This window comes from Vibrio sp. 2433-A1 (assembly GCF_056726085.1).
Map to the genome: position 1 here is coordinate 172,523 of NZ_JBRESC010000004.1, position 57,671 is coordinate 230,193.

The 57,671-nt window shown below is 44.5% G+C and carries 54 protein-coding genes, 2 pseudogenes and 1 riboswitch (2 of these 57 running past the window's edge); of the genes and pseudogenes, 22 read left to right on the forward strand and 34 right to left on the reverse strand.

Features of this window, described 5'->3' with window-relative positions; all coding sequences use genetic code 11:
* Positions 1-31 carry the end of a M20 family metallopeptidase gene (locus tag ACU01J_RS06035; protein ID WP_481084845.1) on the forward strand. 1,094 nt of this gene lie to the left of the window's left edge, so only the last 31 of its 1,125 coding nucleotides appear in the window; its start codon lies off the left edge, out of view; it ends in the stop codon at positions 29-31.
* Positions 32-219: 188 nt separating this feature from the next.
* Here the strand turns inward: ACU01J_RS06035 and ACU01J_RS06040 are convergent, their stop codons facing one another.
* Complete coding sequence (locus tag ACU01J_RS06040; RefSeq protein WP_481084846.1) at positions 220-417, reverse strand: hypothetical protein; 198 nt, start codon at positions 415-417, stop codon at positions 220-222.
* A gap of 176 nt (positions 418-593) precedes the next feature.
* A complete protein-coding gene (locus ACU01J_RS06045) occupies positions 594-1,898 on the reverse strand; it encodes a dicarboxylate/amino acid:cation symporter (protein ID WP_481084847.1) in 1,305 nt (434 codons plus the stop codon).
* Positions 1,899-2,331: 433 nt separating this feature from the next.
* Here ACU01J_RS06045 and ACU01J_RS06050 point away from each other — a divergent pair, with 433 nt between their 5' ends.
* Positions 2,332-2,952 (forward strand): LysE family translocator, encoded by a 621-nt coding sequence (locus ACU01J_RS06050; RefSeq protein ID WP_481084848.1) that lies wholly within the window; start codon positions 2,332-2,334, stop codon positions 2,950-2,952.
* The gene (locus ACU01J_RS06055; RefSeq protein ID WP_481084924.1) at positions 2,952-3,218 is read left to right on the forward strand and encodes a hypothetical protein; all 267 of its coding nucleotides are present in this window, start codon (positions 2,952-2,954) and stop codon (positions 3,216-3,218) included. The genes ACU01J_RS06050 and ACU01J_RS06055 overlap by 1 nt, the downstream gene beginning before the upstream one ends.
* A gap of 40 nt (positions 3,219-3,258) precedes the next feature.
* Here the strand turns inward: ACU01J_RS06055 and ACU01J_RS06060 are convergent.
* Positions 3,259-3,734 (reverse strand): annotated as a pseudogene (locus ACU01J_RS06060) (MFS transporter); the annotation flags it as partial.
* A gap of 107 nt (positions 3,735-3,841) precedes the next feature.
* On the opposite strand from ACU01J_RS06060, the pseudogene ACU01J_RS06065 reads away from it, so the two are divergent.
* The 4 genes and pseudogenes from ACU01J_RS06065 to ACU01J_RS06080 form a co-directional block, all read left to right on the forward strand.
* Positions 3,842-4,435, forward strand: a pseudogene (locus ACU01J_RS06065) (LysR substrate-binding domain-containing protein); the annotation flags it as partial.
* 30 nt (positions 4,436-4,465) lie between these two features.
* Positions 4,466-4,786 (forward strand): heavy metal-binding domain-containing protein, encoded by a 321-nt coding sequence (locus ACU01J_RS06070; RefSeq protein ID WP_481084849.1) that lies wholly within the window; start codon positions 4,466-4,468, stop codon positions 4,784-4,786.
* Positions 4,787-4,859: 73 nt separating this feature from the next.
* On the forward strand, positions 4,860-5,318 hold the full coding sequence (locus ACU01J_RS06075; RefSeq protein ID WP_481084850.1) for a YaiI/YqxD family protein: 459 nt from the start codon (positions 4,860-4,862) through the stop codon (positions 5,316-5,318).
* A 9-nt stretch (positions 5,319-5,327) separates the two neighbouring features.
* The gene (locus ACU01J_RS06080) at positions 5,328-6,281 is read left to right on the forward strand and encodes a LysR family transcriptional regulator (RefSeq protein WP_481084851.1); all 954 of its coding nucleotides are present in this window, start codon (positions 5,328-5,330) and stop codon (positions 6,279-6,281) included.
* 176 nt (positions 6,282-6,457) lie between these two features.
* Here ACU01J_RS06080 and ribA read toward each other — a convergent pair whose 3' ends face one another.
* Positions 6,458-7,513, reverse strand: a complete 1,056-nt coding sequence (ribA, locus tag ACU01J_RS06085) for a GTP cyclohydrolase II (RefSeq protein WP_481084852.1) — start codon at positions 7,511-7,513, stop codon at positions 6,458-6,460.
* A 267-nt stretch (positions 7,514-7,780) separates the two neighbouring features.
* The gene (locus tag ACU01J_RS06090; RefSeq protein WP_481084853.1) at positions 7,781-8,668 is read right to left on the reverse strand and encodes an AraC family transcriptional regulator; all 888 of its coding nucleotides are present in this window, start codon (positions 8,666-8,668) and stop codon (positions 7,781-7,783) included.
* 170 nt (positions 8,669-8,838) lie between these two features.
* On the opposite strand from ACU01J_RS06090, the gene ACU01J_RS06095 reads away from it, so the two are divergent.
* Positions 8,839-10,035, forward strand: a complete 1,197-nt coding sequence (locus ACU01J_RS06095) for a sugar efflux transporter (protein ID WP_481084854.1) — start codon at positions 8,839-8,841, stop codon at positions 10,033-10,035.
* A 104-nt stretch (positions 10,036-10,139) separates the two neighbouring features.
* Here the strand turns inward: ACU01J_RS06095 and ACU01J_RS06100 are convergent, their stop codons facing one another.
* The 11 genes from ACU01J_RS06100 to ACU01J_RS06150 form a co-directional block, all read right to left on the reverse strand.
* A complete protein-coding gene (locus tag ACU01J_RS06100; RefSeq protein WP_481084855.1) occupies positions 10,140-12,347 on the reverse strand; it encodes a sensor histidine kinase in 2,208 nt (735 codons plus the stop codon).
* A gap of 16 nt (positions 12,348-12,363) precedes the next feature.
* A complete protein-coding gene (locus ACU01J_RS06105; RefSeq protein ID WP_481084856.1) occupies positions 12,364-14,583 on the reverse strand; it encodes a two-component system response regulator in 2,220 nt (739 codons plus the stop codon).
* A 140-nt stretch (positions 14,584-14,723) separates the two neighbouring features.
* The gene (ribB, locus tag ACU01J_RS06110) at positions 14,724-15,380 is read right to left on the reverse strand and encodes a 3,4-dihydroxy-2-butanone-4-phosphate synthase (RefSeq protein WP_481084857.1); all 657 of its coding nucleotides are present in this window, start codon (positions 15,378-15,380) and stop codon (positions 14,724-14,726) included.
* A 112-nt stretch (positions 15,381-15,492) separates the two neighbouring features.
* A riboswitch (FMN riboswitch) is annotated at positions 15,493-15,646 on the reverse strand.
* Between the two features lie 160 nt (positions 15,647-15,806).
* On the reverse strand, positions 15,807-16,055 hold the full coding sequence (locus ACU01J_RS06115) for a DUF3297 family protein (protein ID WP_004412401.1): 249 nt from the start codon (positions 16,053-16,055) through the stop codon (positions 15,807-15,809).
* A 75-nt stretch (positions 16,056-16,130) separates the two neighbouring features.
* Complete coding sequence (locus ACU01J_RS06120; RefSeq protein ID WP_481084858.1) at positions 16,131-16,298, reverse strand: hypothetical protein; 168 nt, start codon at positions 16,296-16,298, stop codon at positions 16,131-16,133.
* 121 nt (positions 16,299-16,419) lie between these two features.
* The gene (locus ACU01J_RS06125; RefSeq protein ID WP_481084859.1) at positions 16,420-17,991 is read right to left on the reverse strand and encodes an ABC-F family ATP-binding cassette domain-containing protein; all 1,572 of its coding nucleotides are present in this window, start codon (positions 17,989-17,991) and stop codon (positions 16,420-16,422) included.
* 182 nt (positions 17,992-18,173) lie between these two features.
* Complete coding sequence (locus ACU01J_RS06130) at positions 18,174-18,518, reverse strand: hypothetical protein (RefSeq protein ID WP_481084860.1); 345 nt, start codon at positions 18,516-18,518, stop codon at positions 18,174-18,176.
* An 18-nt stretch (positions 18,519-18,536) separates the two neighbouring features.
* The gene (locus tag ACU01J_RS06135) at positions 18,537-19,124 is read right to left on the reverse strand and encodes a GGDEF domain-containing protein (protein ID WP_481084861.1); all 588 of its coding nucleotides are present in this window, start codon (positions 19,122-19,124) and stop codon (positions 18,537-18,539) included.
* A 2-nt stretch (positions 19,125-19,126) separates the two neighbouring features.
* Positions 19,127-19,675 (reverse strand): tetratricopeptide repeat protein, encoded by a 549-nt coding sequence (locus ACU01J_RS06140; RefSeq protein ID WP_481084862.1) that lies wholly within the window; start codon positions 19,673-19,675, stop codon positions 19,127-19,129.
* Positions 19,676-19,696: 21 nt separating this feature from the next.
* Positions 19,697-20,032: a hypothetical protein gene (locus ACU01J_RS06145; RefSeq protein ID WP_481084863.1), complete on the reverse strand. Its 336-nt coding sequence runs from the start codon at positions 20,030-20,032 to the stop codon at positions 19,697-19,699.
* Between the two features lie 235 nt (positions 20,033-20,267).
* Positions 20,268-21,968 carry an ABC transporter substrate-binding protein gene (locus ACU01J_RS06150; protein WP_481084864.1) on the reverse strand — a complete coding sequence of 567 codons (1,701 nt, stop codon included), beginning with the start codon at positions 21,966-21,968 and terminating at the stop codon, positions 20,268-20,270.
* 90 nt (positions 21,969-22,058) lie between these two features.
* Here ACU01J_RS06150 and ACU01J_RS06155 point away from each other — a divergent pair, with 90 nt between their 5' ends.
* The 5 genes from ACU01J_RS06155 (at position 22,059) to gloA2 (ending at position 26,113) form a co-directional block, all read left to right on the forward strand.
* Entirely contained in the window at positions 22,059-23,270 is a 1,212-nt protein-coding gene (locus ACU01J_RS06155; protein ID WP_481084865.1) for an MFS transporter, read from the forward strand.
* 85 nt (positions 23,271-23,355) lie between these two features.
* On the forward strand, positions 23,356-24,528 hold the full coding sequence (locus tag ACU01J_RS06160) for a MerR family transcriptional regulator (protein ID WP_481084866.1): 1,173 nt from the start codon (positions 23,356-23,358) through the stop codon (positions 24,526-24,528).
* Positions 24,529-24,604: 76 nt separating this feature from the next.
* The gene (locus ACU01J_RS06165) at positions 24,605-25,141 is read left to right on the forward strand and encodes a GNAT family N-acetyltransferase (protein ID WP_481084867.1); all 537 of its coding nucleotides are present in this window, start codon (positions 24,605-24,607) and stop codon (positions 25,139-25,141) included.
* 147 nt (positions 25,142-25,288) lie between these two features.
* A complete protein-coding gene (locus ACU01J_RS06170; RefSeq protein WP_481084868.1) occupies positions 25,289-25,717 on the forward strand; it encodes a VOC family protein in 429 nt (142 codons plus the stop codon).
* Between the two features lie 9 nt (positions 25,718-25,726).
* Positions 25,727-26,113 (forward strand): SMU1112c/YaeR family gloxylase I-like metalloprotein, encoded by a 387-nt coding sequence (gloA2, locus tag ACU01J_RS06175; protein WP_481084869.1) that lies wholly within the window; start codon positions 25,727-25,729, stop codon positions 26,111-26,113.
* On the opposite strand, the gene ACU01J_RS06180 is transcribed toward gloA2, so the two are convergent.
* From ACU01J_RS06180 to ACU01J_RS06200, 5 genes are all read right to left on the reverse strand, one after another.
* Positions 26,110-26,910, reverse strand: coding sequence for a Cof-type HAD-IIB family hydrolase (locus ACU01J_RS06180; protein ID WP_481084870.1), 801 nt, complete (start codon positions 26,908-26,910; stop codon positions 26,110-26,112). The two genes, gloA2 and ACU01J_RS06180, sit on opposite strands and share 4 nt — an antisense overlap.
* A gap of 143 nt (positions 26,911-27,053) precedes the next feature.
* The gene (locus ACU01J_RS06185; RefSeq protein WP_481084871.1) at positions 27,054-28,280 is read right to left on the reverse strand and encodes a quaternary amine ABC transporter ATP-binding protein; all 1,227 of its coding nucleotides are present in this window, start codon (positions 28,278-28,280) and stop codon (positions 27,054-27,056) included.
* Positions 28,273-29,172, reverse strand: coding sequence for an ABC transporter permease (locus tag ACU01J_RS06190; RefSeq protein ID WP_481084872.1), 900 nt, complete (start codon positions 29,170-29,172; stop codon positions 28,273-28,275). Before ACU01J_RS06190 ends, ACU01J_RS06185 begins: the two co-directional genes overlap by 8 nt.
* Positions 29,173-29,273: 101 nt before the next feature.
* Positions 29,274-30,263: an ABC transporter substrate-binding protein gene (locus tag ACU01J_RS06195; RefSeq protein WP_481084873.1), complete on the reverse strand. Its 990-nt coding sequence runs from the start codon at positions 30,261-30,263 to the stop codon at positions 29,274-29,276.
* 224 nt (positions 30,264-30,487) lie between these two features.
* Entirely contained in the window at positions 30,488-32,239 is a 1,752-nt protein-coding gene (locus tag ACU01J_RS06200) for an SgrR family transcriptional regulator (protein ID WP_481084874.1), read from the reverse strand.
* A gap of 645 nt (positions 32,240-32,884) precedes the next feature.
* Here ACU01J_RS06200 and ACU01J_RS06205 point away from each other — a divergent pair.
* From ACU01J_RS06205 to ACU01J_RS06215, 3 genes are all read left to right on the forward strand, one after another.
* Positions 32,885-34,321 carry a coniferyl aldehyde dehydrogenase gene (locus tag ACU01J_RS06205; protein WP_481084875.1) on the forward strand — a complete coding sequence of 479 codons (1,437 nt, stop codon included), beginning with the start codon at positions 32,885-32,887 and terminating at the stop codon, positions 34,319-34,321.
* A gap of 132 nt (positions 34,322-34,453) precedes the next feature.
* A complete protein-coding gene (locus ACU01J_RS06210; RefSeq protein WP_481084876.1) occupies positions 34,454-35,173 on the forward strand; it encodes an SDR family oxidoreductase in 720 nt (239 codons plus the stop codon).
* Positions 35,174-35,473: 300 nt separating this feature from the next.
* Positions 35,474-35,776, forward strand: a complete 303-nt coding sequence (locus ACU01J_RS06215) for a hypothetical protein (protein WP_481084877.1) — start codon at positions 35,474-35,476, stop codon at positions 35,774-35,776.
* Between the two features lies 1 nt (position 35,777).
* Here the strand turns inward: ACU01J_RS06215 and ACU01J_RS06220 are convergent, their stop codons facing one another.
* Positions 35,778-36,929, reverse strand: a complete 1,152-nt coding sequence (locus tag ACU01J_RS06220; RefSeq protein ID WP_481084878.1) for a diguanylate cyclase — start codon at positions 36,927-36,929, stop codon at positions 35,778-35,780.
* 281 nt (positions 36,930-37,210) lie between these two features.
* Positions 37,211-38,119, reverse strand: a complete 909-nt coding sequence (locus ACU01J_RS06225) for a LysR substrate-binding domain-containing protein (protein WP_481084879.1) — start codon at positions 38,117-38,119, stop codon at positions 37,211-37,213.
* An 89-nt stretch (positions 38,120-38,208) separates the two neighbouring features.
* Between ACU01J_RS06225 and ACU01J_RS06230 the strand changes: the two genes are divergently transcribed.
* Positions 38,209-39,117 carry a DMT family transporter gene (locus ACU01J_RS06230; protein ID WP_481084880.1) on the forward strand — a complete coding sequence of 303 codons (909 nt, stop codon included), beginning with the start codon at positions 38,209-38,211 and terminating at the stop codon, positions 39,115-39,117.
* Positions 39,118-39,162: 45 nt separating this feature from the next.
* Here the strand turns inward: ACU01J_RS06230 and ACU01J_RS06235 are convergent, their stop codons facing one another.
* Both ACU01J_RS06235 and ACU01J_RS06240 read right to left on the reverse strand, forming a co-directional pair.
* Positions 39,163-40,233, reverse strand: a complete 1,071-nt coding sequence (locus tag ACU01J_RS06235; protein ID WP_481084881.1) for a DUF3541 domain-containing protein — start codon at positions 40,231-40,233, stop codon at positions 39,163-39,165.
* Positions 40,234-40,343: 110 nt separating this feature from the next.
* Entirely contained in the window at positions 40,344-42,503 is a 2,160-nt protein-coding gene (locus ACU01J_RS06240) for an EAL domain-containing protein (protein ID WP_481084882.1), read from the reverse strand.
* 254 nt (positions 42,504-42,757) lie between these two features.
* On the opposite strand from ACU01J_RS06240, the gene ACU01J_RS06245 reads away from it, so the two are divergent.
* From ACU01J_RS06245 to ACU01J_RS06255, 3 genes are all read left to right on the forward strand, one after another.
* Positions 42,758-44,134, forward strand: a complete 1,377-nt coding sequence (locus tag ACU01J_RS06245) for a diguanylate cyclase (protein WP_481084883.1) — start codon at positions 42,758-42,760, stop codon at positions 44,132-44,134.
* Between the two features lie 71 nt (positions 44,135-44,205).
* Positions 44,206-44,640, forward strand: a complete 435-nt coding sequence (locus ACU01J_RS06250; RefSeq protein WP_481084884.1) for an Mpo1 family 2-hydroxy fatty acid dioxygenase — start codon at positions 44,206-44,208, stop codon at positions 44,638-44,640.
* 14 nt (positions 44,641-44,654) lie between these two features.
* Positions 44,655-44,960, forward strand: coding sequence for a substrate-binding domain-containing protein (locus ACU01J_RS06255; protein WP_481084925.1), 306 nt, complete (start codon positions 44,655-44,657; stop codon positions 44,958-44,960).
* A gap of 284 nt (positions 44,961-45,244) precedes the next feature.
* On the opposite strand, the gene ACU01J_RS06260 is transcribed toward ACU01J_RS06255, so the two are convergent.
* Entirely contained in the window at positions 45,245-46,786 is a 1,542-nt protein-coding gene (locus ACU01J_RS06260) for a DUF3612 domain-containing protein (RefSeq protein ID WP_481084885.1), read from the reverse strand.
* 175 nt (positions 46,787-46,961) lie between these two features.
* Here ACU01J_RS06260 and ACU01J_RS06265 point away from each other — a divergent pair, with 175 nt between their 5' ends.
* Positions 46,962-47,537, forward strand: a complete 576-nt coding sequence (locus ACU01J_RS06265; protein WP_481084886.1) for an aldolase/citrate lyase/malate synthase family protein — start codon at positions 46,962-46,964, stop codon at positions 47,535-47,537.
* A 61-nt stretch (positions 47,538-47,598) separates the two neighbouring features.
* On the opposite strand, the gene sstT is transcribed toward ACU01J_RS06265, so the two are convergent.
* From sstT to ACU01J_RS06300, 7 genes are all read right to left on the reverse strand, one after another.
* Positions 47,599-48,819, reverse strand: a complete 1,221-nt coding sequence (gene sstT, locus ACU01J_RS06270; RefSeq protein ID WP_481084887.1) for a serine/threonine transporter SstT — start codon at positions 48,817-48,819, stop codon at positions 47,599-47,601.
* Positions 48,820-49,053: 234 nt separating this feature from the next.
* Positions 49,054-50,118, reverse strand: coding sequence for a ribosome small subunit-dependent GTPase A (gene rsgA, locus ACU01J_RS06275; RefSeq protein WP_481084888.1), 1,065 nt, complete (start codon positions 50,116-50,118; stop codon positions 49,054-49,056).
* A 246-nt stretch (positions 50,119-50,364) separates the two neighbouring features.
* Positions 50,365-50,811 carry a copper chaperone PCu(A)C gene (locus ACU01J_RS06280; RefSeq protein ID WP_481084889.1) on the reverse strand — a complete coding sequence of 149 codons (447 nt, stop codon included), beginning with the start codon at positions 50,809-50,811 and terminating at the stop codon, positions 50,365-50,367.
* 5 nt (positions 50,812-50,816) lie between these two features.
* The gene (locus tag ACU01J_RS06285; RefSeq protein ID WP_481084890.1) at positions 50,817-51,407 is read right to left on the reverse strand and encodes an SCO family protein; all 591 of its coding nucleotides are present in this window, start codon (positions 51,405-51,407) and stop codon (positions 50,817-50,819) included.
* Positions 51,404-51,832 (reverse strand): hypothetical protein, encoded by a 429-nt coding sequence (locus ACU01J_RS06290; protein ID WP_481084891.1) that lies wholly within the window; start codon positions 51,830-51,832, stop codon positions 51,404-51,406. Before ACU01J_RS06290 ends, ACU01J_RS06285 begins: the two co-directional genes overlap by 4 nt.
* Positions 51,833-51,923: 91 nt before the next feature.
* On the reverse strand, positions 51,924-52,472 hold the full coding sequence (locus ACU01J_RS06295) for a GNAT family N-acetyltransferase (protein ID WP_481084892.1): 549 nt from the start codon (positions 52,470-52,472) through the stop codon (positions 51,924-51,926).
* Positions 52,473-52,563: 91 nt separating this feature from the next.
* A complete protein-coding gene (locus ACU01J_RS06300) occupies positions 52,564-53,205 on the reverse strand; it encodes a DUF2057 family protein (protein ID WP_481084893.1) in 642 nt (213 codons plus the stop codon).
* Between the two features lie 473 nt (positions 53,206-53,678).
* Between ACU01J_RS06300 and ACU01J_RS06305 the strand changes: the two genes are divergently transcribed.
* Positions 53,679-56,216 carry a glycosyl hydrolase family 18 protein gene (locus ACU01J_RS06305; protein WP_481084894.1) on the forward strand — a complete coding sequence of 846 codons (2,538 nt, stop codon included), beginning with the start codon at positions 53,679-53,681 and terminating at the stop codon, positions 56,214-56,216.
* 82 nt (positions 56,217-56,298) lie between these two features.
* Here the strand turns inward: ACU01J_RS06305 and ACU01J_RS06310 are convergent, their stop codons facing one another.
* A protein-coding gene (locus ACU01J_RS06310; RefSeq protein WP_481084895.1) for a type I secretion system permease/ATPase crosses the window boundary here: on the reverse strand, positions 56,299-57,671 show its 3' portion. 742 nt of this gene lie beyond the right edge of the window; 1,373 of the gene's 2,115 nt are visible here — the last part of the coding sequence; its start codon lies beyond the right edge, outside the window — the gene reads right to left on this strand; the stop codon is at positions 56,299-56,301.

A 57,671-nucleotide genomic window follows, 5' to 3' on the forward strand; every position in this document is an offset into this window, starting at 1 on the left:
GATGCGAGTGCTAGAAAAGCTCGCTAAGTAATTTCTCCTCCAAACCACAAAAAACACAAATGAAGAAATCCTCAAGTGCAGGCTTGGGGATTTTCATACGCGCTTCAGCGTAGTCATGAAATATTTTGTCAAGGTTCATGATACAAAGAGCAGCCTAACGGTTCCCCATTAGGCTGCAAAGTCAAACATTAGAAAAAGACGCTAGCTATGTTGGAGCAGTTATTTGTGCTCACTTCGCAGACCATGCCCAACGACCCCTTCAATTTGCAAAAATGATGGCCCATGATCTAACTGCGCTTGGTACGCAACGGTTAAACTTGGAGGTGCATCAAAAGGTGGCGATGCGCTAGCACCAAGTGACCATATTGTCCCTAGGACTAATGCGATGGATCGAATAAACCAATGACTGAATTTCATTGCACTCTTCCTTCGTTAGTTTAGTTGATACTACTATCAATTATGGTCTGTAGCAGTGTCTCTTGCGTGTGTTTAATTGAATAATTTGAAGGGAAGTTTATAACTATCTGATGCGCAATATGAAAAAGCCCCCACTGTTTCCAGTGAGGGCTTTTAGTAATCTAGCTTATAAATATTTAAGCTTCAGAGCGCTTTAAGTGGACTTCTTCTTCTTTAACACCCGCCATTGGGTCGTTAAAGCGATTTTCATCCAGTGCACCCTCTGATTTAGCAACGATGATGGTCACCGCACTGTCACCAGTAATGTTTACCGCAGTACGAATCATATCAAGTAGACGGTCAACACCCATGATAAGTGCGATACCTTCTAAAGGTAGACCTACTTGGTTCAATACCATTGCTAGCATAACTAGACCAACACCAGGAACACCTGCTGTACCAATTGAAGCTAGCGTCGCCGTCATGATAACCATCAAATAGTCACCCATCGTAAGGTCGATATTAAATGCCTGAGCGATGAAAGCGGTCGCAACACCTTGCATGATTGCCGTACCATCCATGTTCACTGTTGCGCCTAGTGGCACAGTGAATGAAGATACGCGGTTTTCTACGCCCATACGGTTCTTCGCTGTTTCCATCGTAACTGGAATTGTCGCGTTTGAAGAAGCCGTAGAGAAAGCAAACATGATCGCGTCTTCCATCTTCTTCAAAAAGGTAATAGGGCTTAGTCCAGTGAAGCCTTTAAGCATCACACTGTAAGTCACTAGGCCGTGCAATAGTAGCGTACCTGCTAGCACTAGGAAGTATTCAGCTAGGCTGGAGATAGCGCTTAAGCCAAGGCCCGTAAACAGCTTCGCCATTAGGAAGAACACACCGTAAGGCGCAAGGTTCATCAAAATCGCAACCAGCTTCATGATCACTTCGTTCAAGTCAGAGAACAATGAAGCAATACGCTCGCCCGGTTTACCAGCGGCGCTGATCGCGATACCAAATAGAACGGCAAATACGATAACCTGTAGTGTTTTCCCTTCCGCCATTGCACTGATTGGGTTGGTAGGGAACATATCAATGATCACTTGACCCAGTGATGGTGCTTCAGCCGATTTGAATGAGCTCGCTGCAGTTAAGTCTGCACCTGCACCCGGCTGGAACAGGTTACCCATAGTTAGGGCTAGAGTAATAGCAACAGCGGTAGTCGCTATATAAAACGCGAGTGTTTTACCACCCATACGGCCCAGTGTGGAAAGATCTTTTAGTGAGCTTGTACCGCAAACAAGTGAAACAAACACAAGTGGGACAACAAGCATTTTCAAGCTAGCGACGAATATCTGGCCGCCGACTTCAAATAGTCCATTAACGATGTATGCATCGACAAATCCGTTGTCAGCAAATAGGCTGCGAATCGCAAAGCCTGTCAAGATACCCGCTACCATACCGAAAATTACACGGCTAGTTAGCGACATCGGTTTCTTGGTATTCATAGTGAACACTCCTTATAGTTATGCACCTTGAGTTCACTTCAAGGCGAGCAGGAGGTTAGCAGGCGATTTTGTAAATAAAAAAGAGAAATAATCGCTCAGATTTATAGATGTGATGGTGGTCACTAGAAAATCGACCTGTTTAACGTGCTTTTAACTAAAATGGCTCTTATAAATTAACCTCTATCAATAATCTGTAACATGATTATTTCTAATTATTAAAAATGCGGTCTTTCTCATTACCTGAGAAATTAAGTGCATATATAAATAGGGGTTAGTAATAAGTGCATATACAGTCAGGTGTTATGCACCTATCTTAATGTGTTTTTTCTTTACCTTCCTAAATTCTCAAATAGCTTATAATGTGTATTGGTTTTCGCTGTGGGTTGCTCTATGTTAGACGGCATTATTAACATAATTAAAACGATCAGAAGTTATGAATACCGCTTTGCTGGGAATGTTTATTCCAACCTTCTTTTTTGTCTCGATAACACCTGGTATGTGCATGACATTAGCGCTTACTCTGGGTATGAGTATCGGTTATCGCCGAGCGCTATGGATGATGGCAGGCGAACTAGTCGGAGTCGGTCTAGTCGCTGTTGCTGCAGTATTGGGTATCGCTGCCGTGATGTTAAACTACCCTTGGTTGTTTGTTGTCTTAAAGCTTATTGGTGGCAGTTACCTGTTTTACCTTGGGGTACAAATGTGGCGCTCGAAAGGAAAGCTTGCGATTAACCTAGATCAAACTACGTCAGCCCCGCAAAGTGATTGGGATTTAGTGGTTCAGGGCTTTGTTACAGCGATTGCAAACCCTAAAGGCTGGGCATTTATGATCTCACTATTACCACCGTTTATCGACCAAAGTGCCGATCTTACCCCGCAGTTGGTCGTGCTTGTCTCGATTATCCTACTGTTTGAGTTTATCTGTATGACTCTTTACGCCACGGGCGGAAAAGGATTGAAGCGACTGCTTGGTCAATCGCAAAACGTCCGTTTAATGAATCGTATTGCCGGTACATTAATGATGGGAGTTGGTGTTTGGTTATTAATGAGTTGATAGTGAGTTTACTGAATCGAATTAAAGCAGGTCTGATGGACGTACTCGACTTTCAGTCACGTATTTGGGTAGTGAGCGTCTATGCCGGGGAACATAAAGGAGAGTCTTACGTCGTGAATGAAGACAGTTTCTCTGAACCGATGCAATGGATGAAGCGCAAAGGCTACACGAATGCGATGATCGAACAGATCGATAAAATGCCACGTTCGCAAGTGAAGGAGTTTGAGCTAGAGAACGTAAAACATCGACTCATGCGAGTAAAATAATGATCAGCTCCTAAGTAACCATTACTTAGGGGCTGATTTCTTAAGCTTGTTGCAGCGTCGGTGTGCGTTTATCCAATGCGCCACTTAAGCGAGTCAACAGAAGCGCACCCAATACGATAGCCGCACCAACCCAAGGCGTATTCATCAGCCCTGAGTCTTCGACGATCAAACCGCCACCCCAAGAACCCAACGCAATACCTACATTGAATGCCGCGATGTTTAGGCCAGAAGCCACGTCCACTGCATCTGGTGCGTATTTCTCAGCAAGGTTCACCACGTATACTTGTAAGCTTGGCACATTACCAAATGCGAATGCACCCCAAACCAGAATGGTCAGAACCGCGGCGATAGGGTTGTAAGCGGTAAAGTTGAACACGAGCAATACTAGGGCTAGACCAACATGATCAAGCCGATAGCGCTAGAGTTGAAACCAGAGATCTCTTCAAGAATCGGAGCTAAGAACGTAAAGGCAGTAAAGGTGCCGCCGTAACCCAGTGCTGTGATGGCGTGCATTATTCAAGAAACTTTATTTGTGAAAAATAGTGCTTTTATCAAATTACTTTTGCTATAAATGATAGTAATTGGTTTATAGAGATGATTAACATGCGCACACGTTCCGATGAGTAGACGCCGCGAGTCCATTTGTTTTTCATCAGTTAGTGCCGCTAATACATGAGTTTAAATCAGCTTATCCAGATATTGAGTTGGAGCTTACTTCGAATGAAGGATTCGTTGACCTATTAGAAAAACGAACCGATGTTGCGATTCGTATTGGTCAGCTAAAAGACTCTACATTGCATGCGAAACCTCTCGGCAAAAGCCCTCTCTATATTGTCGCTTCTCCTGGTTACCTTGCTCAACATGGTATACCTAAGTCAGTACCTGAATTATCGCAACATCAAATCCTTGGTTTTAATGCACCCAAGATACTCAACCAGTGGCCGCTAAAAGGGTTCAGGTCGATCGAACCGAGCCTTCAATCCAGTAACGGAGAAACGGTGCGCCAGTTGGCTCTTAGCTCAAATGGCATCGCATGTTTATCAGGATTTATGGTAAAACAAGATTTGGAGGCAGGGCGACTGGTATCGATTCTAGAGCAGGAAAAGCTGCTCAACACTGATAGAGAGTTAGTTAACGCCGTCTATTACAAGTCCTCGTCCGTCGCGAGGCGAATTTCTGCGTTTATCGACTTTATTCAACCGAGACTGTCTTTATAAAGTAAACAAACAAGTAAGGAGGAGAACATCATGATTAAAACGACCACTTCCGTTGTAGAAGGCCGCCCAGTGCAAGACTACCTAGGCATTGTCGTGGGAGAGGCCATTCTTGGCGCGAATATTTTCAAGGATCTGTTTGGCGCAATTCGAGATATTGTTGGTGGCCGCTCGGGCGCCTATGAGCGAGAGATGGGCCGCGCACGAGAAATTGCATTCCAAGAGATGGAATCCAGAGCTCTAGAGCTAGGGGCTGATGGCATTGTTGGGATTGATATTGATTATGAAGTGATCGGAAAGGGTGGCAGCATGATGATGGTGAGTGTCAGTGGGACAGCGGTCAAATTCAAATAGCACTATTAACTGACCCAGAATTACGGTCTAATTACGTTCACACTATTTAAATATCAATAGGAAAACCAATTTGATGAAGATTTGGGTCGATGCGGATGCATGTCCAGTAGTTGTGCGAGACATACTGTTTCGTGCTTCAGAGCGCACAGGTGTGGAAGTTACCTTAGTTGCTAATCAATTCATTCGCACACCAGCATCGCCAAAAGTGACCATGTTGCAAGTCCAAGCAGGCTTTGATGTGGCAGATAACGAGATTGTTAAACGTTGCGAGACAGGTGATTTAGTGATCACCAGTGATATTCCATTAGCAGATGAGATTATTACTAAAGGTGGTTATGCGCTGAGCTCTCGTGGCGAGATGTTTACTAAAGAGAACATAAAATCACGTTTGAATATTCGTGACTTTATGGAAACCATGCGCAGCAGCGGTATTCAAACTGGCGGCCCAGCACCACTCAACCAAGCTGATCGTCAGCAATTTGCTAACCACCTTGATAAGTGGCTGGTGCAATGGCAACGAGCGCAAAAATAGGTCTTATCGATGGCATTAGTGAACCAACTTTCTCTGTTTATCGATGTGGTGCAGCAAGGATCATTCACTAAAGCGGCTGCATTACATGATATGGACAACTCCTCACTCTCCAAGCAGATCAAAAAGTTGGAGTCGGAGTTAGGTGTGCAGCTGCTCAATCGTTCTACACGATCATTTTCTTTAACTCCTGCCGGGGAGGAGATCTTAGAGCAAGCGCATAATATTGTTGGTACGCTCAATCATGTTCAATCCATTGCGGATTCTTATCATGCTCAGCCAAAGGGACGGATTCGAATTACCGCGCCTTACCATATTGGACGCAACCACCTTCGGCCTGTAATCACTCAGTTTATGGCAACGTACCCAGACGTTGAAATCGAACTGCTACTTGATGATAAACGCTCTGACATTATCTCTGATCATTTCGATGTTGCATTCCGTCTGGGTCGTTTAGATGATTCGAGTTTGATTGCGAAAAAAATTGCCGATATTCGGCCTGTCTTGCTCGCTTCATATCGCTTTCTAGAGAACTTCGGTGAGCCTAAAACACCGGAAGAACTCGCTAAGTTACCCGCTGTGATATACAGCAACCGTTCAATCACGGTAGATACTATGAGGTTGGGTGAAACGCCACACTCCAATGTTGCAACCAACTACAAAATGACGGGTAATTGCCGCGTTAATGATACCGATGTTTTATTAGAGGCTGTTTCTGATGGCCTAGGGTATGCGTGGCTGTCGACATCAAACATCAATACTAATATTGAAGCCATGCAACTGAAGCCGTTACTGACAGATCATTTATTGTGTAACCATGAGTTGGCTCTATACGCTTTATACCCTCATAGAAAACAAACGGCATTGGTGCGCGAATTTGTCGCCGCAGTGCAGGCTTATATTGGAACGCCGCCGATTTGGGAACAGCATATTCCAAACTTTGATAACCTTTACAAAGCTAAATAACGCTGAGATTAGAACGAAAAAAACCGCTACTTGATAGCGGTTTTCCCCATAAAGACGCGATGAACCTTATTTTTTGGGGATAGGTCAATAGTTGGCAGTGATGAGAGTGAACTTCTGTCTGGTTCTAGGCAGCAATGAGAGCCTCAATCGTTAGGTTCTCATTGATTTAAAAGACGTTATTGCTTAATAAACTGGCGATCAAAAAGATGGCCTAGCTTAGCGGCTTTGGTTTCAAGGTAGAATTGGTTATTAGTATTGAGGCCTTCCTGTAATGGCACTCGTTCTTTGATAACAATCTCCGCCTGCTCTAATGCTTTCACCTTGCGCGGGTTATTCGTCATCAAACGTACAGTATCGATGCCTAGATAGCTGAGCATCCCTCGACAAAACCGGTAGTCGCGCATATCGGCAGCAAAGCCTAGTTGCTCATTGGCCTCGACGGTATCGGCTCCGTTATCTTGTAGATGATAAGCTCGGATTTTGTTGAGCAGTCCAATTCCACGACCTTCCTGACGTAAGTAGAGTAAAACGCCTGCACCTTCATCGGTGATGTTTTGCAGAGCTCGATCGAGTTGGAATCCGCAGTCACAGCGAGTACTAAAGAGTGCATCGCCTGTTAAGCATTCGGAATGTAGACGAATCAATGGTGCGTCAACAGAGGAAATATCGCCATAGACTAAAGCGAGATGCTCTTTACCTGTCTCTCGTTCAATAAAGCCATGCATCTCAAAAGTGCCCCATTTGGTGGGTAACTTGGCTTTATCGACAAATTGAATAAGGTTGTAAGGGCTAGTGTTTTGTAACTTTTGACGTACCGCCATCAAAATTTTACCGAGGTGGTTATTGCCCAGGCCATCTTCACCATCACCCCAAAATGCGTCTTTATGTGAATGTTCGGTGAGGGTTGCTTCGCCGGTTTCAGTTAACTTGAATGCTAGCAAAGGGTTTTGGCTAAACTTTTCAGCGACGATAAAACGCATCACATCGAGTCGTATATCGAGCCAATCATTTCTTTCCTTTTGTTTATGCTCGCGACTTAGCTCAAAGGCGCGGGCTGGCGTGTTACTTTGCTGAATCTGTCGATAGATCTCTGGGTCAACGAACTTCTGTGCTTGATAGTAATGCTCGCTTGTCGGCCAAATTTGCCCGTCGATGTTAATTGGAGAATGGAAAAAGTTAGATAGAAATCCGTAGGCGTCTTCGGGTTCGTAAAATTGAATATTGCTGTCCATAGCGCTCTCCTGACATTGATGCAGTTTATTATAGGAAGTCTGTTGCTTATTAAGGATTAGCTTCTGTTGAGTGTAATGTCAATTAGTGGGGGCTATTGAGTTTTTCTTTGATTGCTAATGGTTGGGCCATCCTTAAGGCAGCCCGTACCTAGAGCAAGCTTTAGACCTTATCAAGCTCTCTTCTGAAAACAGGGCGAAAGCTCGCTAAGTTAGAATCGCAGCCTTAAAGCCTGAGGCGTTTTTATATTTTCCACAAACTAGTTTGATTTACTGAAATCGGCTGCGAAACTGGGTCGGGGTCATCTCTTTAACGGTCTTGAACTGCCTGTTGAAATTAGACAGGTTCTGAAAACCGGTTTTCTCAGCAATGAGTGCGATAGGTTGCGAGGTGCTGGCGAGCAATTCGCAGGCTTTACCGATGCGAAATTGCTTTAAGTGATCGGAAAAGCTCACGCCGTAGTGCTTTTCGAATAAACGATAGGCAGAGCTTTCACTCATGTGTAAATGTCGGCCGAGGTCAGAAATTCGAATTGTATCGGCGTAGTTGTTTTCGATGTAACGAGTCGCCAATTGGACTTTCTGCTGTGCTTCTCGGTTGCCTGATACTTGGCTGATACGGTATGGAGAGGCCGATAAACGCAATGACTCCTCATCATTAGCGATCAGCAGTAGTACTTCAATAACACGAATGGCTTGAAATTGTCGCTCGATTTGCTCAATACCATTGAGTCGTTCAGCGACCTGTTGCGATATGGCAGGGCTAAATTTGATGCCATAGGCTGAGTTTTCCAGTAGACGCTTTATATTGCGAGCCTCAGGGATGGTAGCCTGCAGTTTTTCTATCCAGTGGTGCTTGAGCCAGACAATCACAGAGTGGTGAGGCTTCTCTTCTGAGCCGTTGATTTGGCCAGTGATCATGTGTGGTAGCCCCGGCCCATAAAGCAGTAGAGTATTATGGTCGACCGAGCCTACTGCATCTCCGGCAAAGTAGTTGCCACTAAACACACATTCAGGATCTTGGTAAAGGACCAGCTCATACTCGGTGTGATAGTGCCAAGAACAAGCAAACTCTTCCTTTTTCACCCGGCAATGATATTCGCGAATAATCCAATCATTGCTCGGTGTATCCATTACGTTTTCTATGAATGGTTTCATTGCTGCTCTCCCTTATCTTCACCGTAAAGATTAGTGTAATTGTTGTTTTTCTGTCAAAGATGAAAGGTAAGTTGATGGATTAGTATTAGAGGTGGCTCGAATACTATCAATCTAACCGCATATCTTTGCGTAGACTGTAGCCTCACACACTTACTCAAAGGAGCCCTACTATGTTTAAAGATAAAACAGCGATGTTGTTTATTATTACTGCTTTTGTCACTGGCTTATGTGGGGCCTTTTTTTATCCTTTGTCGAGTCTCTTTATCGTTGAAGAGCTCGGTGCGTCGCCAATGATGTTAAGCCTGTATATGGTGATGGCAGTAGTGAGTGCGGTTGTGGTATCTCAGTTGTTAGCAAAACAATCTGACCGCAATTGGAAACGAAAAACGATTCTCCTCGTGGCGATGACTTGCTATTTAATTACCATCTCAAGCTTTATTGTTGTAAGGGATTATTGGCTAGCAATCACCATCGCGACGGTGTTCGGCAGTGTCAGTGGCGCTTCTTTTGGTCAGCTATTTGCGTTAGGTCGAGAGTATGGTGACCGCCATATGAAGGACAGCACAACTTTTCTATCAACCATGCGTGCGGGAATAGCGATTGCTTGGGTATTTGGTCCACCAATGGCATTTATGCTCAAAGCGGCTTTTGGTTACAACGCCTCATTTTCTGTCTCTGCTGTGATTGTCAGTCTGTCGATTTTGGTGATTGCTAAGTATTTGCCCAATGGTGTGATCAAAGATGAGTCATCTGTAGAAGAACCATCGACCGTTAACCAAACGTCAAATGGATTGATTGCACTTTACTGTCTTGTTGTTGTATTTGCTTTTGCGGCGAACAATTTATATATCACCAGCATGCCGCTCTATCTATCGCAAGAGCTTAAGGTAGACCCAAGTTGGCTAGGTTTTCTTTTCGGTGCAGGCGCATTATGTGAGATTCCAGTGATGCTGTACGCTGGAAAACTGGCAGCGCGCTTTGGGACGATTAAGTTGCTGATGTTTGGCCTTGTCAGTGGTATTGCTTTCTATACCGTTATGCTGACTCAAACGACGTTTGTCGCTATGTTGATGGCTCAGGTTCTCAATGGGGTCTTTATTGGGTTATGTGCCACGCTTGGTATGGTTGTATTGCAAGATATGATGAAAGATCGCTTAGGTACGGCGTCGACGCTTTTCTCCAACATGCTCAATGTCAGTATGCTAGTGGCTAGCCTTTCTGTTGGCGTTGTTGGTGAGCTATTTAACTATTACAGCACACTCTATGTCTCTCTTGCGGGCTCCCTAACTGCCATTGTGTTATTAGCATTATTTGCCTTATCTTCATCAAAGCAGCACCAACAGCAAAATCAACCAATGAGTGCTTAAACCGAGTTCCTAACTACAGTCATCTTTGTCCAAAGGGCTAGCCAGTTAACGCTGATAGCCCTTTGGTCAAAGAGACTGATTATTGAGATCTCTCGCCTCCCAGACTACACATTGTCCGCCTCACTTTCTACTTGCGGAGGAGCTAGTAAGGGTAGGGTTAAAGTAAAGCAAGTGCCGACCTCAAGTTCACTGGTGACATTGATGGTTCCGCCGAGTAATCCAGTGACTAAGTTATAGACTATGTTAAGGCCGAGACCTGAGCCACCTTGACCTAAGCGAGTGGTAAAGAAAGGGTCAAAGATCTTTTGTTGGTTCTCTAGCTCAATGCCTTGTCCATTATCCGTGATGGTTAATACGGCTTGCCCTTCGATTAATCGTCCTTGAATCGCGACAGATTTGTCTGCTTGCTCTGAGAAGGCGTGAACGATCACGTTCGACAGTAAGTTCATCAGGACTTGGGTTAGGGGGCCGGGATAGCTGTCCATTTGGATATTGGCTTCACACTCTTCGTTTAACGTAATTTGATTCTTGCTTAGGTTTGGAGACATGGTGACCTGAAGCTCGTGCAATATCTCGTCGAGATTGAATAAACGACGTTGATAACTTGATTGATCAACGGCGACTTGTTTAAAGCTAGAGATCAGTTCCGCGGCACGGCGCAGATTACGTTCAATACTGTCTGCAGAATCGGAGCTTTGTTCAATATAACTGTCGAGTACTGAACGTCGCAGTCCTTCTTGTATCGATTCGACAAAATGCTGATTAGCGTCTTTGAGACTACTTGCCACTATCATAGCATTGCCAATTGGAGTATTGAGCTCGTGGGCGACCCCTGCGACGAGGGATCCCAGTCCGGCGAGTTTCTCAGCCTGCACGAGCTCTTCTTGTGTGGCCTCAAGCACTTCAAGGGCATGTCTAAGTTCGACGGTTCGTTCATCAACTCTATGTTCGAGTTCACGAGTTTGCTGCTCAATCGTTTTTAAGTGTTCCCGACGGTCGAACTCAGTTTTCGCCGCCCTTTTGAACCAGTATGACCATTTTGAAGGAATGGTTGGAATTATTAGATTTGAATTATTTGGTAGCTCTTCGACGAACTGAGCTAATCTAAGTGCAGGCTTGCTGAAGTTCCAGTGTTGATAAAGTACGACCAGCAATAATAACAGCGTGAATGCTGTTGCCATTATGAGGTTAGGCAACAGAGTTTGAAAGGTATACGAACGAATATCACGGTTCGATATCTCTAATACTAGTCTCCACGGCGTATTGGGCAACTGGTAAGATGCCCAATATCCGATCGGGGTCGTGTTTAGGATCGCATGTTCTGCCTGATGTGCGTCACCAATCGCGACAAATGACAATACCTCTTGCTGGGTGACTGCTTCGGCTTTACCTTTTAAGCTGCCTCCGCTGTCACCAATAACCCGACCTTGCTCATCAACAATCGCGAGTCTTGCTAGCTCAAGCGGTCTGTCAGTAATGATTTTATCGAGTACTTTTAAGGTAATATCGGTACCGACTGCACCAATGAACTTGTCGCCTATGTAGGTTGGGGCGAGCAAAGATATCATCATGCCTTTACCACCCGCGTCCATGTAAGGTGTCGTCCAAACTTTCTCTTTTTTAGGGTTGGCACTCGGATTTATGAGTTCAAGAGGAAAAGTGCCGCCCGCTTCGAAGATCACATCCAGAGCCGCGTCCATATTATCGGTTCCAGTGGCGGCTAGAATGTCTTCTGCCCCAAGCCATGGGTAGAGATAGGTAAGCACTTGCTCTGCATCATAGTAGTAGCTCCATTGGAAATCATCGTGTTGTTGATGTGTAGAGACGACTTCGGAGGCCATTGAAAGGAGCGTTTGTGCATCGAACGAGTACTCTCTAACGTTGGAGCGAATATAGAGTTGACCAACAGTATCACGTAATTGTTTTGGTAAATTATCCCAGGGTGCATTCTCTGAGGCGTTAAGCGATTGCTGGTTTAGGTACTCCAATGATTTTTTACTCGGGACAAGCTCAGGATATAGGTAAGCCGTTTCGATGGCATTGCGCATGGTATCGACATGATTTAAAGAAACTGAGATGGTTTTATTGAGTGACAGCATACTTTCAAGTGCTTTATAGCTTTGCTCAGTGACGACTTGAGAGCGAATCTGATTGCTGAGATAGAGCGTGTTTCCCAGCGTAAGTAATACGATTAACGCTAGCGCGCCATAAAGCATTAATCTGTGGCGGAAAATTAGGGCCTTTGAACTAATATGTTCTTGGGAACGCTCGGCATCAAGATTGTTTTTATTATTCGGTGTTGGATCTTTCATTCAAGTACCCTTCCGTTTATCCATTTTGCATAGGCTTAGCGAGAAACGCGAGGAGTTCATCCAGTTCCATTGCTTTAGCGAATAGCCAGCCTTGCCCTTCTTCACAATTGAAGGCTTTTAATTGTTGGTATTGAGCTTGAGTTTCAATTCCTTCGGCCGTGATCTCCATACCCAGAGTCTGGCCTAGGTTGACGATCATTTTTGCAATGCTGTCATCTTGCTCCATTGCGTCAACGAAAGTGCGATCAATTTTTAGTCGTGTTGCAGGCAAGGTTTGAAGAATACTCAGAGAAGAAAAACCAGTACCAAAATCATCAATCGCTACCTTGCAGCCCAGAGCCCTTACGCGATTTAAGGCTTGTTGAATTTCATCGAGGTTATTGGCGGCGATGGTCTCGGTGACCTCTAATTCTACCTGCTCATGAGGGATGCTATGTGATTGCATCGCGCTTTGTAGGTTTGCACAGAAGTTAGGTTCTTCCAATTGAGCAGGGGAGACGTTTATCGCAATGGTGACGTTGGGGTAGCCGCTATTGAGAAGCTGGTGGAATTGTTGACAAGCTTGCTTAAGTACGAACTTACCAATGCTAACCATCATGCCAGACTGTTCAGCTAAAGGGATAAACTGATCAGGAGGGACTAAGTCTCCGTTTTTGTTGCGCCAGCGAAGCAGTGCTTCCACTCCAGTTAATCTTAATGATTCGAGATGATATTTAGGCTGGTACATAAGGAAAAGGGCGTTATTGTCTAACGCTTCCTTGAGCTCAGATAGCAACAGCATACGATCTCTGGCGCATTGTCCCATGTCTTGAGAAAAGTGAATTGCTGAGCCGCGATGGTGTAACTTGGCTTGTTTTAATGCGACTTGAGCATCTTTATAGCGTTCTGAAAGACAGGTATTGTCCCCTGCGGTTAAATCTACTTCTCCCACACTCGCCATGATTTTGAATGGTTGCGCATCGATGACAAAGCTCTCATCAAAGATCTTGAGAATACTCTGCGTATCTATTTCCTCGGTGCTACCAATTAAAGCGAAGACGTCACTGCCTCCGCGAGCGATAAAGCAGTTTGGGAAAGCTAACGTTAGGCGGCGAGCGACAGCTTTGAGTAACAAGTCTCCCACTTTATGGCCAAAACTGTCATTGAATGCGGAGAAGTCATCAATGTCGACTAACACCAGTAGTGAAGAGTGGTGAAGGGTAGGGTTTGATAGCTGGTAACGAAGCAAGCTATTGAGGTTTGGGATGCGAAGTAATGAGTCGGTGAACGCTTGCTCTTCCAGTTTGTTGTACAGCAATACGTTATCAAACCCAACCGAGAGGTTTGCACAGAAAACCTCAAGCAGGTGGCGGTCAATATCTTCAAGGGGACGGTGAATATCGACGTAGGCAGCTAACCCGCGACCTTGCTCGGTGGAGAAATAGAGTGTCAGTCCGGTTTCAAGTAGGCTAGTCCGACTTTCAAGACAGCGCATGATGGACTCTCTGATCTTGTGTGAATCAAGGGTGTCGAGTGGGGAATGGACAAATTTACTATAGCGCCCAGCCGCTGCAATTATTTGCGCGAGCTCTTCTTCGTTACCGGAAGGTTCTTGAACACAGATTAGACCGTCGGGTTCGATTTGGATAATAGCACTGATCTGTTTAACCGCTCCTTCCGCAAACATTTTTAAGCCATGCAGGTGAGCAAGCTCAGTGCTGGCTTTGACGACTTTCTCTAGCCCTTGACGCATGATCTGTTGGTTTCGTATCTGTTTATAGGCGCGGATAGCACTGGTTAAGATTGTAAAGAGACGAATTCGGGTCAGTTCTGGTTTGGTTCGGTAATCATTGATGTCGTAACGTCGAATAGTCTCCATTTCGGGGGCATACCCTGGCTGGCCAGTGCGCAAGACGATTCGAATAGCTTTAAGCTCTAACTCGTCACGGATGATTTCGACTAAATCTAAGCCAGCGTGCTCAGTTTCCATCACCACATCAAGCAGTACCACACCGATATCGTGTTCGCGTATCAGGCATTGCTGCGCTTCTTTAGCTGAATAGGCATGTATCAGTTCAAGTGGTCGATCTTCAACGAGCAAGTCTTTGAGGGCGAGCTTGGTCGCTTCATGGACATCTTCATCATCATCAACAACAAGAATACGCCAAGTGTGAGTGGGTAGCGTAGGTAAATCCGTATGCTCGTCATCTTCAATGATGAGCATTAAGTCATCAGGTGATTTGGCCTTGTTCTCCATGAGCCCTCAAATATTGGCGTAGGTCTAAGCTAAGAGTTTAGTCCGATATTGTTGGGTATGCGACGTGAGAAGAGATATGAGGATAATGAAAGGAATAACAATGACTAGGCGAGATGGACTCGCCTAGTTTAAGCGCGGGGTTAAGCCAGTTTTAGATCAAACTGCTGGCGATACATCACCATATCTTCGATGGTCAACACTGGCATATTGTGCAGCCTACCAAAGGCAACGATCTCTGGCGCTTTTGCCATGCTGCCATCAGGGTTGGTTACTTCACACAGTACGCCTGCTGGTTGTAAACCTGCCATCTGCATCAAGTCGATAGTGCCTTCTGTGTGACCACGACGAGTTAACACGCCACCTTTACGTGCACGCAGGGGGAATACGTGCCCAGGACGCGCGAGATCAGACGCTTGTGCCGTTGGGTTCGCGGCTGTTTTAATCGTGGTAACACGATCTTGCGCAGAGACGCCAGTCGTTACACCAACTTTGGCTTCAATAGAGACGGTAAATGCGGTTTGATTGGCACTGTTGTTGTTTTGGACCATTGGGGTAAGCTCTAGGCGGTCCGCTTGCTCTTCTGGCAAACATAGACAAACGATGCCGCTACATTCACGGATCATTAGTGCCATTTGAGCGGTCGTTAAAGACTCGACTGAGTATATGATGTCGCCCTCGTTTTCACGGTCTTCATCATCAAGAAGAAGAACACCGCGGCCTTCTCTTAAGGCTTCGAGTGCAGTTTCAACGCGTGTAATTGGGTCGCCGAATTCGGCAAGAAGTGATGACTGATTCATGGTTAACTCCTAAATATCACCAGAATCAGGGCATGCATGAGCACTAGAGACTATATAAATGAACTCTAGCTAAAACGAAATGCACCACGGGATACAGAGTATGGTGATGTCTTTTCATTCTCTCTCATCCGGACTATAACCGTCGGCTCTGGATTTTCACCAGATCTGCTGACCTCGACGATTCGAGCGCTCGCGGGCTTACCTTAAACTCAACATAGCTAAGGAATACCGCCGGTGGGGAATTTCGCCCCGCCCTGAGAATAAATTAAACGTTTGCAATTAAGCGAATGGGATTCTATCGCTTCTGAGAGGAAAATCAACAAAGGTGCTCAATATCATGAGCTTGAGCAGTAATTGAGACGCTAAATGGCAAAAAAGACAGCACTAGGCTGTCTTTTAAACGATTAATCATCATCACTAAGAGGATTATTTGTAGAACGCTTCTACTTCGCCTTTTAGTTTGATCAGCATTGGGTTACCCCAGCGATCTTTTGCTTTTGGTGAAGGGATTTTTACCCAACCTTCACTCACGCAGTACTCTTCAACATCAGTACGCTCTTTGCCGTTTAGGCGGATACCGATGTGGTGCTCAAAACACTCTTTTACAAAGTGTGGGCTACGTGGGTTACCTGAAAGGTGATCTGGCAACTCTGGCTTAGCGTTGTTATCGCTCATGATTATGACCTGCAATATATTTAAGGTGACGCATTGTAGACAATACCAAGCGTGGCGACAAGATAGAGTAAGTGGTTACTCATCGTCTTGTCCGCATTCAGCACAAGCTTGGTAGGTTCTTTCCCCTTCGCTAATGACAAAATGTTTGCCGACACATGTTTCGCATAGCGCAAGTTTTGGGTAGCTTTGTTTCGGTTTTTTCGACTGAGTGGTGACGACTTCGACCACGTAGAATTTTCTCATGTTTATTGACTTAGTTGGTGAAGAGAACTGTTCAGATATTACCAAACGCTGCGACACATCGCATTCGCAGCGAATTGGAAAGTGCCAGTAAAGGAGAGTTTTACTGCTTTACTGGCTCGGTTTAGCTTAAGGTTATCTCGCGGTTTACTCCGGACTCTAACGCAAAGTCATGATCATGGCTGATCAAAATAAACCCTCCTTGATAGTGTTTCAGCGCGTTGGCTAAATTGATTTTTGACTCAAGGTCGAGGTGGTTATCTGGTTCATCTAACAGTAGTAACGGTTGGCTAGGTTGATGACTGACGATCAGCATTGCCAGTTTCATTTTCTCGCCGCCACTGAGTGCTGACCCTAATCGAAATACACTGTCACGGCGAAATCCGATCCCTGCAAGTAATGTTCGCGCATGGCTTTCCTTCATCCCATTGCAGTGTGACATTAGATTATCGAGCATCGATAGTTGAGGTTGTATGACGTTAAAGTGCTGGTCGAGATAATAGAGTGGGGTGTTGACTTGGCACTCTCCAGACATGACTGGCCATCGACCATGGAGCGTTTTGAGTAACGTCGACTTGCCACTGCCATTTTGACCTTTTAGATGCAGTTTATCGCTGGCATATACCTGCAAGGTGAGTCCGCTGACACAGCCATATTTTAACGTGACATCTAGCAGCGATAGCACTTTCTTGGTGCTGGCTTGCCCATCCTCTAAATAAATTCTCTGCGTTTTGAGCTGCTCTTGTCTTTCCCGTAGTGCGTTTCCTTTTTGTTGTAAGTGATTCATCCTCAGTTGTTCGTTTTTATTGCGGCTGACAAGTCGGCGTTCAGCGCTGTTTTTCATCCCATCTAGCAATATTTTAGGCTGACTGCCATCTTTGCGCGCCTTATTGCTATGAGAAGCTCTTTGTTCAGCTTTCTCTTTGTTTTTCTGCGCTTGTTCAATGAGTTGTTTCTGTGTTTTTTCTACATTGTTGAGTTGCCTTTCAACGGCCTGTAGTTCGACACGCTTAAGTTTTTCGTAAGTGTCGTAATTGCCACCGAAGGTTTGCAGGCCGAGTTGGGAGATCTCCCATATTTCATCCACCTCTCTGAGTAGTTCTCGATCATGACTAACGAGCAATATCGAGCCGTGGAAGTGTTTTATGGCGTGGATGAGCCATTGTTTGGCATGTCTATCAAGATGATTGGACGGTTCATCGAGAATGAGCAGATCCACCTCGCTTTCAAACAGTTGCCAAAGCTGTAATCGTGCCAGCTGACCGCCGCTGAGTTTTGAGCAGCAGAAATATGGGTTGGCGGGCAGTCCCTGTTCACGGAGTTGCTGTGAGAGTTTGCTTTCTAAGTCCCACTGCTCACCCACAAGGTTGAACCATTTTTCTTCGCAGCTACCTGCTTCAATCTGTTTGATCGCATCAAGAATGGTCTCTTTTCCCAAGTAGTGGGCAATTGAACTCGTATGAGTTAAAAGTTCATCAGCCTGTTGTCGGTATAAAGCATAGGTACTCGGCTTGGAAACATTGCCATCGGACGGGGGGATCTCTCCTGATAATATCGAGGTAAGAACGGATTTTCCGATACCATTTCGCCCGACTAATCCAACGCGAGGTTTAGTCATTGAACAAGATAACTGTGTGAAAAGTTGTTCACCGTTGTCAAAGTGAAAGCTGATGTTTTGAGCACTAAATACTGGCATATGTTGCCTCCTGTAGTACAGGGGAACAGCCGTAGCTAAGAATAGTGTTGTTAAGTTAGATCTGTGCTGTCAAAAATTGTATCAAATGCTGAGTTCGAAATTTAACGCAAAGAAATAGCTGTGAGTGAGCTACGCCTACTAACCCTGTAAATCCAAAGATAATGTGAAGTTGGATGACAGGTTTAGTTGTTCATATTGGCGTAATCTCCTGAAGAAATGATGGTCTGAGTATACTGACAGTGCTGAGCAAAAAGCAAGCAGTACAGAACAGAGATAAGCCTAGTATCACATAGTGACTTGGTCGCGGTTACTACCTGCACTTTTGGCTTGGTATAGCGCGGCGTCAGCTTGTGCGAAGTTCTCATCCCAATGGCTCGAAAGGGATGAGAACTGCAGACTTTAGTGCCCATAGATATGGTGACGTTAAACTGCTGCGAGCCGTAAGCATAGTGATGAGACTCAATACAGCCACGCAGTCTTTCCAATATTCCTGCTACATTTTCGTGACCATCAAGAGGGATCAGCAAAATAAACTCTTCACCGCCTCAGCGAATCAATTGATCTTGCTTGCGCAGTTGACCTTGGAGTACTTGGACCGTTTCCTTGAGCACCATGTCACCGATGTCATGACCATGTTGATCGTTGAAAGATTTAAAATGGTCGATGTCTAACACTGAGAGCAGGACGTCAGAGGTGACAATTTTCTCTTGCTTGACCCATTGCTCTAGGTAGCGTCTGTTGTAGGCTCCGGTGAGTAAATCTGTGTGGTTTTGCTCTTTCAATTCAGAGCTCGAACGCTTTAAGCGCAAAAAGACGCGAGCCACAACGTAGCTAACGAAAAGAAACAGTGCAGTGTAGAGAATGTTTTTGGAGCGCTGCTCCTCCAACTTCGCGGCTTGAAGGGCATTGGTGGCTTCGAGTAATTCAACTTCACGTTTGTTAAGGGTACGCTCTAGCGCGCCTTTCTCGCTGATAATCTCTTCATTATAAGTCTGTCGATTAAAATCCTGTTTCGGTAGTGCAGACTGTTTCATGTAGTTGAGGGCTTGTTGATAGTCGCCCTGCTTTTCATAAGCCGTCACAAGATTAGCAAGAAGTTGAAGCTCCCAAGCAGTTTCTTTGCTCTCTGACACCGCTAGAATATCAAGAGACTTATGTGCATAGGAATGGCTTGCTGGTAGTTTTCTTGAGCTAAATACGCAGTTGAGAAAGAATCATAACAAGTCGCCAGCATGACCGGAGATTCGGGAGATTGCTTGGAAAGACCAAGACAACGCTGCGCCATATCTAATGCTTCGGTTGGTCGACCAACGCTAGAGTAGAGCTGAGACATATTCGACAGGGTCGAAAACTTAATGCGATTGGATCCTGTTTTATCCGCCTCTTGAAGTGCTAAGCGCATGTAAGTTGCTGCTTGCTCATGATCGCCGTTCGCAAAGTAGATCGCGCTAGAGTTGGCATAAAGAATAGCTTCAAACAGACTGTTGTTATACTTGTTGTCGACGTAGAGCGTAAGCGCATTTTTAATGTATGAGTTTGCTTGCTTCCACTCCTCAGATTGTATGTAGACAGTGGCGATATTGTTCAGCGTCATGGTTGCTTGAAAGTCGTCACCAATTTCACTAACCAACGAAAAGGCCATCTTGTAATAGTTGAGGTTGCCTTTGAGGTTGGAGTGCCGCATTTTAATATTGCCTAACCAACGCTAGGTGCTTGCCAACAGACGCTTATAGCCAATTTCTCTCGCTAGGAGAGTGATTTCATGCATTAGTAACTCTCCCTCACGAAGCTGATCGGACTCGATCAGTTTAATTGCTTTATTGAGTTTGGCTTCTGCTGTTATCCAATCAATGCCCGTTTGTTGTCCGAACTGGACTAAATCTGGCGGCGTGTCGATTGCTATCCCTTCATACTTTTTCAGGTTCAACAGACCAAAATAATATAATGCGGTGCCTTGCACTGAGGCGTTACTCGGCAGTGAGATCTCACTAAGTTGGACCTGACCTGGACGGCATAGGGATTGGTAGTAGAAGTTGAGCATTCATCACTTTCAACTTGTTTATCAGAGAAAGTCATGCTGTGGTTCTGCATTGCATGCCGCTTGCGCTGAAAAAGACGCATTTAGAGCAATGTAGGTGATCACAAAAGAAAGGTAACGCTTCATCAATACCGTAACATTCAAAAAAAAGTAGTACTCTAGTTTACCATCTTATAAATAACCTGCACTTCATTGGGGGTAAAATCCCCTCTGTTTAATAAATAATTAAATTACGATTCTAGTTCATTGTGACTTTATTGAAGTCAATCCAGCCGTTAGCAAGTAGCTCTGGAGCGGATATGGTCTCGGAAACGCTGAGGTCTTGTTGCACGTGGTAAAGCGGTTGGTAGAATCCTTTAGTTTTTAAGTCACGTTCGATGCGTTGGAAGGCGTTTAATTGGGCTTTAGCGGTAGAGAGCTCGATCGCTTTAACGCATTGCCTGTGTAACCATTGCGTTGACTTGGCATCTAAGCAGGCAAGGTTAGAGAAAGTGCATAGCAACCAGCCCAGCCATGACATCAGCAAATCTTCACCAAATACTTCTCCGGTCACTATGATGTCGAAATCGCGCAATGTTTCGAGTTGATTAAATAGCGGGTATTCCAATACCGTCAATTGGTTGGAGATGCCAAGCTGGTTAAGTGAGTTGCTGATAAGTTTGGCGGTTTCGATATGAGTGCCTAGCTGGTAGGTCACGATCTGTAATGGCTGATTCGGCTTATTGAGATCACTTAATCTTGTCTCAGCTTGCGCTAGGTTAGGGCTCGCAATGGGCTGTGGGGTTGAGAGCATTCCGCTTGCTCGCGCGACCACTTCACATTGCTCTCCACTAGGGGTTCCCATCTGCAACATAAGTTCTTGTAGCCAAAGGCGATGTTGACGTTTTTTTATCCATGGATGGCGTTGAGGGTTGAGCATGGCATGCACGCAGCCAAGTTCCCATTGCTGTTTAGAATGAAATTGTGGTGCGCTGCGCTCTCTTAAGTGGCTGGCATGTACCACATCGCAATTTAAATCTAAACTCTTGGCATTATTGCCCACGTTCCAGATTTCGATACCGTCTATCCACGGTCGGTAGCCATGATAGTAAGGGTTTACGGTTAGTAGCGTGCGCCACTCGCTCTGTTCCGTTAGCTTGAATGAACCACTGCCAATGACTCGTCCTTGCTCAATTTTAGTGATTCCCGTTGCGCCATGCGCAAGTAGTTTAGGCAACAATTTCGGTGCTGATTGACTGATAAAGGTAAGTGAAAGTGGGTCTTCGATGATGATATCGTCGATGAAATTAAACAGGGCCTTACTGGCCGTTTGTGATTGACTCAAGCGCTGAAAATGGTCTTTGACATCGTTAGCTAAGAGTGGACTTCCATCGTGGAATTTAAGCCCCTTACGCAGCTTAATCTGAATACGATCGTGCTCAATGACCCACGAGTGGGCGAGGTCACCTTGCAGTGTGTCATCAAGAGGATCAACGAGGAGAAGTCTGGCATAGAGGTAAGAAGCGATATGTTGTTCAGTGCGGCGATTGATACCCACTGGATCCAGATCGTGCGTTGCCCGATAAAAGGGTATTTGCAATATGTCTTGCTGCGAGTCAGTCGTTTGGTATTGGGACAAATAGTGGCTGAGGAAACTGTCTCGTTGTTCGCTTTTTATTAACTCTAACGCTTGTTCCACTTTTCCGTTTCTAAGCAGACTCTCGGCTTTATCAATCAGTATTGGCTCGACCGTAGCAACCAACTTGGCTTTGGGTAAGTTACCTCTGCCGACCCCTGGTTGCCACATAATGTGATCATCGTTGATCAGACGTTTAATCAGAAACTGGGCGTTGCGACGGGTACAGCCAATGAAGTCGCTAAACTGGTTGAGAGAGATCGAAGTCCAATCGTCCGTATTTAACCTATCTCGACAAAAAGCGAGGGATTTCCAATAGCTCATAAAGGTGAAATTCCGAGTTTTAATTTCTATTTTTCTTCATCTTTTAATCTCGATAATAGGAGATTCTCTTCAGGATGAAAGGATAAATAAATGAATACGTTAGCTCAGCCTCATTCTTCTATTTGGCGTAACCGCTCGTTTCAGGTGCTATTTTCAAGTGCGCTGCTGGTGGCATTTTCAGCGCAAGTCTACAATTTAGCGCTGCCTTTGCTGGTCTATGAGCTTACTGAATCAGCACAAATGATGGGTTGGATGAGGGCGGTAGAGTTCTTACCTAACTTACTTCTGGCGCTGTTTATTGGAGTATGGGTGGATAGGGTAAACAAAAAACGTTGGTCGCAAGTGATGTTACTTGGGCAACTTTTGGTGGTGCTTTGTTGTTACTTTGCGGTTGAATGGCTGTCGCAGCCTTTATGGGTATTGTTTCCAGCGGCTTTTGTCATGATGGCGATGAATTACGGTTACCACAATGCACGAATGACCATGCTTAAGAGCACGCTACCTGAACAAGTGCAAAATATCGCAGTCGCTAGGATGAGTTCGCTAAATAGCCTTATGGAAACAGTAGGCCCCGTGCTTTCCGGTGCGCTACTGTTGGTTTCAGCGATCCATAATGTCTTTTTGTTGGTTGCTTTCTTACTGCTGATTGCGTTTTGGCAATTAGAAAAGCTCGAGTTTACCCACCAACCCATTAATGATCAGCGTCATGTGTTCGATTCTCTAAAAGAAGGTTGGCAGATTCTGAAAGCGGAGTACAACATGTGGCAAATCACCCTTGCTGTGATGGTGATTAACACCACAGGGGCGGTGTTCTGGATTCAAGCCATTTACTATGGCAAGGCTGAACTGGCGTTAAGCTCAATAGAGGTCAGTTATTTAATCGCTGCATCAGGATTTGGTGGACTGATTGGCGCATTTAGCGCAGACAAGGTGCGGGCGAAAATGGGGCTTGGTCGATTGCTTATCGTCTCACTAACTTTAGAAGCCATTGGGTTTGTTGTACCGCTGATAGTTCCAACCGTGATGGGACTCATTGTGGCGTTTCTGTGGGTGTCCGCGGTTGGCTTATACAGCAGTATTTGTATTTGGACCTATCGACAAGAGGCCTTTGAATCGAAATACCTTGGCCGCGTAGCGGGCATTACTGGCTCACTATTTAAATTGCTTATGCCGATTGGCCTAGCAGCATCGGGTTACTTGATAACATGGTTTGGTATCAGTGCGGTGTTTATCTGTTGCTGCGCAGTTCAAATAGCGACGGCGTTGATATTGTGGCAAACCTCAGTACGCGAAATTACCTAATCCCAAGAGTGTTTGATGACTTGACCTGTCTATCGCTTTATAGTTTAAGTTATATACCACTTAACCGTTATTTAGGCAGGTTTCCATGTACAAAATCTCTCAGCTTGCTGAACTACTGGGCATTTCTCGTACCACCTTGCTCTACTATGAAAAGCTCGGGCTTATCAAAGGCCAGCGAATGAGTAATGGCTATCGCTCATACGGCGATAAAGACCTGCAACGCCTGAAACTGCTTCAGAACTTGCAAGCGGGTGGTTTAACTCTGAAAGAGTGTCAATCGTGTTTAGATGAGAAGATTGATCGAATGCTGCTCAAACAAAGGCTGACTGAACTTGATCAAGAGATCGAGAAGAAGCAGAAGTCTCGCGACTTATTGGCAGCTCTGCTTGGTGAGAGCCGGTTAGATGTGTGGCATACCAATCTAAACAGCATTGCCCCTGATGCTCACCTTGAATGGTTGATAAAGCAGGGCTTTGATGAAAAACAAGCAATGCATTTGAAGTGGTTGTCGAAAGATATGAATGAACATGAACGTTATATGCAAGATTTTATGCGGGTCTTTGAAGCGCTTGAACGTTGGGGGCCTGGGAGCGAATTCGATACTGACAAAGCACTTGGTTTGCTGCCTGATAAGAGTGGGGATTGGTTAGAAATTGGTTGTGGGCAAGGTATTGCGACCAAGCTACTTGCTGCTCATACCGATGCGCATATTACTGCGATCGATAATGACCAGCCTGCGCTTAACTTCCTTGATAGCACTCTTCAGGCGATAGGTCTTAGTGAGCGAGTGACCACCGTCTGCGCTGATATGGGGAAACTGCCATTTCAGCAAGGAGCTTTCGATGTGATTTGGGCTGAGTGCAGCGCTTATATTATTGGGGTCGAGAATGCACTCAAAACTTGGCGTCAATTACTGAAACCTAGTGGGATACTGGTTGTAAGTGATCTTGTATGGCGAGTGGATGAGCCTAAACAAGAGACGAAGTTGTTTTGGCAGGGTGAATATCCGGATATGACGACCGCGACGTCACGAGTCAAACTGGCTCAGCGACTAGGGTATGAAGTGGTGAACTCTTTCCCGATTAGTGACGAATCATGGGATAACTATTATCACCCACTTAGCCAGCGTGTTGGCGAATTGGAATATACGCTGGAAGGCTCAAAGGCGATTGAAAGCCTTAAACGTGAAGTTGAGGCGTATCGTCAGCGAGAGCAGCAGTTTGATTATCAGATGTTTATTTTAAGGGTGGCGGAGTAAAAAAATCTCAAAGAATGTTTGACCTGTCTATAGCTTTACAGTTTATGCTGCAGGCACAAATTTGAGAGGACTGAATATGAATTACGGTATTTACAAAACCACAGAAACAGAATCAATTATTGAATTATTTACCACAACATTTTCCGATTCAGAAGGGACAACAGAAGGCCAAATGATTGGTGAGTTGGTCAACAATCTGATCTCGCAAACCCCTGAGAAAGACATCTCGGTTACAGTGGCGAGAGATGGCACTGAGGTTGTTGGTTGTATCTTGTATACTCGCTTAGTGTTTGAAAGTGAAAGAGAGTGCTTTTTGATGGCGCCTGTGGCAGTGCGTACAGATTACCAGGGTAAAGGCGTGGGTCAGGCATTGATCGAATTCGGTCTGACCTCGATGCGAAACCAAGGGGTGAAACTGGCCTTTACCTATGGTGACCCGAATTTTTATAGCAAAACTGGATTTGAGCAGGTGACAGAGCAAGCCTTTAAAGCGCCACTGCCATTGAGCTTCCCTCACGGATGGATGGCTCAGTCATTGGGCGAAGAGAAGATTGAAACGCTTGCTGGTCTTAGCGTATGTGTGCCTGAATTTCACAAACCTGAATTGTGGTAATTCTGTGGGGTTTAACACTCCCTGATGGGCATCTTGTTCATCGGGGAGTTTTTATATTCGCCTCAAGGCCGAGATCGAATCGATAGTTTTGTCGTCATTGATACTCTATTATCGAACTGCATGAATTAATGGATGAAATAAACAGCTATGGAACCGAGAGTCAGCATCATCACCCTAGGGGTCAAGGATCTTCAACGCTCATTTGAGTTTTACACTGGACTTGGTTTCCCAAGTACAAGAGCGCCGGAAGATGGAATTATTTTCTTTAAAACCAGTGGGGTTTGCTTAGCTCTCTACCCGATAAAAGCACTTGCTGATGATGTCTCAACGGATATGGCAGTCAAGGCGTCAGGCTTTAGTGGCATCACTTTGGCTCACAATACTCGTTCCAAGCCTGAAGTTGACGATATTCTTAGCAAAGCCGTTAGCCTTGGAGCAAAGCTAGAAAAGCCCGCGCAAGATGTCTTCTGGGGAGGGTACAGCGGTTACTTTTCCGATCCGGATGGCTACCTGTGGGAGATTGCTTTTGGTGACTGTTGGGAGTTTAATCAAGATGGATCATTGGTTATCGATTAAGGGATAAAAGTGCAGTTACAACGCATTCATCATGTGGCAATTATTTGTTCAGATTACCCAGCGTCTAAGCGCTTCTACACACAAGTGCTAGGACTTAAGGTATTGGCCGAAAACTACCGTAAAGAAAGAGACTCTTACAAGTTAGATCTCGCCTTACCTGATGGCGAGCAGTTGGAGTTGTTTTCTTTTCCTAATCCGCCTTCAAGACCATCGAGGCCGGAAGCGCAAGGTTTAAGGCACTTGGCTTTTACTGTTGAATCAGTCGAGGGTTACGCTAACTACTTGGCTGAACAGGGGATAGAAGTTGAGCCGGTTCGCATTGATGAATTTACCGGTAAGCCGTACACGTTCTTCAGCGATCCGGACAGCTTACCTTTAGAGCTTTATCAGGCCTAGCTTAGGACTTCACTCTTAATAATGGAGAATACTCCAGCTTCACGGTTGCTAGGGGCAGTGAAGCGTGCAACTTCTTTGACTTTAGGGTGAGCATTATCCATTGCGTATGAATGGTAGCTTGCTTTAAGCATCTCCAAATCGTTTAGGTAATCACCAAAGCTCATACTTTGTTCATAAGAGAAGCCCAATGATTGCTGAAGGAACTCAATTGCAGCACCTTTAGATGCTTCAGCGTTCATCACATCAAGCCATATTTTTGCACTGATAACGACTTGATGACTAGCGCCGAATGCTTGATTGAATGATGGGTAAACCAGCTCTTCTGTACCATCAAAGTGACATATTGCAACTTTAATAAACTCGTCTTCGACCGTCAGTAGGTCTTCAACGTATTGGCAGTTTTGATAGTATTTAGAGAACTCAGCGATCGCCTGAGGATCTTGCGTTTCGATATAGGCTGATTTTTTCCCGCACAACACGATATGTGCGCCGTCGATTGCTCTTGCTTGGTTGATGATAGCTTGGATAGAGTTATCGTCCATACCACAGCTATAAAGCTCTTTGCCTTGGTGCATCACCATGGTGCCGTTTTCAGCAATGAACATCATGCGATCTTTCAAAGGTGCGAATGTTTCAATCAAGCTGTAATACTGACGACCAGAGGCGGCAGCAAAGATAATACCTTTCTCTTCAAGCTGAGGGTATAACTCAAAAAACTCAGGATTCAATTGGCTGTTTTCGTCAAGAAGGGTACCGTCCATATCGGCGGCAATGAACTTTATTGGTTGTTGGCTCATTTTGTAAGGGTACTAAGGTTAGAAAGAAGATTTGTGTACCTTAACTTACACGACTCTTAGGGCGAGACAAGTTAATTTTGCGTAGGATTCCATAAATGAAAAGCCTAGCATGAAGCTAGGCTTTAAGAGTTGAGCATCAAAGTCTATGATGCTTTATCGAGCTTTGGGCTATCAGCAGGCTCTTCATCAGAGGGTTCAGAGAAAATTTCGGCGACTGCACTGCGCTCTAATTCGCCGTGCAGATTGCCGTCCTCATCAACAACAGGCAACGAATAATCGTATGACATGGTATCGACCAATACTTCCTCAATCGCAGCATCTGGAGATACAGAAGGTACTTCTTCATAGATTTCTTCGCTAATAGCTTCTTCAGTTGCTGCTTTCGCGGCGTCGTTTAAGCCTTCTTTGGTCAATACGCCTTGATAACCTTCGTCTGTCACATGATAAGCATAGTCTTGCTTGATGCCTTTCATTTGTGATATGGCTTCTTGGATAGTATTGGCACTGATTCGGTAAGCTTGTGGGTTCATCACGGTTTCAACCGTCAGCGCACGCGCTCGGTTTACGTCTTTGACGAAAGCTTCCACATAGTCATCAGCAGGATGGAGTAAGATTTCATCCGGAGTACCTTGCTGAACTAACTCACCATCTTTCAAAATTGCAATACGGTCACCCAAGCGTAGCGCTTCGTCTAGATCGTGAGTAATGAAAACGATGGTTTTATGCAGCTTTTCTTGCAGCTCAATCAGTTGGTCTTGCATCTCACTGCGGATCAAAGGATCGAGAGCAGAGAAGGCTTCATCCATCAGCAAGATTTCTGCGTCAGTACACAGTGCGCGCGCAAGGCCTACACGTTGTTGCTGGCCGCCAGATATCTGAGAAGGGTATTGTTTTTCATAGCCTTTTAAGCCAACAGTTTCTAACCATTCATAAGCTTTAGCAAGGCGCTGAGTTTTTTCGACCCCTTGAACCTCTAACCCATAAGCAACATTGTCGACCACGGTGCGGTGAGGGAGCAATCCAAAACGTTGGAATACCATCGACATTTTGTGGCGGCGAAACTCTTCCAACTCTTTTTGGTTGAGCTTCATTACGTCCGTCCCTTCAACCAGAATCTGGCCCTCGGTTGGGTCGATCAGTCGATTGAAGTGACGGATTAAGGTCGACTTACCTGAGCCAGACAGCCCCATAATGACGAAGATTTCACCTTGCTTGATGCTGAGGTTAATCTCTTTCAATCCAACGGTGTGGCCAGTTTCGGCTAGGACTTTATCTTTGCTTTCACCTTGTTTTACACGTGGCATTACCTTGTGAGGCTTTTCGCCAAAGACCTTATACAGTCCACTGATTTCGATAAGTGGTTTAGTCATGCTTTAGATCTCCAAGGTGTGCTTGCGTTCTTTTTGCGTAAGCTTGTGAGGCACGATCGAATAAGATCGCAAGTACAACAATCGCAAAACCGTTAAGTAGCCCAAGCGTGAAATATTGGTTTGTGATTGCCTTGAGTACAGGCTGTCCCAGTCCTTTAACACCGATCATCGAGGCGATAACGACCATTGATAGCGCCATCATAATCGTTTGGTTGATGCCCGCCATGATGGTTGGCATTGCAAGGGGTAACTGTACACCAAATAGACGCTGCTTCGCGCTGGCACCAAAGGCTGTAGACGCTTCTAACACCTCTTTGTCGACCAAGCGAATGCCAAGGTTAGTTAATCGAATTACTGGTGGAATAGCGTAAATGACCACGGCAATAAGACCCGGAATCTTACCGATGCCAAGCAGCATGACCACAGGAATTAAATAGACGAAGGCTGGCATGGTTTGCATGATATCAAGCATTGGCGTCACAACGGACTGCACTCGATTCGAGCGGGCCATCGCAATGCCGATAGGAATACCGAGCACAATGGAGAGTAGGGTACAAACAGTAATGATACTTAACGTACGCATCGTATCTTCCCACATGCCAAAATAGCCGATCAGAATAAGGGAGACAAAGCAGCCAAGAGAAAGCTTCCAAGAGCGACTAGCGGCATAGACAAGGCCAGTACAAATTGCTAAGACAAGCATCCAAGGCGTTGAGAGAAGAAGCTTTTCAAACCAGATAAGAAAAGAGAGCAGAGGGTCGAAGAATGATTCGATCATATCTCCGTATTCACGAGAAAAATCTCGGTATGCGCCATCAAGCGTCTTGCGAATCGCTCTAAGATCAGAACGCTCCATTTCAGGAAAGCTGTTGAACCAGCTATCATTTGACATCAATAAGTTCCTTTTATTCTCATTCACCGCGTGTTGCTATGCGGTGAATGAGTACATCTATAGGATAGTGCCGAAGCACTAATAGAATTCTAGAGTTGTTTCTATAGAGCTTGTTTTATTTTAGCAGCCACATCTTGTGGTACCCATGCAGTCCAGATTTGAGGGTACTCTTCTAAGAAGTGAAACATTGCTTCTTCACCGTCTGCTTGGTTATCTTCCATCCAAGCTAGAAGTTGGTTCATGTCAGCATTGGTGAAGCCACGTTTAGAAAAGTAGTCATAAGCTTGTGGTGCACGAGAAGCAAACTCTTCTGTAGTAATGGTATGTACTGGTGAAGGTGGATACATAGTTGGTTTAGGTTCGGCACACTCAGGTTGTGTTGTACAGCCAACGAACTCGGCTTCATCTACACCACTACCAAAGTCAACTTTGACCATTTCGTATTTACCCAAAACGGCAGTTGGAGCCCAATAGTAACCAAACCAAGCTTCTTCACGCTCATAAGCTTTTGCTATTGCACCTGAAAGGCCAGCGCTTGAGCCTGGGTCAACAATGGTAAAGCCTGATTCTTCCAATCCTAGTGCGTTGAAAAGGTGGCCAGCACTGATCTGACAGTTCCAACCAGCTGGGCAGCTGTAGAATGCTGATTGTTCAGGATCTTCAGGGTGTTCGAACAGTTTCGCGTGTTTCTTAACGCCTTCGATAGTTGCCAGCTCAGGGTATTGGTTGACTAAGTATTTAGGTACCCAGAAGCCTTCTTCACCGCCATCAACTAAAGATTTGCCTGCATAACGTAGACGTTTTTCAGCTACGCCTTTATCTAATGCATCTTTAAGGCTGTTACTCCAAAGTTCTGGAGCAACGTCCGGTTGACCTTTCTCGATCATTGATGTGCCGGTAGGCATGGTGTCACCCGGGATCAATTCTGCTTCACAGCCATATCCGTGCTCAAGGATGAACCGGTCAACGTTAGCCATCACAGTTGCAGAGTTCCAGTTCATATCTGCGATGGTGACTTTACCACATTCATCAGCTTGGGCCTGAAAAGCGGTCGCAGTTAGCGTGAGTAATGCAGCTATTTTTAGTTTCATTCTAATTTCCTTTTTAATGAATACGTTATAAAAATAGCGAATTGATATTTAGAGTTCAAATTATTATGAAAGAGTTACGAGCTAGATTTACTATGATTTGACCCAACATTGAGCGTAAATGGTACTAAAAATAGTCATTATTTATGATGATATCTAACGTTTTACAGCAAAAATGTAACCAGATGTTTTGAGTTCTAATCATTTTAAAGAGTTTGTATCGCTGCTTAATCGGTTGACCAGACGTTTTTAATATCTGGCCACCCCCAGTTGGTCAGTGCCACATCGTTAAGAACGCCTTGGAAGCGCAGAGTTTGCCTGTGGTGAAAAAGTGGCGAAAGCCAGAACTGGTTAATCAGTGCTGAGGCAATAGGTTCTAACGCATCCAAGTAGTTGTTTAATGGTGTTTGTGAACGAAGCTCATCTAAACGTTGCACGAGCCACTGCTTAGACTCTTCGCCGATACAACGCTGAATAATTGGGTTGTGATAAAGGCTGTTGAAAGCGGACGCATGGCGATTATCATCAAGGTTGATGTTGGTGATTATCAGTGATTCGGATAGTTCACCTTGGCTAGAACGAGTGGTTAATTCGCGGTAGGAATACGTATTGATAGTGACATCGACGCCTTGTCGTTCAAGTAAGTGCTTCAATGCCAAGGCGCAGTTCCACAAAGAGCTATAGTCGTAGACAGCAATACTAAGCTGTTTGGGCAGTGGCACCGAAGGCATTTCTGGGCGAGTGATCTTATGCCACATTGGCAGAAGGTTCTCAGCGATTTCGCAGCCAAAGAGACGGCCTGTTTCCTCAAGATAGCGGTAGACTTTATCTGGAGTGAGGTAAGTCGAGAGAAAACGTCGTTGGCTATCATCTAGGGCCTGCTCTCCATTTTGATTAAACAGGATGAACATACAGCCGTCCTCAATCCGGCTCTTTTGCACATCCTTTTCTTTGCGATGGCTAACAGCATGAGACACATAGTAGTGACATTGTTTGCTTGATTGTGCGCCGGGTTGGTTGGTGTGGATCTGCTGGTTTTCCAACCCTAGCTCGTCTAAGTGCCATATGGTGACTTGATCGGTTAAGGCTCGACAGCTGTAGTAGCGCTCGAATGCCTGTAAACACAGTTTTGTTTGGGTGTGCTCTGTCACCTCAAATGGCCCAGAACCAATCACCTGGCGAGTGGTTGATTGGTTTATCTGGCTTGGCGGCTGGATCGAATACTTCACTCCGGAAATAAGCCCCCCAAATCCCAGATCGGGTTTGGTTAGCTTAAAGACCACTTTATTACGTGTAGGAGAGTGCACCGACTTTAGGTGTTGGAGCTCACTGCGGTAGTCTTCGAGTTGCATTAGCTTATCGAACAGTTCACTAATACATGCACCGTCAATGGCGGCACCAGTATGAAAACTCAAACTCGGGCGTAGATAGAAAGTCCACTCTAGCCTCTCTTCGTCGTAGTGCCAGTGGTGAGCCAGTTGCGGCTGCAATTCCCCGTTATGAGAGCTGCCGACCAAGCAGCAGTATATTTGCCTTAGTAGATACCGTTCGCTCGACCTTTGTAGCTGGTGGGGTACCAGACGTTCAAACGGGCGTTTGTAGGTCAACTGAATATGAAGCATACCCTCTCGGACAGAGGCGCCCGATGTACTTTGTAGCAGTCTGCCGAAAGCAATTTCGTCATCATCGAGTATAGACAGTGCCTTTTCATACTTACCTTGCAAGATGCGTTTAGCGGCAAGTCTATTTTTAAGCTCAGCTAATTCTAGGTTCAATACCAAACTGGAACGTTGATTACGCCCAGGTTTTGGGCTCCAAGTTAACCATTCCAACTGCTGCATTTGACTCAGTAGATTGCGAGCATGTCGTGGGCTAGTAAACAGCAGCTCGGCCACCATAGGCAGCGCAGTTTTGATCTCCGCGCCAACTCCCATAGGAACTAGGCGAGTGTAATAGCGGATAAGATTTAAATCAGACACAGAAACTCTCAATAAACCAAGCAAACTTGTTACCTAGTTTGTTCCTATTTTGGTTCATTTTCTACATTTGAATGTCGAAATTCGTCAATATTTGACAATAAGAGGAATGGGGTGAATTTATTTGGCTACTTTTTAAGTTCCGTATTAAGCGAGACAATAACGGCAACCAAGGAGGGGAAGATGCAAAAAGAAGTGATGATACGTTACTACCAAGCGCGACTCGCTAACTCTTCAAATATGTTGGAAAAATTGGCGCTGTTGAGTCTATTAGATTTATTGACTTAACAGTCACTAGTCGTCAATCAAACCAAGCGGCATCAAACAAAACTTGCTCCTGACCCCCACGAAACAGTTTGTTGATGCCGCTTTTTTGATTAAAGAGGCTTGTACAAAGTAATCCACGTTCCTCTATCTAGGCCACTGATGTTCACTCCTGATACGCTGCTGGCTTGAGTTACGGCGGTCGGCTTGCAGGGGCAGTGAGCTTAGATAAGTTCCAAGCTCAATTTCCTCAACTGTAGTGACGAATCAAGCAGCGAATATGCTGCTTGATTTAATTCTGTCGCGTAAAAGTCATCAGGGAGAAGATTTTGGCGAGGATAGTAGCTAATATTAACGGAGAATAATTAATGGTTGGCTACTAAGATGGAAAAAGTTGTAGACATTAACAAATGGCACAAGGAACACGTTAAGAGTGAACAAGATCTTCAGAACTTGTTTACCGAGATCAACACTCACTACCACTCTCACCCCTCGTCAACGCTTGAGCAAAGGCTGGATAAGCTCAAACAGCTAAAGTCGAGCTTACTTAACCACCAAACTCAACTCGTCGAAGCGTTGAATACAGACTATGGCCATCGTAGTGAATTTGACAGTCTCATCTGTGATGTACTGCCAGCCGTTAGTCACATTAACTACACCGTTAAGCACCTTAAAAAATGGATGAAACCCAGTAAGCGCCATGCGGGGTTGCTGTTAATGCCTTCAAAAGTGAGGGTTGAGTATCAGCCGTTAGGTGTTGTTGGGGTGATTGCGCCTTGGAACTTTCCTATCGTTCTGAGTATCGCCCCGATTGTCACAGCCCTTGCGGCAGGTAATCGCGTAATGGTCAAGTTAAGCGAACATACGCCAGCCACAAACGCTGTGCTGAGCCAAATTTGTTCGGTACTGGAGCAAGATGTTTATATCGTCGAAGGACAAGCGGATATTGCTCAGTACTTCTCATCGCTACCTTTTCATCATCTCATTTTTACTGGTTCTACCAAGGTCGGTAAGCTGGTGGCCAAAGCGGCAGCTAATAACTTGACCCCGGTTACTCTAGAGTTAGGAGGAAAATCTCCAGTACTCATTGCTGATGATGCCGATATCAAACGAGCGGTGGATGCGATTATGCTAGGCAAGTCCATCAATGCGGGTCAAATTTGTGTTGCACCTGATTATGTACTGCTTCCACAAGGTAAAGAGCTGCAATTTATCGAGTGTTATTTGGAGCGCTTTTATCAACTCTATGTCGAAGATGGAGAATTGAAAGAGGCGACACATATCGTCAATGATGCGCAGCACAAGCGTCTGCTCTCTTACCTTAAAGACGCTAAGGATCACGGCGCAACGATTCATACCATTGATTATGTGGACCATGAACAAGGTCAGATGCTGCCTCAACTCATAACTGGCGTTACGGAGCAAATGTTAGTGATGAAAGAAGAGATTTTTGGCCCAATCCTTCCGGTCATTGGCTACCGACATTTGAACGAGGCACTCACGTTTATTAATTCAAAGCCAAGACCATTAGCCCTTTACTTGATGTCCGATGACAAATTGTTACAGCAGCAAGTGATAGAGCAAACCCACAGTGGCGGGGTGGCATTTAACGATACGCTGCTTCATGTTGCCGCAGACGATGCCCCTTTTGGTGGTATCGGAGAATCCGGTATGGGTCATTACCATGGAGAGGAAGGGTTTAGAACGTTTTCAAAAGCGAAGACGGTATTGTCTACCCCAACTTGGATTCCGCGTAGTGGTTTGCTGCTTCAATACCGAGCTTGGCTACAAAAGATCATAGGCCATTTGTTCTTGCGTTAATTGGACTGATTGTTGCAGTGTGGCAACAGTGTTTCAACCTAATTGATATATATCAACAGCGAAAGTTCTTCTAATATACCTCCATCGCAGCAACACAGACTGCTAACGAATTTCAACAGAGGTAATATTTAGATGAAAAAACTAATCGTAATCACAGGTGCTAGTTCAGGTATTGGTGAAGCTATTGCTCGTCGTTTGAGCAATGAAGGTCATCCTCTACTTCTATTAGCTCGTCGTGTTGATCGTCTTGAAGCGCTATGCCTACCAAACACTATGTGTGAAAAAGTAGACGTGACTGACAAAGCGACCTTTGAAGCGGCTATTGCGAAAGCGGAAGCAGAGTTCGGTCCTGTTGATGGTCTAGTGAACAATGCCGGTGTTATGCTATTAGGTCAAATTGATACTCAAGACGCTTCAGAGTGGAAACGTATGTTTGACGTCAACGTTCTTGGTCTTCTAAACGGTATGCAGGCGGTACTTACGCCAATGATGGAGCGTAACAGCGGTACGATTATCAACATTAGCTCAATTGCGGGTAAGAAAACCTTCCCAAATCATGCAGCATATTGTGGTACTAAATTCGCAGTACACGCTATCTCTGAAAACGTACGTGAAGAAGTGGCGGCATCAAATGTTCGTGTAACAACTATCGCCCCAGGTGCCGTTGAAACAGAACTTCTTTCTCATACCACATCACAAGACATCAAAGATGGCTACGATTCATGGAAAGAAGACATGGGTGGTGTCCTTGCGGCTGATGATATTGCTCGCGCGGTAGAGTTTGCCTACAGCCAACCACAGAATGTGTGTATTCGTGAAGTTGCTCTAGCACCAACGAAGCAACAGCCATAATCGATTAAAGCACGATATTTGATAGCCAGTGACGAATGTTGCTGGCTTTTTTGTATCTTCAAATTGACAATCCATTTGACAACAGAGCGGTTGATTAAGAATCAAAAAAGATAAATAGTTATTTAAAATCATTTGCTTAGATATATTTTGGGTCGCTTGGCATAAGGGTTGCTTTGATATTGAGTGACAGAAAAGTTATTCGCATTTTCGAGAAAGCCGAATAATGATGTCGTTAGAATCAGATTTATAGTTGAAAGTGTTGACTATACTTAGAGTATGACTATCACTGAGGAGATGCTTATGGCAGTTGTTCCAAAACACACCGACTCTAGCTCTCGTTACGATCCTAGTCAGGAGTTAACGGCAGATCAGCTACACCGCTTTGGTCGGGTTGCGCAGAAAGCACAGCAACGTCGTGATGAGAGAGTTGAACGAGGAGTGACTCCTCAGACAGAGCGTGCAGCAAGAAGAGCTGCGCTGAAAGATGCCGCTTGGAGACCTATTGTCACGCCTAAAAGAGACAAGCCTAATACTGTTCGCTACGCAGTATGGATGCTTGTTGTTATGGTCTTCTCGCTTTGGTTAATGTATATGACTCGTTAATCTATTTAATCGAAGTTACATTCGAGAGTTTTTTTTCCTGCTCAGAAAGGGCACAAGGTATTTTATTGTCGCTGTAGAAGCGGTATTGGTTTTTACCACTATGCTTCGCAGCATACATTGCTTTGTCAGCGCACCGTGTGAGCTCTGAGAGCGTACGAGCATCATCCGGATAAAGCGAAACCCCGACGCTAACGGTTAACGCATTTATCCGCTCAGATGATTGATAACTTTCAGTAAAGAGGTGGCTGATGCGGTTTAATATACTTTCTAAATCGTCTATTTTTTTCACATCGTAAAGCAGCAAGACGAACTCATCACCAGCGAAGCGTGCAATGGAGTAGTCGTGTTTATCGGTTTTCCGATCTTTGTTGCGGACATTATTTCTTAAGCGTTTAGCAAAATGTTGCAAAACCCTATCACCTACATCGTGTCCATAGGTGTCATTGATTGATTTAAAATTATCAATATCAATAAATACCATGGCAGTGATCGTCGTACTATTTTCATGCTCTACCAGTTTGCCTGCCGCCCAATTTTCGAAACTCCAACGATTAGCAAGTCCTGTGAGCTGATCAAGGTAGGCAAGATCTTCGATACCTTCTAAATACAGCGAATGGATGTAGTTCATCACTTTGGAGTAGTAGTACGCCGATATGTTACATAGCAGGCAGAGCGAGAACAGGCTAAATAAGAAGCGGCTTTTGGAGCTACTCTCAGAGAAGTGTACAGCTTGAGGGAATTGAATGGCGATCAAAGTGAGAATGCAAAAGCCGACACTCATTAAAGCGCCAACCTTGAAGTCGTTTACAAAGATTAGTACTGCAATAATAGGGTAAAGCCACAATAGTCGGTCGTTTATGTGCTCACCGTAGAGCAACAGGACAACACCATGGAAGAGAAGAACGCAGCTAAGAACTTGGCCACAATGATTGAAGACTTGATGCTTATAAAGGTAGAGGGTGTTCAGTAGCAGTAATAAAGACGAAAAGAAGTTGATGGCACAAAGAAAGTAGTCATTGCTTAGATAATGAACGATCCCGTAACTCGTTAGAATGACAATTGAAATCAACGAGCATAGCAAAACGATATTCGATTTTCGTGTTGCTCGAATATCTGCCATCTCTTCTATTTGTCTTCCTGCAAGCTTTTGCATATTAAAGGAATCCCTTGCGTATAGCCCCTCAAGCTAAGTCTAGGAGAAATATAAATGTTTGAACGAAAACCGAATTATTGTGTTTCTTTCGATAAGAATAATTAATATGCGCCTAGTGTAATATAATTGAGTGGTTTGAGAAAACAACGGAATCTTGACTCATACATAATTTGTTGTAACACGGCTTAATAATAGGTTAAGCGGTGAAGTTTTGACACTTACAAGGTTTTGGCACTTATATAATAGTCTCATTTTATATGTCGTGCTTATAGCTAAATGATCTATCGACTATCAGTGCTGAGCGTAAATTCACGGCGTATCCAGTTGCGAATCAGTAGTACGTTTTCGTTTTTGAGTTTATTGGGCTGACAAGCAAAATAGAATTTTTGCTTGGGGTTGAGAACAGGTTCTCCCACTTCGATTAGGTAGCCTTGTTTCACCTCTTCCCTGACAAATATACGGTGGGTAACAAACACACCCAGATGACGAATTGCCGCTTGTACCGCCTGAATAGAAGCGACAAATTTAAGGTTATTGACCGGATCGGGCGTAGCATGCTGGTACTTGTCACACCAAATAGCCCAGTCATGTTTACGGCGGTCATTGGTCACTATGATTGCAGGGTGGCTCTCCAGCAGTGCGATCGGGTCCGTTTGCCCGTTGGTTAACTCAGGGCTAGCGACCATGACGAGTTCATCATCAGCTAGTTTCTCACAATAGTAGTCTTGCCAATCATCGGTGTGACCATGAATAACGGCAATATCGACGCCTTCATTTTCCATGACAAACTGCCCAATAAGGTTCGAGATACGAATATCCAAATTAGGCGCGTATTGGTTAAGTTTATGAACTCTTGGGATCCACCAGTGCATTGCTAGGGAATTAACCATGTTCAATGTGAGTCGATGCGAGAGGTTGTTTTCGACGATTTGCTGTGTTGCGCGAGTGATTTGTTCTAGCGGTGGTGCTACTCGTTTGTAATAACTTCGCCCAAGTGCGTTGAGGGTAATATTTCTACCAGTCCGGTTGAACAGAGTGTGTCCAAGGTAAGATTCCAACGATTTGATTGATTGACTCACCGCTGAATGGCTGACGTGCAGTTGATTTGCCGCATTCGTCATGCTTTGCGTCTCTGCAACAGCGACAAAAGCATATAAGGATTTAAGTGGTGCAGACGTTAGTTTTTTCATCTGTAAGTTTTTCTTACTAATATTGTCAAATTAACTCAGTTTTTATTTATCCCCCTTGTTTCTAAACTAGTCGGTGTAAGGGGGGATGTATGCCAATTCAGTTGTACCCGTTTTTATTTATGTTAGCGTCAACCTTCAGTCTGTCATTAACCGGGCTGCTTTCCAAATTTTTGAGTCAATATGTTGATCTTGCAACACTTGGATTTTTAAGGTTTGTAACACCTGCAGCGATCATTTTACTGATTACGCGACAATCGATGGTGATGCCAAGGGGCAAACTTGCTCGCACTATCTGGATGAGAGCAATATGTATTGCCGGTTGTCAGCTTTGCTTTATTTACTCGCTTTTACACTTAAGCTTAGTGGAAAGCATAGTCCTGTTTGGTACAGGTCCATTGTTCATTCCTGTGTTAGAAAGGCTTATATATAAAACACCGCTACAATGGCTATCAGTTGGCTCGCTGGTGGTTACGTTCTGTGGGGTGACCTTGCTTGCTGGAGATGTATCGGATATATCGGTTCGCCCCGAATTACTCGTTGGATTGGCGTCAGGTTTATTGAATGCGGGTTCGCAACTTAGCTTATATCGAATCAGTAAATCGAGCCTATCTGCACTAGAGATTAACTACTGGACATTCCTATTTGCAGGCTTGGTGCTATTGCCGTTTGTTGGTTACAGCTATGTTAGCTTAGATAGTCTTATTGATATGAGTGTTTTGCGGTGGGAAGGGCTGGTGGCTCTGTTAGTTGCTGTATCAGTACTGATTATCAACACCCAAGTATTTCGGGCTAAAGCATATCGTTTAGCGTACTCGGGTACTCAACTTGCACCGTTAGTCTTTACCAATGTGCTATTTACCGCGTTATGGCAGCAGATATATTTTGATGTAAGTTACGCTGTCACTCAGTCGGTGGGGTTATTATTAATTCTAGCCGCCAACATGTTTGTTGTTCTGTTTCCGATTTACCGTCGTCGGTATAATGCCAAAGCAGCTTAAAAATAGTAAGCCCCACAAGTAAGTGGGGCGTTACTGTCGAATAGCTTATTGAGCGATGAGCCCATAAGGGATATTGGAGAAGACTTTTGGGTTAGCTTTAATTGTCGGCGCTTTATTTACGCTCTGCCAATCAAGCAGCATTATTGCTAACACATTGCGGTGCTCTCCAAAGGCAATATTAAAGTCACCTGTTACAGAAGGGATCATCCCTTTATCTTTGTCGATCGACTTTTGAATCGCTTGGCGAGTCTTTTCTACAACGGGGTCATTTTCGAGCCCTGCCAGTAAGAAGCTAATCCCAACTTCAGCGATTACATCTTCTTTAGCCCTGGTTAGGATGGTGTCAATATTGCTGCGGAAATAGTCGTAGATCCATTGGTACTCTTTCTCATCGACACGATGCTGGTAGTATTCAGAATCAGCAAAAATAATGTGTGTTAGGCCATAAAGTTTATTGCCGTATTGCTGCTTTGATAGCAGTTTGTCTTCACTATCAGGATAAGCTTTACGGAAGGCATCAATAAATGGAGTCACTACATCTTGTTCGTTGAGTTGGCGTAACCAAAATACCTGATTAGCAAGTTGCGCAGCCCAAGCTCGAATCATTTCAGGGTCGGTCGCATACTTCTCAAAATCATATCGGCGGATGACCTGACGCAGCTTTACATCTTCTTTATGTTTTAGGCCATATTCGTTGGCTCTGGCCATAGAACCGAGAAGGTCAATGCCTAGATAAAGGTATTCTGGCATATGTTTTGTGACGTTATAGCGTCTGACACTGCGCTCGTCGGTGTCATCGCTGTAGCTAGAAATTCGCTGTTCTGTATAGAGTCGAATTTGCTCTGGGGTATGTACCTCTGCTGCGAACTTATTGAGTCTGCTGGCTACACGTGCCATATCACTCCAAACAGCTGCTGAATACTTAGGGTCGAGCGTCTGTCTATACATTCTTAGAGCATAGTGGCCCTCTTTAAATGCAGGCAGAGTATAGAGCTGAGTTTCGTATGTGTGGCGAATTATATCAGCGGAAGCCGTATAACTTTCAGGTGGAGTTGATGCAAAGGTTGTTTGGCTGATCGCCAAGCCTAAGCATAGTGCGGCAAACTTTCCACGCATGATGTCATCCTCATATGGCAAATTCCCAAGTTATCCATTCACACTATCAGAAATTTCCTATTTTATTGTGAGCTTTGAGTTAGGAGTTACCAATAACTGACAGTTTTAGGTTAACGGCAAAGGTTGGATAGTTCTTGTGCCAGTGGTCTGGGCTTAGCAATAGCATAGCCCTGTCCAAAGTGAATATTGAGCGATGTTAATATGTCCAAATGGGTTTCGGTTTCAACGAACTCTGCGACAGTTTTAAGCCCCATGCTTTGCGCGATATGGCTGATATTGCTGACAATTGCTCTGTCGGTTTCGTCGGTATCAATATTCGCGACGAAAGAGCCATCGATTTTCAATACATCAACGGGGATTCTACGTAAGTAGTCAAACGATGCATAACCCGTACCGAAATCATCGAGCGCAATTTTACAACCGTGTGCTTGAAGAGATGCGATATTGATAGAGGCCTGTAGCTCATCATCGAGTGGTTTACTCTCTGTTATTTCGAAACAGATTTTGCTAAGAGGAACATTGAAGAACTTAGCCTTCTCGACTATTTGTTCATTCAAGCCTGCATGGGTAAGCGCCTGTGCAGTCAAGTTGATGCAGCAGTTTTCAATACAATTCCAATCAGTAACGTGATCACTGAGGGTTTTAAAAGTGTTATGGATTACCCATTTATCAAGCTCGACTTCTAAACCGAATTCATGGATAAGCGGGAAGAACTCAACAGGGGGAAGCACCTCGCCCGTTGCACTTGGAAGACGAATCAAAACTTCAAATGACGTCGCATCGGCAGGTGCTTGTAAGCTTCTATATGGCTGGCAGTAAAGGTCAAATGCATCGTTGTCGAAGGCTGCTTGGATTTGGCTTAACTTTGATATGTCACTCGATCTTGCATCGGAAAGGTTGATCTCAATAACCGATAAGAAAGGTTGACTACTTTCAGCGTGGGAGCAGAGGTCGGACACGGCGACGCCTACTTCTTGCCCTTGTGGAATATTTCCATGGACAATCTTAGGGTTCAAAATCTTAATTGATCGCTCTTTCCAATTGAACGCAAAGTTGACCACCAGTTGATGCAATTGATGGAGCGCTCGACTATTTGCTTGGTTATGGCTGGACAGATAAATCAAGCTAGTCGTAAAGGGGGCGGTATAGGCGTTTTGGCATAGAGGACTGTGTTGAGATAAGTGTGCTGATAGTTGCTGCACCAACTCGCCTTTGCCGGCTAATCCTAAGGTTTTTAAACGACGTGTGATTTCTGATAGGTCGATCAAGATCAAGCTTGGCTGGCCAGTGTTCTGAACATCGTCACGCAGTTGAGCCATTGAAAATAGCTTGGTATAGGGGTCTCTTCGTTCACTTAAGATGACCTTTTTTAATGTCAGGTGGTTTTTGATGGCCTGAGCGATCATTAAAAAGATGACACTAGTGATGGTAAATAGGATGGCAATAATGCTAAAGAAAGTCTCAGTTGTAATCTGTTGCTGGTCAAAAGCATTTACTGAACTGTAGGTACTAATTAGGCACAGAGAGAGGGTGAGTAAGGCGGGCTGTAAGTAACCAAAAGTACCAAGCCCCAGACCAATTACTGGTACCAATAAGATGCACAGCGCATTGAGTGTTAATAGATCATCGGCCATAAACGCTGCCAATAAAATCAGTGAACTGATGGCAATCCAAGGCTTATAGAGTTTTTGGTACTCGCCACGGTCACGCATTTCGTTGTCTAATTTAATAAGAAACGAACGTTGCGTTTTGTCAGCATAACCTATTAGGACGAGAAACATCGGTGTGAGTAGCAACTGTGTCAGAGCGCTACTTAATATCGCGTACCCGTAATAATGAATATCGTCCATATAATGATAATTGAACGAATTAGTGATGATGATTATGGCGATGGTCATGGCAATTGGATAGAGCACGCCCATGACGCACAAATAACAAATCGCCTTAATTGTAAAGTCGTTGCTAGTCACTCTCTTGTTTAGTTCTAAAAACAATCGAGTAAAGAGATAGAGTAGCCCAGGAAGTAACAGTGAAAATGCAATAGCGACGGCGGGTTCTCTGTGAGAAACAAATAAATAGTGCAGCAGCAAGCCTAAAGAAGCGGCTGGAATTGCTTGAGCTCGTTCTCGAAGAAGAACTGCCGCGATGAAGCTAGCGGTGAAGGAGATAATATGAACTCGTTCAGTATGGAGCTCGAACAAAAAAGATATTTGGAAACTGGCGAGAATGCCTAATATGATCCCAACGTAGACCATCGTTTTTGTTAACATTGTTCGACGAAACGAAGTGGTAGTCATTGAGAATAAGGGCATTGTCTACGCTTTAACTTGAACGGTGCACTATAAATAAAAGTAACAATATTGCTTTGTCTTATCAATAATTTTAACTATTGTCGGTGAAAAGTGCGACAAATTAATGTACGTTTTATATAACTGATAAAAATAACAATCGTCGTCATTTTTGCGTAATAGACCAAATAATGGTTTGAATTAGTATTGATAGCGCAACCGTTTCTGGGGGATAGATGACTTATCATCGGGACAGGCATTATTATGTTAGTGCTCTGTTTTTGACTATCGTAATTTTATCGATAGGGCTCATTGAGTTTCTAGACCGAAGTCAGAAGTCCTTTCTGAGAGATAGCTTATTGGCGCGAGCAAAAGAAGAACTTTCTATTGTTCGCTCAGAGCTTGAGGCTGCGATTGTTTCTGATATTTACGTGTCTAATAGCCTTACCACCTTGGTCGCTGCTAACCCTGAGTTTGAGTTCTCAGATTGGGATTTGATCGCTTCCAGTATTTTACGCAAAAGCAAACATGTTCAAGTCATAGGGCTTGCTCCCGATGATGTCATTCAATTTATCTATCCTTTTGAAGGGAATGAAAAGGCGGTTGGGCTGGATTACCGCACCATTCCAAACCAATGGCGTAGCGTTAAAAAAGCGCAAGAAGTACAAGAAATTTTCATCTCTGGCCCTGTTAATCTTGTTCAAGGAGGAAGGGGCTTAATTGCTCGAGTACCTATTTTTACTGATCCACCTTACAACACAAGATATTGGGGAGTGTGTAGCGTTGTTATTTCTCTGGATTCACTGTTTTTAGATGTGGGCATTTCATCATTTGAATACAAGTATGTGCTAGCGATGCGAGGAGTGAATAGTACTGGGAGTAATGGAGAAGTGTTCTATGGTTTGCAGCGTACCTTCGATAGTGCGTTTGCTATCGAGGTGGTTCACTTTCCTTACGGTAGTTGGGCGATTGCAGCGTCAACGAAAGGAGATCTTTTGTCCAACAGTAAGTGGTACCGGGTGCACGTGGTTAGACTGTTAGGCTATCCAATGATTGCGATTCTAATTTTAGCGTTTGCGAGCACTTTCCGTTTATATTCGCAGGCAACGAAGCGTTCCCTGCATGATGACCTCACTCGCTTACCTAATAGACGTTATTTTATGTATACCTTGAGTGAGCATTTTGATGCGGCGGTAAAAAATCCTAATAAAGATAGGTTTGCGATTCTTAATATTGATCTCGATAAGTTCAAACGTATTAACGACACCTATGGGCATGCAGCAGGCGACAAAGTCTTAATCGCAACCGCTGAACGACTTAAGAGCGTACTCAGGGCATCCGACTTAGTTGCTCGCATTGGCGGAGATGAATTTTTGATCTTGCTACCTAGAATCGGTTGTGTGGAAGATGTCGATATCATAAACATTGAATTGCAAAAAGCGGTTTGTCACACCCCGGTTATTTTTGAACAGAGCCTTATCAATATTCAGGTTAGTGTTGGCTACGCGTTATACAAACCTGAACTCAAAGACGTTGGTGAACTCCTTAGGATTGCGGATATTCGCATGTATGAAGAGAAACGCCGTCAAAGTTTAAAAGACTACACAAATTAACGCACTCAAACGGCAAGACAATCTAACCCGTGCTATAGAAATAATAGTGATGGTTGTAAAAGTGCGTGCGTATGAAAGATCTAACTCAGTGGCTTTGTGAATATGGGGAAAGTCATCAAAATCCAATCAACCAGAAAATCCATAAGGTGGCAGTGCCAGGTATCTTCTTATCCGTTGTTGGGTTAATTTGGTCTATTCCCTCGATTGAATTATCTGGCTTATCCTTAAACTGGGTTTGGGTTGCTGCATTTCCTGTTATGGTGTTTTACTTCAGACTCTCACTGAGTGTTTTCCTAATGATGTTGGGGTTTACCCTAGCTTGTATCGCTTTGGTTTGGTCGATTGAACTGCTGCAGATATCCATCTTCCTTTTCTCTCTAACACTTTTCGTTGTCTTGTGGTTGTTTCAGTTTATAGGCCACAAAATAGAAGGGAAAAAGCCCTCATTCTTTGAAGATCTTCAGTTTTTGCTTATTGGTCCAATCTGGGTGTTCCGCAAACAGTAAAGCTTAATATGCACCTGCGTGATTGTGAACAACATCCAGATGTGAATGGAATTGTTTGTACCAATGATGACTTAGCGATAGGGGCAGTATTCGAATGCCAACGTAGGGGAATTCAAGTTCCTGAACAGATGGCTATTGCTGGCTTTCATGGACATGATATCAGCCAAACTATGATTCCTAAGTTGGCAACCGTAGTTACTCCACGAGAAGAGATTGGTCGAGTTGCGGCTGAGCAACTTATCCAACGCTTAAAAGGTGCAACAGATTGGCTAGAAACGATCGATCTCGGCTATAACATCGAAATTGGTGAGAGTATATAATTGCATTTTGCAACTAGTGGGTTTTGTAAATTGCTTAAATTCGCAATATAAAAATTTGTTATGCGTATTGTTTTTATGAAATGGATTAAAAAACCACCCAAAATAACGCTATTAATGAATTTTAAAAGTTGGCACGTATCCTGCTTTAGTTAGGGTGACCCTTCTTAAGCCGAGGGTCACCTAGCCAACTGACGTTGTTAGTGAACCTAATTTGTTCACACTTATATATAGCCAATCACCTATTTTGTGATTGGCTTTTTTTCTTTTTGGCATCTTGAATGTAGCTAGCTGAGAATAATCGGACTTTCTTCGTCTTCACAGCCATTGTAACAACTTGGCTTTCTTGGGCATACCGCACCTCTTGAGCAGATAACCCTCGCGTCTGTCTGAATTCCACGTTCAATCCAGTTAATATTGAGGATCTTTGCGATTGTAGTGAACTCTTTCTGAATATGACGAGGAATTGCAGCGCTTCCTCCATTTCTAACACAGAGTGCTTTCAGCTCTCCTGCTAGCTCTAGTGAATTACCTCCCTGGGCATCAATGGCAGGATTCAAATCAATACCTGCACATAAAACTCGATTATTACCTGCAGGATCGGTCATATTGACGGATTCACAACAATAGATTCTTGGTTCATCGCCAACATTAAGAATGGAAATTTGCGCTGAGCTTCCTTGCTGAGGCTCAGACAAACGACGAAATACGGCCCAGTGTTGGCATGGATCGTTAACCTTGCGCATATTTCCCCACGGAAGCGGGATGCCATTGCCTCGGTACACCGCTTTAAGTTTGTTTTGTCCGTAAGCATCAAAGTAGTGCCAGTGTGGGTAAGGGGAGACAACAGTCATTCGACGCATCGCGACCGAAGGGGAAACTCCAGCTTTGAGGTGTACATCGATTTCATAACCACTTCTATCTAGTAATTGCCTGAAAGGAACTTTAGGACACAGTAATGCGCCGGCAAAGAAGCTCGATTCAAAGTCTCGCCATGCTTGCAAAATATCTTGCGAGTTAAGCTCTGAACTTGGTGATGCTTGTCCTTGCTCTTCCCAGCTATTGGCATGACCCACAGAAAGGACGCTCTTTAAGCCCTCTTTGCTGTGCAGGACACAGTGGCCAATGTACACTGCAAGGTCGTATTTTAATCGAGTCGGGTACTGCTTGAGGATTTCATTCAGGTAAATACTGCCAGGAGGCTCAAAGAATGAAGTCACGACTTGCTTCGCGCTGACGCCAAGCTCGTCGACAACGTCCTTCGGTGGGCGAGATATCCAACGAATCGTTAAACCGAGACTCCGAGCGATGTCCATTAAATCTTCAGCCGATAGGTTGAGGCGTTTTAGTCCGACTTCTTCGGCGGCGCGTTCCAGATCAGGAAAGTGGTTTTGGTTACTTTCTTGATGAGCACGAATTAGAAGATGAGCGAATTGTCTACCTGTAATCCCTGTTTGAGAGAGCATTTCCGGAATGGCAATTTGCAGAATGTCATTTGAGAACAGGAAACTTGGCTCAAGTGCCATGCCACTGATCCCCCCACGATTACCTTTGTCCGGCGTGATATCTGCCTGCTCGGGTTCATCATCGAGAAACCAAGCGGGATCTTTTTGAAAGACTTCGGCGATGACTTCCAGCATATCGATGCTTGGAACCCGTTTTCCTCGTTCAATCATGGATAGGTAAGAAACCGACGGGGCGTACTCTGGGTTGACTCTAATGCAGCGTGCAGAAAGGTCTTCCATAGTTAAGTGATTGCGCTTCCTAAGGTTTCTTATCTTTGTCCCTAAAAAATGGGACTGTCGAATTAAGCTTTTTGACACTGGCATTTTGTAAAATTCACACTGTAAAATTTTTGTTGTGAAATTGTAGTCAAAAATTCACTAGTATAGAAAGTAAGCAAAGTCACAAAACTAAAAACAACTCAACTCAAGTTTGAAATCTTTGCTCTAGGACATAAAGATGTGCCATTACTTTGAAATAACAGTCCGCGAGGGAAACATTATGAACATGCTTACTATCGATAAAACAGACATCCAAAAACAAGAACAACCATTTATCGCTGAAGCAGTCTTCGCGGTTGAAAAAACGAACTCGAAGCAATCTTCAGAAAAACAAACCAAAGCGAAGCAGCTACTGGACCGTATGTTCCCGCTAGAGAATGGCTCTCATCAGGAAGTGACAGCATATATGGTAGATTATCGACACCTTGTTGCTTACTTCAAAGATGGCACCCATAGCGGCTTAAAAAGTAACAAACAATTTGTTGCTTACAGCGGCGAGAAAGAGGAACCAACATCGATTTTGTTTCGAGACGGTACAGGTAGCCATGTAGAGCTGACGTTCGGCAAAAACAAAGGCACTGGTTGCGTTGAACTGATTGAAATTGACGATATTCAGCTAGAAACATGCACAATGTTTCCTCAAGAAAGCCTTGAGATATCGGCAATGCGTCACTGGATTAGTGTGGTAAGAGGCGACGAAAAAGGCAAACCAAAGGCGTGTACAGAAACCAAAGCGTACACAGCCAAGAGTGGTGAAGACTACGACTTAGAGTGTTGTTATACAATGAATAAATAGCTACAAAAACAAAAAGGCCTAGTATAAAAACTAGGCCTTTACTTTGGAATCTAAGCGGCAGTTATTTAGCCGCTTTTTTCTGTTGCGCTTTACATACCGCAGCAGTGAACACAACGTCTGTTGAGCTGTTTAGTGCGGTTTCTGCAGAGTCTTGAACCACACCAATGATGAAACCTACCGCAACCACCTGCATTGCAATTTCGTTTGGAATACCAAACAAACCACATGCAAGAGGGATTAGCAGTAGTGAGCCACCTGCAACGCCAGATGCACCACAAGCTGATACCGCTGCTACCACGCTTAATAGAAGCGCTGTCAGAAGATCAACTTCTATACCCATCGTATGTACGGCAGCAAGCGTCAACGTAGTGATAGTGATCGCTGCACCTGCCATGTTGATCGTTGCACCTAGAGGGATAGACACTGAGTAAGTATCTTCGTCTAGCTTTAACTTTTCACACAACGCCATGTTAACTGGGATATTCGCTGCGCTTGAACGAGTGAAGAACGCCGTTACACCACTTTCGCGAATACACTGAAGAACCAGTGGGTATGGGTTCTCGCCGGTTTTAACGAAGACAATAATTGGGTTTACTACTAGAGCAATAATTGCCATTGCGCTAAGCAGTACAGCAAGGAGTTGTGCGTAACCTGCAAGTGCATCGAAGCCTGTTGTTGCAAGCGTTGCAGAAACCAAACCAAAGATACCAAATGGTGCTAAACGAATAATAAAGCGTACGATCTGAGATACACCGTGGCTCAAGTCTTCGAAAACCGCTTTTGTTGTGCCTGACGCGTGATGAAGAGCAAGACCAAGACCGATAGCCCAAGCAAGGATACCGATGTAATTCGCACTCATAAGAGCATTAACTGGATTATCGACAAGCTTGAATAGTAGAGTATTTAGAACTTCAGCAATACCTTGAGGAGGTGTTGCGCCTTCTGCACCAGAGACCAACGTCAATGTCGTCGGGAAAAGGAAGCTAAGTACTACCGCGGTCAAAGCAGCGGCTAACGTACCAAAAAGGTAAAGTACGACGATAGGGCGCATATAGGTATGCTGGTTCTTTTTCTGGTTAGCGATTGACGCAGCAACCAAGATAAAGACAAGAATCGGGGCGACGGCTTTAAGCGCGCCAACAAAGAGGCTTCCAAGTAAACCCACACTTTGAGCGTGTTCTGGTGAAACAATCGCTAGACCAACACCTAATAAGATGCCTGCTAGGATTTGCAAAACCAGATTGCCGCGAGCAAAGCGTGCAATAAATGAGTTGTGTTGCATAGTTATCCCTACAATGAATTGTTTTATAGATTTGTAGTCATTTCAGTTATTTTAAACTGAAGGGGGTATACTATCGCCCTGAAATTATGTGTCTAGAATTATTTGAAATTTAGCATTAAAGGTTGCTGTGTGATGCTTGTTGTTGGTTTTGTGTTGCAAATGTGTTTTGTAGTGGTTGCTTTAAATGTAAATAAAAAGGGGCATAAAGCCCCTTTTGAATGATGTAAAATATGATTAATATTCTTTGCCCTTTTTTTGAGAGCGACTCTCTTCTTGAACTCTCTTGTAGAATTTAGTCTGCTGTTTATAAGAGGCTCTCTGTTCGGCAAGTGTCGCTGTGTTGCGCTGCTGTTCACGTTGCAACTTAAGGTAGTTGGTCAGGCGGCGCTCTTCGAGTTCCCCTGATTCGATAGCTTCACGAACTCGGCACTTTGGCTCATCTTGATGTTGGCAGTCCGAAAAACGGCACTGTGAAGCGAACGCTTCAACATCTGAGAATGTTTCCGCCACACCATCTGCACAATCAATGAGCTGCAGTTCTCTCATTCCCGGAGTGTCAATCAGTACACCACCACTAGGCATGAAGTGTAGTGAACGACTTGTCGTAGTATGTCTACCTTTACTGTCATCCTCTCGGATACCGCCAGTAAGCTGAGTATCTTGATCGAGCAAGCTGTTGACTAAGGTTGACTTGCCAACACCGGATGAGCCCATAAAAGCGACTGTTTTACCGGCGCCGCACCATGTTGTGAGTCGTTTACACTCATTTTTGTCCAACGCGTTTAGACTTTCTACCATGAGCATTGGATCAAGTGCTTGAACTTGCGTTCGAAGCTCCGCTTCATTGTTGGTTAAATCCGCTTTGGTTAAGACGATAACCGGTTCTACCTCCGCTTCATATGCGATAGCAAGGTAGCGCTCAATTCGACTTAGGTTGAAGTCGTCATTTAACGAACAAACGATAAATAATGTTGTTACATTGGCGGCAATCAGCTGCTCGTGAACTTTGCTACCAGAGGCTTTACGATGAAAAAGAGATTGCCTTTCGAGTAGACGAACAAAGCGTTGATCAGTGCCTAGTACTAACCAATCGCCAACGGTCATCGAAGGCAGAGATTTGTGAATATCAAGCTGTATCTCACCTTGCTCATTCATCAGTTTATAAATGCTGCGGTGATGTTCAGTCACTCTCGCGATTGTATGATTGTTCTCTAGATCGTCTAATGTAAGTTGCTGTTGAAATAAATTGTTCCAGCCAAGTGTCGCTAGTGACATCGGTGTTTGTGTATTTGTATTCATGGTTGCCCCAAGATTGCAGTTATACTGCAGAAATTCTTTTAGGGTCTTTTGACCCCGGTCTAGTTACACCGGGCAAATAGGAAGGGAGATTAGGAAAGCGATAAGTAATCGCTAACTCTAACGTATCTTCACCATGTTTGCCGGGCGGGTTTTTAATACAATCATCGTATCCTCCTAAGCTTGTGGGATTGATTTGCGTTGCAATAATAGCAAAAGAGGTGAGTGTCTGCCCACCTCCTTTTACTTTTAGTGATGATGTTTCATTCCGCTCATCACTTTCTTGATTGGCGCAGTAAAGGTCTGTTTCTGACCATTAGCAAAAGTGATTTGTACATCAATTTCTTCGCCTTCAACTAGTGGCTTTTTAAGATCAAATAGCATGATGTGTAGGCTACCTGGTTTGAGTTCGACGTTACCTTTAGCTGGGATCTCAATACGCTCAACTTGGCGCATCTTCATCACGTCGCCTTCTTTAAGCACATCATGCAACTCTACTTTGCCCGCGGCATCTGTTGATGCAGATACGATATAGCGAGCATTTTCACCACGGTTCATGATCTCAGCAAAAACTGCGCTCGTTTCCACATTTGGTGGGGTTGCACGTGCATAGGCGTGGTGCGCCATGATATCCATCTTCGCTTGTGCAAGTGGGCTTAATACTAGTGTGGCTAAAATTAGGGCTTTTAGTTTCATTTTAACTAACCTTTTGAAGTAATCGTTTTAAAGGCTTCAACCAGTGGGGCTGGAGTCAAAGTATGTGGCACTTTAGTGATTAACGTGCCATCTGGTTTTAAGAAGTAGAAATAAGAGCTATGATCGAGTGTGTATTTTAATTCCGAGTTTTCTAATTCGGTTTTACGAAAGATGACACCGTATTTGTGTGCTAATGGCGTTGTGACATCCAATGGTGCAGACAGACCTTCAATCATAGGATGAAAGTACTGCGCATATTTATAGGAATCCGCAGCGGCATCGCGCTCAGGATCGAGCGAAATGAAAATAGGGCGAAGCTGATCTTTGGTCGATTGGTCGATTTGGTTCAGTGCACCAGCTAACATCGCTAAAGATGTTGGACATACATCGGGGCAGCGAGTAAAGCCGAAGTAGACCACGCGAATACGCTCATCATTGGAATCAAACAGTGATACCGGTTGGTTATTTTCACCATACAAAGTCACTGAAGAGTCCACAGTATTCGGCTTACTTTCGTCTTGGAGGTCTAGGTAGCTTTTCAGTCCGAAACCAAGAACAAAGGCAGCGATTAAGATAAGAGACCAGTTTTTACTCATCTTTCCATCCTTATAGATGTTTTAAATGTTTCAGCACCATCAGTGATAGTGCCATACCACGTCATGGCTTCTGTTGTACATACAGGAAGAATTATTTGACCAGAGAATCTTCCATCACTGTTCTTGTCGAGTTTAAAGACAACTTGGCCCATATCCATCTCGTAACCCTGTAGGGAAACGAAGAGTTGTTCGCTCGAGCTTTCTGGCCAATCGACCTCAACGACCGTTGGGACAAGTGGTTGACTGGTATCTTTATCCGCTTGGACGTTTATATTGCCTTGTGTGCAAGATTGTGTGGTAATTAAACAGTATTCATCGAGAGAAATTTTGTCGTTTTTGGCTTGGATCCAGTGTCGGATATCACTGGTAAAGAATCCGCCACCGACTGCAATAATGAGTAAGAGCAGCTTAGCTACAGAAGGCATGTTATTCGTTCCATGATTGTATCGGCAGCAATGCTAGCATAAAGCTATGGTTAGCAATGGTTTAGGGAGTAAAAACTGTGCTGAGAATCAACTAGAACGAATCGCTTACCGGGTTTTTCTTAATACCATAGATTGCATGATCGAGAATCCTATCGCCAATTTTTTCTTGGTTGGTCAAAATGCCTTCTAACGTCATTCCAACGCGTTCTGCAACTCGGCGGCTCGGTTGGTTCTCTGCCGCAGCTGAAAGCTGCACTTTTTCCATACCAAGCTCATTAAAGGCTTTATTTATCAGATGATTAACGATGCGGGTAACGATCCCTTTACCTTGATGGTGTTGAGAGAGCCAATAGCCAACTTCAGCATTGAGTGTATCGTAGTTCAGTGTATTAAAACTGCAGTTTCCGACGATTTCTCCACGATAAATGATTGCGAAGGTCATCGATTTTCCCTCGGCGTATTCATGTAATACTCGCTGAATAAAGTGACGGAAGTCTTGTTCGGTTTGACAATGGGCAGGCCAAGCGAGCCATTGCGACAAATAGTCAATTTGATCGCACACGAGTGAAGCATATTGATGAGCGAATGATTCTTGGACTAATGCGAGCGAAACATCGTCGTCTATTTTTTCAGTGAACATCTGGCTTCCTCTGCAGTTTTAAACAGTAAACGTAACAAACTCTAACAGTGATGACCATAACGTATGGTTTATGTGTGGCTCTTTTGAGTTATTACTTACTGTTGATGTAAGCTTTGAACTTAGCTTGTGTCGCAGCGTCCGCTTTGTCATACCAAAAGTGCAGCATTTCTTCAGCTGTTGTATTGGCTGTTTTTCCATCTGTTGGCAGGGTAGCAGGCAAGGTCACTGGAACAACCGCTGCTGTGGAAACCGCAGCAATACCACCTTTACGGTTATACTCCGCTAGCTCAATTTGATGGTTACGTCCGATCTGCATACCATCTTTGACTAATTTGTCCTGCTTAACGGCGATGGATTGGCCATTTTTGCCCTTCAGACTCCATTCGACATTTCGAATTTTCTTCGACGCATCGTGCTCATTACGGTATTTAGGTAGCTCAAATTTTAGCTCACTGTCTGTCGCGGTAAACGTCCCGATAATTGGGTCGCTTTCTAAGATGATACGGTCTTTGCCTTGATCAAAATATGGACTGTAGGTGAACAGAATTTGGTTTTTACCATCAGGTAGGGTGAGAGTCTTGTTCGCCGCGAAAAAGCCGCCAGAAAGCTCTGGTTGTGCATCGTTCGCCACTAACACTTGCACAGTGTCTGGGATTTCAATGGTTACAGCAGCAGTAGTAAAGCCGCTAAAGCCTAGCGCAGCCAAAGTAAGTAGTGTTGTTTTAATTTTCACTTTGCGTTTCCTAATAAACATGCACTTAAGCTAAAGAGAGTGCCTAGCTTAAAGAGTCTTTGCAATATTCAAATGTAAGAAGTTGGAAAAATTCATCAATTTAACGATGTCAGCTAAGAAAGACCCAAGGGTGAACTTTGACTATGAACCCCTTCAATAACACTGCTACCGCGTGGACCGTAGCAGTGTTCAATTTTTTTAAGTTCGTTCCATATAGTTAGTCTATCTACCTAAATAACAGATTTATCGAAATTATTCTGACAGTGTCGGGATCTCTAAATTTTGACTCAACATTCAACTTGCAGTGTAACATATTGATAACTTCCGGCTAATTTTTGACCTTGCCTCGAAATAAGTTTTTATTTTTCTCATCTAAAAAAAAGTCTCTTAAATACTGAAAGGGATGTTTTCGTGCGACGAAGGCAGACTTAGCCCCAATTAGGGCAAACATTCAAGGAATGAGAGAAACAGGTATGAATCGTATGAATTTATGCGCTGCAAGTATTGCACTAGCAGTATCAAGCGCCGCGATAGCCGCCCCTTCAGCACCGAGTGTTGATGTATATGGCTCGAACAATCTACAGTTTTCTAAGATTGAACTCGCCATGGAAACAACCTCTGGCTATAACCAAATGGTGACATATCACGATGAAGCTGATATCACCATCAAGTTCAACCAATGGAGTGGTACAACAGGCGACACTTACAAAATCTACTTTGATGGTACACAAGTGGCAACCGGTCCAATTAGTGGCAGCCAAACGGATGCGACATTTAAATATGGTAAAGGTGGTTTGTACCAAATGACCATCGAAGCGTGTGATGCAACGGGTTGTAGCGTCAGTGAGCCTGTAGAGGTGACTGTAGCCGATACTGATGGAGCGCACTTAAAGCCACTAACGATGAATATTGATCCGAACAATAAGTCTTATAATACTGATCCAAATACCGTCGTAGGTACATATTTCGTAGAGTGGGGTATTTATGGTCGTGATTATACGGTAGACAAAATGCCCGCTGATAATTTGACTCATATTCTATATGGTTTCATTCCAATCTGTGGTCCAAACGAATCACTTAAGTCTGTAGGCGGCAATAGTTACAATGCTTTGATGACAGCCTGTCAGGGAATGCCTGATTATGAAGTTGTAATACACGACCCTTGGGCTGCTTACCAGAAAAGCTTCCCACAAGCAGGGCATGAACATAGTTCTCCTATTAAAGGAAACTTTGCAATGCTAATGGCTCTTAAGCAACGTAACCCTGACTTGAAAATTGTTCCCTCAATTGGTGGTTGGACACTTTCTGAACCATTTTTTGATTTCACTACTAAGGCAAACCGAGATACTTTTGTTGCGTCAGTTAAGCGATTCTTAACGACGTGGAAGTTCTTCGATGGTGTGGATATTGATTGGGAGTTCCCCGGTGGTGGTGGTGCCGCTGAAGGTAAAGGTGACCCAGTAAATGATGGTCCGGCATACGTTGCGTTGATGCGTGAGTTAAGAGCTATGCTGGATGACTTAGAAGCATCAACAGGTCGCACTTATGAACTGACTTCTGCAATTGGTGTTGGTTATGACAAGCTCGAAGATGTTGACTATGGTGATGCGGTTCAATACATGGACTACATCTTTGCCATGACATATGACTTCTATGGCGGCTGGAATAATGTCTTGGGTCACCAAACATCATTATATTGCGGTAGCTTTATGCGCCCTGGGCAGTGTGATGGTACAGGTGTCGATGAAAACGGTGAAGCATACAAAGGGCCTGCTTACTCATCTGACAACAGTATTCAACTATTATTAGCGCAAGGCGTTCCTGCAAGTAAGCTTGTTCTAGGTGCAGCGATGTACGGCCGTGGTTGGGAAGGTGTTATGCCTGAAACGCTATCTGATCCAACTGATCCAATGACAGGTGTCGGTAACGGAAAGCTGACTGGCACTCCTGAGCAAGGCGTATGGGAAGCGGGTGTAATTGATTACAAAGGCATTAAATCGTACATGTTGGGTGAAAACAAACAAGGTCTCAATGGCTTCCAATATGGCTATGATGTGCAAGCAGAAGCTCCTTGGGTATGGAACCCAACGACAGGTCAGCTAATTACATTTGATGATGACCGCTCAGTGAAAGCAAAAGGTGCGTATGTACGTAACCTAGGTCTAGCGGGTCTATTCTCTTGGGAAATCGATGCTGATAACGGTGATATCCTAAATGCGATGCATGAAGGTCTAGCTGGTGGTCCACCGCAAAATCGAGCTCCAGTTGCGAGCGCAGGTGCTGATGTGACGGTTGTTGGCCCTGCGAGCGTTAGCCTTGATGGCACTGCTTCAAGTGACTCTGATGGGACAATTACAGGTTATCAATGGACGCAAGTTTCTGGAACTCCAGTAACCTTAAGTTCGGCAAACAGTGCGATAGCAGCTTTCGATGTAGTGGAAGTTGCACAAGTTGAAACCCTAAGCTTTAAGCTTACCGTGACTGACAATGAAGGAGCGACATCAACTGATACTGTAGTTGTTACGGTTAACCCTAAAGACCTTCCTCCAGTAAATGAAGCACCCGTTGCGTCAGTATCTGCACCAGCTAACGTCAATGCAGGTGACGTAGTGCTTGTTGACGCATCGTCTTCATCGGACGCTGATAACGATGTTCTAACTTACACATGGAACGTTCCTGCAGGCCTTAATGCAACAGTTGATGGTGCGACAGTGAGCTTTGTTGCTGCTGAATATACTCAAGACACTTCATTGGCCTTCACTGTGACAGTAAGTGATGGACAAGCAGAGTCTTCTGCGTCGACTACAGTGGTTGTGGCTAAGACATCTACTGGCGGTGAAGTGTGTGACAACTTGTGGCAATCAGGCGCTGTTTATACCGGTGGTGACCAAGTTTCTTGGGCTGGAAAAGTTTGGGAAGCGAAATGGTGGACACAAGGTGATGATCCAACTCAATCAGGTGAGTGGGGCGTTTGGAAAGAAGTTGGTGCAGCGAACTGCGCGACTAACTAATAACGCAATATTGCTAACTAAATAGAAAAAGCCATTCGAGGTAACTTGAATGGCTTTCTTTTTGGGATTAGATAATAGAGGGTTAGTTTACCGCTCTTACTTTACCCTGTTTCAGGTTGTTTAGAACGTCGGCTTTAGGGCCATCAGCAATGACGCAACCTTTCTCCATAACAATGACTCGGTCTACCACATCAAGCATTGATGTTTTATGAGTAATTAGAATCAGAGTCTCGCTCTGCTTTAACTGAGCCAGTTGCTGTTTAATGTGCATTTCCGAACGGTTATCCATTGCACTGGTCGGTTCGTCCATTAACAGAACGGGTGGACGGCCTAAAATGGCACGAGCGATGGTGACTGCTTGACGTTGACCACCAGAAAGCAACATGCCGCCTTCACCTACTTGACGCTCTAAGCCCGCAGGGTCTTGTTGAGTGAATACTGTTACACCCGCACGGTTTGCAGCATCAAGTACATCGCGGTCATCTGTTAGCGGACGTCCGAGGGTGATGTTGTCACGGATACTGCCGTAAAACAGTTGGCTGTCCTGCGGTACACAACCGATATTGCGGCGAATGTCGATATGATGGAGTTGGTCAATATCCGTATCATCAATCCTAACATGGCCTTCTGTTGGCTTATAAAGGCCCATAATCAGGCGTTCAAGTGTTGTTTTACCTGAACCAATACGACCAATGATGGCAACCTTTTCGCCTGGGTTAATGGTAATGCTCAAATCACGTACAGACGCTATCGGTGAGTCAGGGTAGTGGAAAGTCACTTTATCCAGCTCAATTTTTCCGTGGACAATAGGGCGGTGAATATAGCGCTTGCCTTCTTCCTGCTCATCAGGCATTTGCATCACTTGCTCAATGATGGTCATCGATGACTTGGCTTGATTGTATCGTGTCGAAAGCAATGAAAGCTGGACCATTGGGCCGATAGCACGTCCGCTAAGCATGGTAGCAGCGATAAGCCCACCCATGGTTAGGTCACCTTCTGAAATCAGGTAAACACCAAGAATAATCATGCCTACGTTTGATGCTTGCTGTACGAAACCTGCGGTATTTTGAATGCCATCAGTGATGCGGCGGCTCTTGATGTTCCAGTTTGCCATGTGCGCGACGGCTTCTTCCCAGCGGAACTGGAACTGGCTTTGAGCTCCAAACAATTTAACGGTTTCAAGGCCAGAAAGACTTTCGATCAAGTTCGCGTATTTTTGTGAAGCAAGACGAGACCCTTCTTCGATGGTGTGACGCAATGGCCCTTGTATCAGCAGTGAGTAGATCATCAGAATTACAACTCCGACGATTGGCACGATCACTAGGTTACCCGCCATCAACCAGATAAGAACGAGGAACAGAATCGCGAACGGTAGGTCAATCAACGAACCGATGGTTGCCGAGGTGAAGAACTCACGAATAGACTCAAACTCCTGAAGATGGCGAGCAAAAGCAC

Excerpts from the sequence above, each read along its gene's own strand:
- ACU01J_RS06150 (WP_481084864.1), bottom strand. The coding sequence starts at position 21,968 with ATGAGCTATTGGAAATCCCTCGCTTTTTGTCGAGATAGGTTAAATACG.
- ACU01J_RS06210 (WP_481084876.1), top strand. The coding sequence starts at position 34,454 with ATGAAAAAACTAATCGTAATCACAGGTGCTAGTTCAGGTATTGGTGAA.
- ACU01J_RS06185 (WP_481084871.1), bottom strand. The coding sequence starts at position 28,280 with ATGACTAAACCACTTATCGAAATCAGTGGACTGTATAAGGTCTTTGGC.
- ACU01J_RS06190 (WP_481084872.1), bottom strand. The coding sequence starts at position 29,172 with ATGTCAAATGATAGCTGGTTCAACAGCTTTCCTGAAATGGAGCGTTCT.
- ACU01J_RS06240 (WP_481084882.1), bottom strand. The coding sequence starts at position 42,503 with ATGTTAACAAAAACGATGGTCTACGTTGGGATCATATTAGGCATTCTC.
- ACU01J_RS06100 (WP_481084855.1), bottom strand. The coding sequence starts at position 12,347 with ATGAAAGATCCAACACCGAATAATAAAAACAATCTTGATGCCGAGCGT.
- ACU01J_RS06295 (WP_481084892.1), bottom strand. The coding sequence starts at position 52,472 with ATGTTCACTGAAAAAATAGACGACGATGTTTCGCTCGCATTAGTCCAA.
- rsgA (WP_481084888.1), bottom strand. The coding sequence starts at position 50,118 with ATGAATACAAATACACAAACACCGATGTCACTAGCGACACTTGGCTGG.
- ACU01J_RS06040 (WP_481084846.1), bottom strand. The coding sequence starts at position 417 with ATGAAATTCAGTCATTGGTTTATTCGATCCATCGCATTAGTCCTAGGG.
- ACU01J_RS06095 (WP_481084854.1), top strand. The coding sequence starts at position 8,839 with ATGTTTAAAGATAAAACAGCGATGTTGTTTATTATTACTGCTTTTGTC.
- ACU01J_RS06290 (WP_481084891.1), bottom strand. The coding sequence starts at position 51,832 with ATGCCTTCTGTAGCTAAGCTGCTCTTACTCATTATTGCAGTCGGTGGC.
- ribA (WP_481084852.1), bottom strand. The coding sequence starts at position 7,513 with ATGGACAGCAATATTCAATTTTACGAACCCGAAGACGCCTACGGATTT.
- ACU01J_RS06285 (WP_481084890.1), bottom strand. The coding sequence starts at position 51,407 with ATGAGTAAAAACTGGTCTCTTATCTTAATCGCTGCCTTTGTTCTTGGT.
- ACU01J_RS06115 (WP_004412401.1), bottom strand. The coding sequence starts at position 16,055 with ATGAGCGATAACAACGCTAAGCCAGAGTTGCCAGATCACCTTTCAGGT.
- ACU01J_RS06125 (WP_481084859.1), bottom strand. The coding sequence starts at position 17,991 with ATGCCAGTATTTAGTGCTCAAAACATCAGCTTTCACTTTGACAACGGT.
- ACU01J_RS06180 (WP_481084870.1), bottom strand. The coding sequence starts at position 26,910 with ATGAGCCAACAACCAATAAAGTTCATTGCCGCCGATATGGACGGTACC.
- ACU01J_RS06050 (WP_481084848.1), top strand. The coding sequence starts at position 2,332 with ATGAATACCGCTTTGCTGGGAATGTTTATTCCAACCTTCTTTTTTGTC.
- ACU01J_RS06220 (WP_481084878.1), bottom strand. The coding sequence starts at position 36,929 with ATGCAAAAGCTTGCAGGAAGACAAATAGAAGAGATGGCAGATATTCGA.
- ACU01J_RS06305 (WP_481084894.1), top strand. The coding sequence starts at position 53,679 with ATGAATCGTATGAATTTATGCGCTGCAAGTATTGCACTAGCAGTATCA.
- ACU01J_RS06145 (WP_481084863.1), bottom strand. The coding sequence starts at position 20,032 with ATGCTCAACTTCTACTACCAATCCCTATGCCGTCCAGGTCAGGTCCAA.
- ACU01J_RS06090 (WP_481084853.1), bottom strand. The coding sequence starts at position 8,668 with ATGAAACCATTCATAGAAAACGTAATGGATACACCGAGCAATGATTGG.
- ACU01J_RS06170 (WP_481084868.1), top strand. The coding sequence starts at position 25,289 with ATGGAACCGAGAGTCAGCATCATCACCCTAGGGGTCAAGGATCTTCAA.
- ACU01J_RS06260 (WP_481084885.1), bottom strand. The coding sequence starts at position 46,786 with ATGCCAGTGTCAAAAAGCTTAATTCGACAGTCCCATTTTTTAGGGACA.
- ACU01J_RS06215 (WP_481084877.1), top strand. The coding sequence starts at position 35,474 with ATGGCAGTTGTTCCAAAACACACCGACTCTAGCTCTCGTTACGATCCT.
- ACU01J_RS06225 (WP_481084879.1), bottom strand. The coding sequence starts at position 38,119 with ATGAAAAAACTAACGTCTGCACCACTTAAATCCTTATATGCTTTTGTC.
- ACU01J_RS06155 (WP_481084865.1), top strand. The coding sequence starts at position 22,059 with ATGAATACGTTAGCTCAGCCTCATTCTTCTATTTGGCGTAACCGCTCG.
- sstT (WP_481084887.1), bottom strand. The coding sequence starts at position 48,819 with ATGCAACACAACTCATTTATTGCACGCTTTGCTCGCGGCAATCTGGTT.
- ACU01J_RS06070 (WP_481084849.1), top strand. The coding sequence starts at position 4,466 with ATGATTAAAACGACCACTTCCGTTGTAGAAGGCCGCCCAGTGCAAGAC.
- ACU01J_RS06205 (WP_481084875.1), top strand. The coding sequence starts at position 32,885 with ATGGAAAAAGTTGTAGACATTAACAAATGGCACAAGGAACACGTTAAG.
- ACU01J_RS06230 (WP_481084880.1), top strand. The coding sequence starts at position 38,209 with ATGCCAATTCAGTTGTACCCGTTTTTATTTATGTTAGCGTCAACCTTC.
- ACU01J_RS06160 (WP_481084866.1), top strand. The coding sequence starts at position 23,356 with ATGTACAAAATCTCTCAGCTTGCTGAACTACTGGGCATTTCTCGTACC.
- ribB (WP_481084857.1), bottom strand. The coding sequence starts at position 15,380 with ATGAATCAGTCATCACTTCTTGCCGAATTCGGCGACCCAATTACACGC.
- ACU01J_RS06165 (WP_481084867.1), top strand. The coding sequence starts at position 24,605 with ATGAATTACGGTATTTACAAAACCACAGAAACAGAATCAATTATTGAA.
- ACU01J_RS06140 (WP_481084862.1), bottom strand. The coding sequence starts at position 19,675 with ATGCGGCACTCCAACCTCAAAGGCAACCTCAACTATTACAAGATGGCC.
- ACU01J_RS06235 (WP_481084881.1), bottom strand. The coding sequence starts at position 40,233 with ATGCGTGGAAAGTTTGCCGCACTATGCTTAGGCTTGGCGATCAGCCAA.
- ACU01J_RS06105 (WP_481084856.1), bottom strand. The coding sequence starts at position 14,583 with ATGGAGAACAAGGCCAAATCACCTGATGACTTAATGCTCATCATTGAA.
- ACU01J_RS06120 (WP_481084858.1), bottom strand. The coding sequence starts at position 16,298 with ATGAGAAAATTCTACGTGGTCGAAGTCGTCACCACTCAGTCGAAAAAA.
- ACU01J_RS06075 (WP_481084850.1), top strand. The coding sequence starts at position 4,860 with ATGAAGATTTGGGTCGATGCGGATGCATGTCCAGTAGTTGTGCGAGAC.
- ACU01J_RS06195 (WP_481084873.1), bottom strand. The coding sequence starts at position 30,263 with ATGAAACTAAAAATAGCTGCATTACTCACGCTAACTGCGACCGCTTTT.
- ACU01J_RS06045 (WP_481084847.1), bottom strand. The coding sequence starts at position 1,898 with ATGAATACCAAGAAACCGATGTCGCTAACTAGCCGTGTAATTTTCGGT.
- ACU01J_RS06245 (WP_481084883.1), top strand. The coding sequence starts at position 42,758 with ATGACTTATCATCGGGACAGGCATTATTATGTTAGTGCTCTGTTTTTG.
- ACU01J_RS06080 (WP_481084851.1), top strand. The coding sequence starts at position 5,328 with ATGGCATTAGTGAACCAACTTTCTCTGTTTATCGATGTGGTGCAGCAA.
- ACU01J_RS06250 (WP_481084884.1), top strand. The coding sequence starts at position 44,206 with ATGAAAGATCTAACTCAGTGGCTTTGTGAATATGGGGAAAGTCATCAA.
- ACU01J_RS06280 (WP_481084889.1), bottom strand. The coding sequence starts at position 50,811 with ATGAAACTAAAAGCCCTAATTTTAGCCACACTAGTATTAAGCCCACTT.
- ACU01J_RS06265 (WP_481084886.1), top strand. The coding sequence starts at position 46,962 with ATGAACATGCTTACTATCGATAAAACAGACATCCAAAAACAAGAACAA.